Raw genomic sequence first — 48,027 nt, 5'->3', positions numbered from 1 at the left:
CTCGCCGCTGCGGACATCGTCATCGACCAGACCACCGGTCGCTCGAAGCTGACCAAGGGCTTCGCCATCACTGCTGGCCTGAAGCACTACTGGACCCCGACCATCCGTTCGGAAGTCTATGGTTCGTACTCCGAGCTCGACATGGGCGCTGCGGTCCAGAACGGCCTCGGCACGCTCCAGAGCGGTCCGGTCAAGCTTGACCCGAAGGAGTTCATCATCGGCACCAACCTCGTCTGGACCCCAGTTTCGGGCCTGGATATCGGCGTGGAAGTTCTCTACTCCAAGGTTGAGCTGAAGAACCGCATCGGTCAGGTCAACAACTTCGGCGTTCGCAACAACAACCTGCTGATCAAGTCGGACGACGCCCTCACCGGCCGTCTGCGCATCCAGCGCGACTTCTGATCGGTTCTCCGATCCTAGTCGGAAAGCCCCGGGGAAACCCGGGGCTTTTTTCGTTTGGATATCGAGGGTTAGGCCTGTTCACTCACTTGACAGGGGCGGGCGAACCGTCCTGACTTGGCGCCCTGGGGACGGTGATCGGTAAGGGCCTGACAAGTCTGTGCCGACGCGGGGAGCGGGAATGGCGCAGCCGGCAAACTGGTTATGGGGGCTCGTGCCGCTGGCGCTGCTCTGGAGCGCCAGCAACCTCTATCTGGATGATGCGATTCAGGACGATGTCAGTCGCCGTGCCATCGCGGTGGCGACGCAGGTCGCCGGCGAGGCGCCCGGCGCAAGGCCGGTCATGGCGCTCGTTGCCGGACGCGATGTGCTGATCGTGGGCGAGGCGCTCTCGGCCGATGGCGCTGCCAAGGCCATGGTGCAGTTGCGCGGCGAATTCGGCATACGCCGGGCGCTCGGGGGCCTGTCCCAGGTCGTCGCGCAGAAACCCTATAGCTGGTCGGCGACGCGCGAGCGCGATGCGGTGACGCTGAGCGGCTTCGTTCCCGATGAGGCGACGGCAACCGCCAACATTGCCGCGGCGAGTGCGGCCGTCCCGGGATTGCGCGTCGACGATCGCCAGATGCTCGCTTTTGGCGCGCCTGCCGGTTTTGCCGCCGTAACGCAGAAAATGCTCGGTGAGCTGGCCGGACTCTCGAGCGGCAAGGTGGCGCTGGACGACACGCGCTTCTGCATCGAGGGCAAGGCGACGACGCCGGAGCGCTTCCTTGCGTTGCGCGAGCGCACTGCATCCCTGGGGCAGGGTGGGTTCACCGCAGTCGAGTGCAGCCTCGAGCCGCCGACGATGGCGCCTTATCGCTGGTCTGTGGAGAAGAGCGCGGATGGCGGGCTGAGCGTCACCGGCTTCTACCCGTCGGATGAGGCGAGGCAGCAGATTTCCGCGGCCCTGCGGCGCAGCTTTCCCGAGCCCACTCGGATCGACGATCAAAGCAAGCCGGCCCTTGGCGAGCCGGGCGCTTTCCTGGTCAAGGTCACGCGCGCCATTGGCGATCTTGCCCGGCTCCGCCGCGGCAAGGCCGAGCTCGATGCCGGCAGCTACAGGCTGTCCGGCGACGGGCCCGAGGATTTCGAATCCTGCCAGGCCTTGCAACTGCTGATCGCGCAGACGGACGGGCCGGATTCGGTTGCGCAGGCCAACATCATCTGCCCGCCGGCGCCCCCTCCTATGCCAGCCCTGCCGGAGATTCCACCGCTCTTTGTTCCGGCCGAACCTCCTGCGCCTTCGGAGCCTGCAACACCTCCTGCGCCTCAGCGCGGTGAGGTGCCATCGCCCGGCAGCTCCCACGCCAGTGCCGGTGAGGCGAAGGCGCCCATCCCGGTACGCGCTGTGCCCGAGCGCACGGTTCCGCTGCAATGGCGGGCGGAGAAGACCGAGCAGGGCGTCGTGCTGAGCGGCCTCGTTCCCGACGAGGCGGCGAGACAGGGCGTGCTGCAATCGGCCGACCGCGGGGCGGATGCGGGTCGCATCGCTGATCGCATGACGGGTGAACCGAAGCTGCGTGAAGCTCCGGATTTCGGCACGGCGACCAGCTTCCTGCTGGATCTGCTCGGCAGGATGAGCAACGGCGTGGTTTCCATCGAGGGCACGCAGGCTTCGCTCTCGGGGGCCGTTGCCGACGAAGGGGCCTGGCGCGAAATCGAGGCCGCGCTCCGGCAGCAGCCTTTGCCGGGAGGCCTCACGGGCGCGCCGGATCTGGCGGACCTTGGCCTGCGCCCCTTCGGTCTGACGATTTCGGCGGATCGCTCGGGCGTCGGCCTGTCCGGCTATTTGCCTGATGAGCAGACGCGCTCGGCGCTTCTGGCGTTGCTGGACGGCTCACCCTTGCAGGGCAAGATCGTGGACGAGACGCGCATCGTGCCCGGAGCGCCTGCCGGTTTCGGCGGCGCAGCTCGCGTCGCCGTGACCGATCTGCTCAGGCTGGATCTCGGCACCGCGCGCCTGGTCGATGGCAAGGTCGAGCTGCAGGGGTTGACCTGCCGCGAGCTGATCAAGGGCGAGGTCGAGACCAGCGCCGCGAGCGGGCTGCCTGCCGGCTTTTCAGGCCAGGCGGAGATCGGCTTGCGCCAGACGGGTTGCGTCACGGAACCGCCCAACACCTGCCAGAACGACCTCGATGCCTTGACCAAGCGCCAGTCCGTGCTGTTCGGCCAGGGCACAGCTGTGGTCGTGCTCGATGCGACCACGGAACGGGCCATGGCGGAAGCATCCGCGATCCTCAAGCAATGCCCGGATGTGCGCGTCACGGTCGAGGGGCATGCCAATCTCGATGGCGAGCGGCGCGGGTTCGACAATGTCGATCTTTCGAACCGGCGCGCTCGGCGCGTGCTTGATGAGTTGGTCATACGCGGCATCAGCGCTGCCCGGCTCGAGCCGAAGGGCTTTGGCGCGCAGCGACCGCTCGTTCCCCATGACGAGCCGGAGGCGAAGGCCATGAACCGTCGCGTCCAGTTCACGGTCGAGAAGTAGGGATCGCTGGCATGCTCTACCTGGCCACCCAGTTCGCATGGTTCCTGCTCGCGGCCTTCGGCATCGGCCTAGCCATGGGCTGGATCACCTGCACAGGAGGGAAGGTCCGTTTCTGGACCAGTCCGATCACCCTGCTCGTGGGGGTCTGGGCCGTGGTCGCCGCGCTCACCTGGCTGCAGGTGGTGAATGGTGTTGCCGCGCTCTGGCTGGAGACCGCGCTCCTTTATGTCGCGGCCTATCTGGCGGGCTGTTGTCTCGCCTGCTTTGTCCGCACGATCTTCGCTCACCGCGATTCAGTTCTCGCCATAGCCGGCGCCAATGCCGGTTCGATCCCTGAGACCCCGGCCGGGCCTGCTGTCGCTGCGTTGAAGCCGGTCTTGGTGCAATCGGCCCCGCTGCTGGACAAGGTCGAGGGCGAGGACCTGATCTCCGGCAGGCGGCCATCCGGCCTTGTCGCGGCGCGCAGCGGGAAGGCCGACGATCTCAAACTGATCAAGGGCATCGGCCAGCAGAACGAAGGCAGGCTGCACAGCCTCGGGATCTGGCATTTCGAGCAGATCGCCGCCTGGACCCCCGAGAACATCGAGTGGGTCGGCCATTATCTCGCCTTTCCCGGCCGGATCGAGCGTGAGGACTGGGTCGCCCAGGCGTATTCGCTCGCAGCCGGCATCGAGACCGCGTTTTCGACACGGGCCCGCGCCGGTGAGGTCGAGGCCTCGCGTGACGATGGTACGCAGGGGCAGGGCAATGTCGCCGGCGTCCCCGAAGACGGAGCCGACGGCAAGCGGCGGTAAATCCTCGATTTCAGTGAGCCCGGCGTGTTGCGACCGCCGGGGGGGGGCGGCCCAAGACTCAGGCGGCGCGCTTCTCCGCCTTGCCGATCAGCTTGCCAATGCGCCGCACCATGTCCTTMGATCCGAGCAGGGGCGCATGGCCCTGTCCCGGTGCGACGAAGATCTCGCAATCGGGATGGCGCTCCCCCATCTCGCGCAGCGTCTCCTCCGAGAGAAGATCGGAATTGGCGCCACGGATCGCCAGAATCGGCACGGCGTTCAGCCCGGCGAAATAGGTCCAGAGCACGGGCAGCGGCGCCTCGAGGTCGAGTTCCTCCAGGATCTTCATCAGATTAGGGTCGTAATCGGTGACGAGATGTCCATCGCGCTCGGTCCAGGTCCGACGCGCCATTATCTCCCATTCCCGTTCGCCGAAAGCCGGGAATTGCTGGTCAGACAAGCGCTTGAGGATTTCGGCGCCTTCGACAAAGCTGCGCGGGCTTGGCAGCTTGCCGACATAGCCGCGGATCCGCAGCAATCCGCGCGCATCGATTACCGGGCCGACATCGTTCAGGACGACGCCCTTGATCATGGCCGGGCGCGCCGCCGCCAGCGCCATCGTCAGCAGGCCGCCGCGCGAGGTTCCGACGAACACGGCGGCCTCGATGCCGGCCGCCGTGAGCAGCTGCATCATGTCGTCGAGCTCGACCCGAATATCGTAATTGGCCCAGTTCCTGTCATAGGCGGAGCGCCCGCGTCCGCGGTAATCGAGCGCCAGGACGCGCCGTGGTTTGGCCTCGTCCCCTGCCAGCGCCATCGCCAGTTCGTGGAAGTCGGCGGCCGTTCGCGCCAGCCCCGGCAGGCAGACCACCGGCAGGGCGTGCGAGGCGAGGGGACCGTAATCGCGGGCGTGGAGCTTCAGGCCGTCGCGGGCACTGATAAAGAAGGAGCGGAAACCGCTATCAGAATCCATTCGCCCTCCGGCGGCGCTGCAAGAGGCTGGACTAAAGCATCTTCAGGCGAAATGGGCACTGGTCCCAGTCAAGAAAATCCGCCGGAACGGAGCAGGCGAGGGGGGCTCCGGCCGTGAAGGGCCGGAGATCCCGCCTAATCCCGCGTCCAGGTCCGCTTCAGGTCGTAATCGATCAGATAGGCGGTACGCTGGTTCAGCCTCTGCCGGTAGACCTGCAGGTTCTCCATCACACGCTGGACGTAGTTGCGCGTCTCGTAGATCGAGATGCGCTCGACCCAGTCGACGGCATCGACATCGCTTTTGCGAGGGTCGCCATAGGCGTCGATCCAGCGCTTCACATTGCCGGAGCCGGCATTATAGGCCGCGAAGCTCAGGATATAGGAGCCGCGCCATTCCCGGATCAGGTCGTTGAGATGGGCCGCGCCCATCTGCGCCGAATAAAGCGCATCGCTGCCGAGCCGCGGAAGGTCGAACGGCATATTGGCCCGTCGGGCCGTTTCCCGGGCCGTCGCCGGCATCATCTGCATCAGCCCGCGTGCGCCGGCATGCGAGACCGCATTGGGATCGAAGGCGCTTTCCTGCCGGGCGATGGCGTGGACGATCGCCCGCTCCATCGGGTCGCCCAGCACGGGGAAGTCCGGCACGCCGGAGGTGGGGAACGCAGCGGTGTCGAGCGGGAAGCCGCGCTGCAGGGCGGTCTTGCCGATCGTCAGCAGGGTCCTGACATCGCCTTCACGGCTGGCGATCGCGGCCACGGCTTCCAGCGCGGTCGTCGTATGCAGGCGCTGCGACAGATCGACCAGCATGGTGGCTGCAAGATCGCGCGCGCCGATCTGGTAGAGGAGGCGCACACCCTGATGACCGGGCAAATGTTCGAGCGCCGCCGATTCCGTCGTGCGGATCGGCAGGTCCGGTAGGCCGAGCTTGGCCCGGGCAAGCTGACCGTAATAGGCGACGGAATGAGCCGCCGCGCGCTCATAGGCCTCCTGGGCGCGCTCGGTCAGCCCGATCGCTTCGGCCGCGCGGCCTTGCCAATAGGCGACGCGCGCGACCGAGACCGGCGTTTCCGCCCATTTGGCTGCCTCGTCGAAATGGGCGAGAGCCAGGCCGGGCTGATCCCGAAACCGCAGCGCGATCCAGCCTGCGTGCCATTCCGCGTCGATGCGCTCGGCGGCGCCTTCGGCGCCATGACCGGCTGCGACCTCATAGGCCTTGGCGGCATCGCCCTCGTCGAGAAGCTTGCGCGCGATCAGGCGCCGCTCCGTCCACCATTCGTCGCCATCGCCGAGCAGGGCCGGGTCGCGCGGTACCTTGGCGAGAATCTGCGCGGCTTCGCCGGCCTTGTTGGCGCGCCGGGCCTGCTGCACCTGCAGAAAGGTGAAGGAGAGATCGTTGCGGAGCGACGCCGGTACGGCCGCTATCAGTGCGGGCGCGATCGTGCCCTTGGACTGCGCGCTGGCGAGCCGCGCCTTGGCGAGCAGGACATAATCGGTGGAGACACGCGCGGCATTGCGCAGCGCCGCCGCATTGTTCTCCTCAAAGAGATAGCGTTCCGTGCGCAGGCGATGGTCGGTCACTGTGAGCCGGTCGCCGAAGCTGTTCAGGACGATCGCTTCCAGCGGCGCGCCGAGATGGTCGCGCCGCCAGGTTTCGCGGATCAGCACCATCGCATCGTCGGGCTTGCCGTCAGCCTTCAGGGCCATGGCCAGCGCCACGCGGCCGACCGGGCTGATCGGGCGCTGCGCATGGAAGAAGGCCCGGATCACGGCCACGCTTTTCTTCTCGGCAATCAGCGCGGCCTCGGCGCGGCGGCGGAACAATGTCGTTGCCGGATAGTTCGGATAGGTCTCGAGAAAGGCGTTGATGCGGGCAAAGCCCACCGTGCTGCCGCCGAAGCGGATCGCGGCCCATTCGAGCATGGCGCGCGTCGCGCGGTCGTCGAAGGCCGAGGCGAGGGCATCGCCCTCGGTCACCGCACCACGGCGATAGGCCTCGACCGCAGTCTTGAGAGCGCCCTGATCGGCTGGCGCGTCGGCGCGCAACTGCTCGTCGGGCGAGCGCAGGAGCGTCGCCGTCGTCGCAGGATCGGCAATGGCCGCAACACGGTCCTTCTGCAGGACGTGGTCGGCGTCGTTGGTCGCTTGGGCACTCGCAGTCACAAGGAGTGCAGGCACGGCCCATGAAAGGAGCCGTCGAGAGGCAGGCAGCCGTACCATGGTGGATTTCCCCGGGATGGCGCTTGGACTTCGATGGTCGGCGAAGGGTCTTGATGGACCGTTAACTAACGTGCAAGCGATTTTTGACGGGCTTTCGCCTTTGCGCATGCGGTGGGAGGCGGTATGTCTGTCGCCCGCTACACACGGATTTTGTTCTTAGGACGGCTCGATCATGACCAAGCATGCGCCTATCACCGGCTCGCTCACAGCCTTGGTGACCCCGTTCAAGGGCGGCAGGATCGACGAGGATGGCCTGCGCGCGCTGATCGCCTGGCAGATTGAAAGCGGCAGCCATGGCTTCGTGCCCGTGGGCACCACCGGCGAGAGCCCGACGCTCAGCCATGACGAGCACAAGCGGGTCATCGAGATCTGCCTCGATGCGGTAAAGGGTCGCGTTCCCGTCATCGCCGGAGCCGGCTCGAACAACACGGCCGAGGCGATCGACCTCGCGATCCATGCCGAGAAGGCCGGTGCGCCGGCGCTGCTGGTGGTCACGCCCTATTACAACAAGCCGACCCAGGAGGGCATGTACCAGCACTTCAAGGCGGTGAACGACGCGGTCGGCATCCCGATCATCATCTACAACATCCCGCCGCGCTCGGTGGTCGACATGTCGGTCGAGACCATGGCGCGGCTCTACGAGCTGAAGAACATCGCGGGCGTCAAGGACGCGACCGCCAATCTCGCCCGCGTCTCGCAGCAGCGCCACGCCATGGGGCCGGAGTTCATCCAGCTCTCGGGCGAGGACATGACGGCGCTGGCCTATATGGCGGCCGGCGGCCATGGCTGCATCTCGGTTGTCGCCAATGTTGCGCCGCGCCTCTGCTCCGAATTGATGGTGGCCGCGCTCAAGGGCGATTTCGCTGGTGCGCTGAAGGTCCAGGACCGGCTCGTGCCGCTGCACGACGCGGTGTTCAAGGAGCCGGGCCTTGCCGGCGCCAAGCATGGGCTCAAGCTGCTCGGCCGGATCGAGGAGGAGGTTCGCCTGCCGCTGATGCCGGTGACGCCCCCGACCGGCAAGGTTATCCGCGAGGCCATGGTTCACGCCGGGCTGTTGAATGCCTAGATAGAGAGTTGCGTTCGCCCGGGGTGCTCGGCGAACCGCCCCGGAGCCGCTGATGTACGAACCGAGCCATTTCAAGGTTGAAGACCGGGACGCGTTGCACGGCGTCATTCGCGCGTATTCGCTCGCCATAGCGGTGGCGGCCGGCGCCGACGGCCTTCTCGCCGACCCCGAGCCGTTCATTGCGGCGCAGGCCCGCGGCATTGTCGGCATCGAAACCGAGATCGCCTCGATCATCGGCAAGTTCAAGCTCAGCCAGAACCGGCAGGACGCCGACAGGCTGGGAGTTCTCAACGGCCTGAGTGCTGACTCCGAAACGGAGTCGCAGGCCATGGCGGGTCTCGTGAAGACCTATGGATTTGGTCACCCGGCATGAGCAAGCCTGATCCCGAGCGCTATCGCCTCGCGGCCGATAACCGCAAGGCGCGTTACAATTACGAGATCATCGAGACGCTCGAGGCCGGCATCGCGTTGCAGGGCACGGAGATCAAGTCCCTGCGCGGTGGCAAGGCGACGATCGGGGAGAGCTATGCCGGGCCGATGGGGACCGAACTCTATCTGTTCAACGCCCATATCCCGGAATATCTCGAAGCCAACCGCTTCAACCATGATGTCCGCCGGCCGCGGAAGCTGCTGCTGCATCGTCGTCAGATCAACAAGCTGATGGGCGCGATCCAGCGCGACGGCTTCACGGTGATCCCGCTCAAGGTCTATTTCAACGACAAGGGCCGCGCGAAGGTCGAACTCGGGCTTGGCCGCGGCAAGAAGCTGCATGACAAGCGCGAGACCGAAAAGACCCGCGACTGGAACCGCGACAAGGCGCGGATCATGAAAACCGGCGGCTGAACCGACAGGGCTTTCCGCAAGGCGACCGTCACGGAAAAAGGGCCGCGCGAGCGGCCCTTTTCCTTTCTCGGGGCGTCCATCCAAAAACAGAAGGTTAGATCATCGCCTTCTTGAAATTGGCGTTGGCCTTGTCCCAGTTCACCGTCTTCCACAACGCCGCCAGATAGTCGGCGCGGCGGCTCTGGTGCTTGAGATAATAGGCGTGTTCCCAGACATCGACACCGACAACCGCCTTGGCGCCGAGTTCGAGCGGGGTGTCCTGATTGGCGGTGCTGACGATCGCGAGCTTCTTGTCCTTGCCGACGACCAGCCAGGCCCAGCCGGAGCCGAAGCGGCCCAGGGCGGCGGCGTTGAGCTTGGTCGCCATATCGCTCACCGAACCGAGCGAGGCCTCGACCGCGCTCTTGAGTTCGGGTGAGGGCTGCTCCGCGCCGCCCGGCGTCATCAGTTCCCAGAAGAACGTATGGTTCCAGTGGCCGCCGACATTGTTGCGGACGCCGGTGCGAACGTTCTCGGGAACCGCGCTGAGATCGGCCAGCACGGTCTCGATTGGCGTCGTCCTCAGGTCCGCCCATTGATTGGCCAGCGCGTTGGCGTTGTTCACATAGGCCTGATGATGGGCGGTGTGATGGATACGCATGGTGGCGGCGTCGATATTGGGCTCCAGCGCCTCATAGGCATAGCCGAGCGGCGGCAACGTGAAGGCGGGTGCAGCCGCCGGTGCGGCGGGAGCAGGCGTAGCCTGCGCCAGGACGAGAGCGGGCTTGGCGATGACGAAAACGCCCGCGGAGCTCCCCGCGAGCCCGGCGAGAAAATGACGGCGATGCATGATGAGGCCTCCCAGTCCCGTTGTTGCCATAGCCGGCCCGGCCGAATCACATGGCGGCCTGGGGCCTCGCTCCAACGGTCGTATCACAGCCCCTGACCACACGTCAGTGGCGTGCCGAAATCAGCCTTCGACCGGTTCGTCGCCCTGGCGGATGCCATAACGGCGTTCCAGTCCGGGATGGCCGGGCGTGCCCGCAGCGCCACTGCGCGGTGCGCGCTCCGAGGGGTCGCGCCCGATTTTCGCCATGAGATGCGAAAGGTCGAGGAACTCGTCGCATTGGCGGCGCAACTCGTCTGAGACCATGGGGGGATTGGTCGTGATGGTCGAGACCACCGAGACCTTTACACCCTTGCGTTGCACGGCTTCAACCAGTGGGCGAAAGTCACCATCGCCCGAGAACAAGTAGATCTGGTCAAGATGCGGCGCTAGTTCGAGCATTTCAATGGCGAGCTCGATGTCCATATTGCCTTTGACCCGGCGGCGACCGGTCGCATCGGTGAATTCTTTGGCCGCCTTGGTGATGACCCGGTAGCCGTTATAGTCGAGCCAGTMGACCAGTGGTCTGATCGACGAGTACTCTTCGCTTTCGACCAACGTAGTGAAGTAAAAGGCCCGGATGAGGTTGCCTCGTGCCTGGAATTCCTTCAACAGTCGACGGTAATCCATGTCGAAGCCAAGCTGCTTCGATGTGGCATAGAGGTTTGCCCCATCGATAAAAAGCGCGATGCGCGGCTCCGCCATGGGAACGACTCCAGTAAAAATCGAATCAAATACGTCAGATCGAAAGGATAGCGGTCAGGCAATGTCGAAAGATCGGCGAATTCTGATCAGCCAAGCACTAATTATGTGGCCACTTGCTGGAGTCTTGCAAGTGCGCTTGCTCAGGCTGGTCAGTTTCCTTGAGCCCCGCAGGGCCCTTCAGCTGGCGAGCCCCCGGCTGCCGGGCTTGACCGCCGGGATGGCGGCGAGCTCGGGCGGCAGCGCGTCAGGAGCATAAGCCGGGATATCGAGAGCGACGAGGCTGACCAGTCTGACGCCGAGATCGGCCTTGCCGGCGGAACGGTCGACCAGGCAAGCGGCGCCGAGAATCTGGCCAGGTTCACCAGCGATCGAGGCCAGGCATTCGCGCGAGGAGAGGCCGGTGGTGACGATGTCCTCGACCATCACCACGCGCGCACCGGCGGGGATGGCGAAGCCGCGGCGCAGCTTGAACTGTCCGTCCTCGCGTTCGACGAACACCGCCTTGGCCTTGAGGTGCCGTGCTGTCTCGTAGCCCGGCACGATGCCGCCAACCGCGGGCGAGACGACATAGTCGACCTTTCCGAATGTGGCTTCGATCTTGGCGGCAAGCGCCTTGCAGAGCCGCTCGGTGCGGACCGGGTCCTGGAAGATGAACATCTTCTGCAGGAAGACCGGGCTACGCAGGCCGGAAGACAGGATGAAATGACCTTCAAGCAATGCGCCGGCATCGCGGAATTCGGCCAGGACCTCGTCGTCGGTCATCGGTGCGCCTCGCAGATGGAGTTGATCCCATTGCCTGCGACGGGCACAGGCGAGTGCTTTTGCGCCGGAATGGACTGCGTTTCAAGCGTGGGCCCGAGCGGAGCTGTGGAAGGCTGCCAGCGCATCGGCCGGAATATCGTATCCGGTCCGATGATCTGACCGCCTGTGATTGCATGGGCTTGCCCGAAAGCCGCAATTCATTTTTCGGGCCGATGCTTTAGCCGACGACGCGCTCGACTCGGCTGATCACCCGTTTCTCCCGCAGCTCGCTGATGATGGCGCTGAGATGTTTCAGGTCCCAGACCGTGAGATCGATGGTGACATCGGTGAAGTCCGGCGTCGGCCGCACCATCGTCACCGCATCGATATTGCCGTCATGCTCGGCGATGGTGGTGGTGATCTGCGCCAGCGAGCCGGGCTCGTTGATCGAGTTGAGGGCGATGCGCGCCGGAAAGCGCTGGGGCGTCTTGTCGTCGAGGTCCCAGCGCACGTCGAGCCAGCGATCGGGCTCGTTGTCGAAGGCCGCCAGCGAAGGCGACTGGATCGGATAGATCGTCACGCCTTCGCCAGGCGTCAGGATTCCGACGATGCGATCGCCCGGCACGGCACCGCCATTCGGCGCGAAGCGCACCGGCAGATCGCCGCCGAGGCCGCGGATCGGGATGGCATTGGCGCCCGGCGTCTCGCCGGGCAGCTTGAACTTGAGATTGTCGCCCTTGCGCAGCTCGAACCAGCCCTTGCCGTTGCTTTCGCCACGGGCTTCGGGCGTGGACCGCTTCTMCGGCTCGAGATCGGGATAGACCGCCTTGACGACGTCGCCCGAGAACATCTCGCCGCGCCCGACAGCGGCGAACACGTCGTCGACGGCGGTGCGGGCCAGCCGCTTGAGCGCCGCCTTGAGCTTTTCGTCGGTGAAGACACGCTCGGCGCGCATGAAGGCGCGTTCGAGGATCTGGCGGCCAAGGCCGGCATATTGCTTGCGTACGGCCGCGCGCGTCGCCCTTCGGATCGCGGCGCGCGCCTTGCCGGTGACGACGAGCGATTCCCAGGCCGCGGGGGGCACCTGCCCGTCGGCGCGGGTGATCTCGACCTCGTCGCCATTCTGCAGCTCGGTGAGCAGCGGCGCGATGCGGCCATTGATCTTGGCGCCGACCGCGGTGTTGCCGACATCGGTATGGACCGCATAGGCGAAGTCAATCGGGGTCGCCCCGCGCGGCAGGGCGATCAGCCGGCCCTTGGGCGTGAAGCAGAAGACCTGGTCGTGGAAGAGTTCGAGCTTGGTGTGCTCCAGGAACTCTTCGGGATTGTCGCCCTCTGCGAGCAGGTCGACGGTGCGCCGCAGCCACTGATAGGCCCGGCTTTCATCGGCCGCACCGGAGAGCTCGGTGGTCCGTCCGTCCTTGTAATGGGCATGGGCCGCGATGCCGTATTCGGCGATGCGGTCCATCTTGTCCGTGCGGATCTGCAGTTCGACGCGGCTATGGCCCGGACCGACCACCGTGGTGTGGATCGAGCGATAGTCGTTCTGCTTCGGCGTCGAGATGTAGTCCTTGTAGCGCCCCGGAACCATCGGCCAGGTCGTGTGGACGATCCCGAGCACGCGGTAGCAATCCTCCAGCTGGTCGACGATGACCCGGAAGCCGAAAATATCCGAAAGCTGCTCGAAGGAGACCGACTTGCGTTCCATCTTGCGCCAGATCGAATAGGGGCGCTTGCGTCGTCCGGCGACCTCCGCCTGGATGCCGCGCGCGGCCAGCTTCTCCTTGAGATCGATCTCGATCGCGCTGATCACGGAGCCTTCGCGCTCGGTCACCTCTTCCAGGCGCTTGGTGATGGTGGAGTGGGCTTCCGGCTTGATATGGCGGAAGGCCAGTTCCTCCAGCTCCTCGCGCAGCTCCTGCATGCCCATCCGCCCGGCGAGCGGGGCATAGATCTCGGCCGTCTCCTCGGCGACGCGCAGCCGCTTCTCGGGCGGGACGAAATGCAGGGTGCGCATGTTGTGCAGCCGGTCGGCGAGCTTGACCAGGAGCACCCGAACATCTTCGGCGATGGCCAGCAGCAGCTTGCGGAAATTCTCGCCCTGGGCCGCCTTCTTCGAGACGAGGTCGAGTTTCTTGATCTTGGTCAGGCCGTCGACGAGCCGGCGGATATCCGGCCCGAACATGCTCTCGATCTCTTCGAGAGTGGCTGCCGTATCCTCGACGGTGTCGTGCAGGACGGCGGCGACGATCGTCGCATCGTCCAGCTTGAGATCGGTCAGGATCGCCGCGACTTCGAGGGGATGCGCGAAGAAGGGGTCGCCCGAGGCGCGCTTCTGTGTGCCATGCGCGCGCATGGCATAGACATACGCTCGGTTGAGCAGGTCTTCGTCGGTATTCGGATTATAGCTCCTGACCCGGTCAACGAGCTCGTATTGCCGCATCATGCCCATGCGGGCCCCTGTAACGCCTGCCAAGAATTGCAAAGGTTCAATATCGGCACGGCGTTCCGGCGGGGCAAGGCGATTCTATGCAGGGTAGGCATGAAAAAGCCCGGCAATGCCGGGCTTTAGCGTGGACAGGTGAACGCTTTGATCAGTCTTCGTCGTCGGCGCTCTCGGTCGGCGGCACGAGGCCGTCGAGGCCGCGCAGCAGATCTTCCTCGCTCATGCGGTCGAACTGGACTTCCGAATCGGGCGTCGCTGCGCTGGACGGGCCGCTGGTCAGGAGCGGCACAGTCTCAGCCTCAGGCTCGTCGACCTCGACATGCTTCTGCAGCGAGTGGATCAGCTCTTCCTTCAAATCTTCGGGAGTGAGCTTCTCTTCGGCGATTTCGCGCAGCGCCACGACGGGGTTCTTGTCGTTGTCGCGGGGAACCAGAATCTGCGTGCCCGAAGCGATCATGCGGGCGCGGTGGCTGGCCAGCAGAACCAGCTCGAAGCGGTTCTCGACCTTGTCGATGCAGTCCTCAACGGTAACGCGAGCCATTGAACGGCTCCTTCTGATCTTGGCGATGCAGGGAAAGATTGATGTGAGCCGGCCATACAGGCAAAGCCGGGCGGATGCAAGATTTTGCTGCGCGCGCTTACCAGCTCTCGCCCTGCATCCGGCTGACCAGCTCGTCGAGCCTGGGCTCACGATGGGCCAGGCCGTCGAGGATCGATCCCCCCGCCATCGCCGGCAGCTCATGCGGCGCAAGCTCGGCAAAGCGCATGCGCATCGGCGTCGCCACGCCCTCGCCGAAGGCGATCGCCTCGCGATTGCCGATGGCCGATAGGAAGCCGATCGTGCTCGCCGAGGCGTCGGCAATGGCCGAGCGGATGATCTGCTGGTCGCGGTCATTGGCGAGCCGCATCGCAAAGATGGTCGAGCATTGCGACAGGATCGTGGGGTCGAGCTCGCCCGGGCGCTGGGTCACGACGCCGAGATAGGCGCCGTATTTGCGGCCTTCCTTGGCGATGCGGGCGATGGCTTGCCGGGTCGGTGCGAAGCCGAGCGACTGATCCGCCGGCACATAGCGATGGGCTTCCTCGCAGAGCAGCAGCACCTCGTAGCCGCCATGGCTGAACATGGCGAGATCGAAGGCGATGCGCGCCAGCACGGATGCGACGGCGTTGACGACATCGGCCGGCAGCCCGGCGAGCTGGAACACGCAGATCGGCCGGCCATGCTGCGGAATCCGGAAGATCTGGCCGATCACCTGGCCCATGCCTTCGACCATGTTCGCGCGTGCGAACATGAACTGGTAGCTCGGGTCGCCATAGAGGGCTTCGAGACGGACCTTCAGCGATCGCAGCGCGGCACGCGGATAACGGATCTCATGGAGCCCCATCAACTCGTCCAGGACGGCGAGCGCGTCGACCATCCTGTAGGGCAGGGGGGCGTCGCCGCTGGAGGCTGCGCCCCCGGCCGCCGACCGCCGCGTCGTCGGATCGAGCGGCCGCTTCAGCAGCGAGGCGCCGAGGTCGCGTGCGAAATCCTGGGCTGCGGGCTTGCGATAGCGGGCGCGGGCCGCGGCGATGACCTCGCGCAKGATGTCGATCTCGTCGAGATCGGGACGGCCGCGAAAGACGACATCGGCAAATTCTTCGAGGCGGAACATCCAGAAGGGCAGGTCGAGGCTTTGCGCATCGGTGACCACGGCCTTGTCGGGAAAGGCGTGGGCGTATTCGTTGTGCGGATCGAGGATCAGCACCCGCAGATGCGGCTTTTCGGCAATCGCCTTGCGCAGCAGCAGCGAGACGGCGCTGGACTTGCCGACACCGGTCGTGCCGACCAGCGCGAAATGGCGCGACAGCAGATCGTCGATGCAGACGGTCGCCAGAATGGCGGCATCCTGCGTCAGGTGTCCGATGGCGACGCCGGCCCTGGCGCCGAGGTCATGCACCAGGGCAAGATCATGAGCCCGGATACGGTGCGCGATCGCGCCGACCGGCGGATAGGTGGTGATGCCGGTCTGGAAAGAGGTGCGTCCGCCCTCGGCTTCCAGCACCTCGCCGAGCAATTCCACTTCGATATGGACGGGATTGTCGGCCAGTTCGTCCCAGAATTCCCTGACGGCCTTGATCTCATAGACCATGCCGACGATCCGGCTGCGGCCGAGATTGATCGAGATCATCCGCCCGATCGTCCAGGCCTCGGGCGTTGCCGTGCCGGCGCGTGGCATGATGGTGCCGATCGTCGCACGCGCGCCATTGCATGACAGAACGCGGCCGATCGACCGGTCGGCCACCTGGCCGGCGGTGCGACGGTCCGGAATGATATCGTTTTCGAACTGGCCCTGATTGACGGAAATCTGCACGGCCCTGGGTCCCTCGATCTGATCTGGGTCAGGCATGAAAGGAGCGCGCGCGCTTAAGATTGGTTTCCAAGCCGCGGCAGCTTGGCGGCGCGGTTAGCAAATCACGAAGAAGCCCGGGAAAGCTCTCGCGATATCCATCAGCGAACGTGGTCCTGCCGATCAATTTCCGTGCCTTGAGCCGGACCGGGCCAGGCGGTATGCACGCTGGCAACGGGCGAGGGGACTTGTGATGACAAATGGCCGGTTGCGACTGGGCGTGAACATCGATCACGTTGCTACGGTGCGCAATGCGCGTGGCGGAGCCCTGCCCGATCCGATCCGCGCCGCGCATCTTGCGGTCGAGGCCGGAGCCGACGGCATCACGGCGCATCTGCGCGAAGACCGGCGCCACATCCGCGATGCCGACATCGAGCGGCTGATGGCCGAACTCACCGTGCCCCTGAATTTCGAGATGGCAGCCACGGCGGAGATGATCGCGCTGGCTGAGCGCCTGAAGCCGCATGCGGCCTGCCTCGTGCCCGAGAAACGCGAGGAGCGCACGACCGAAGGCGGGCTCGATGTCGTCGGGCAGGAGCGTTCTTTGGCGCCAGCGATCGCGCAGCTCAACGCGGCGGGCTCCAGGGTGTCGCTCTTCATCGAGCCGGATGCTGCTCCGATCAGGATGGCGGCCAAGCTCGGCGCGCCGGTGGTCGAGCTGCATACCGGAACCTGGTGCCATGCCGTCATCGACGGCAAGCGGGACAAGGCCGATGCCGAGTTCCGCCGTCTTGCMGAAGGGGCTGCGCTTGCGGCCTCGCTTGGACTCGAAGTTCATGCCGGCCATGGGCTCGATTACGACACCGCGCGCGAATTGGCGGTCGTTCCCGATTTCGTCGAGTTCAATATTGGCCACTTCCTGGTCGGCGAGGCGCTCTTCATCGGCTTGGAGCAGGCGATCGTGCAGATGCGTGCAGCCATGGACGAAGGGCGCGCGGCCAAGTAGACCGGCTGCATGATCCTCGGCATCGGCTCCGACCTCTGCGATATCCGCCGCATCGAGCAATCGCTGGAGCGGTTCGGCGAGCGCTTCACCCATCGCATCTTTACCGAGGGCGAGCGGGCCAAGTCGGACCGCCGCGCCACCCGGGCGGCCTCCTATGCCCGCCGCTTCGCCGCCAAGGAGGCCTGCTCCAAGGCGCTTGGCACCGGTCTGAGTCGCGGCGTGTTCTGGCGCGATATGGAGGTGGTGAACCTGCCCGGCGGCCAGCCGACGATGCGGTTGACCGGCGGCGCCGCCGAGCGCCTCGCAGCGATGCTGCCGCCAGGGCATGAAGCCTTCGTCCATGTCTCGCTKACCGATGATCCGCCAATGGCGCAGGCTTTCGTCGTGATCGAGGCGCGACCGCTTCTTCCCTGACAGGGAGTACGGGCATGTCTGGTGGTGTCKGCGACGCGGAACGCGAGGAGCGTGCCCGTGCGAGCTTCAGAGGGCAGGTCGAGGCCTGTCGCAGGCTTGGATCCCCCTTCACGGCGCTGTTCTGCGAGGTGATGGCGGCGCGGCTCGATCAAACCAGTGGTTTTGGCCGGCGCGCGCTTGGCTGGCCGGGCGACCCCGTTGCCGACGCGCTGCCCTTGCGGGCAGCCGGTGCCTTCAACGCCCTGGCACGCTCCGGAACGATGCCCTCACTGCAGGCACTCTACCCGCCGGCTCTTGCCGGCGCGGACGCATTGTGGAGCGGCCTTGCCGCAGCCATCGACGCCCATGACGCGGATCTTGCCGCCTATTTCGACAGCGCCCCGCAGACCAATGAGGTGAAGCGCTGCGCCGTGCTGCTCGGTGGTGCCCTGATCGTTGCCCATGATACCGGCCTGCCGCTCGATCTTCTGGAGATCGGCGCGAGCGCCGGGCTCAATCTCGGTTTCGAGCGCTATCGCTACGCGCTCAGTGCCGCCAGCTGGGGGCGCGACGATGCGCCGGTCACGATTCGCAGCGAATGGCGCGGGCTGCTGCCTCCGCTCGATGCCGCGCTTCGCGTGGCGGCGCGGCGTGCCTGCGACCTCAATCCGCTCGACCCATCGCAACCGGCCGATCGCGCCCGCGTCCTCTCCTATATCTGGCCGGATCAGGCCGACCGCCTGCGCACGACGGAAGCAGCTTTTGATGCGGCGTCTGCTGCCTCATGGCGCGTCGAGCGCGCCGATGCTGCCGCCTGGGTCGAGGCGCGGCTGGCCGAGGCGGCCGCGCCGGGCAGCGCCCGCATGCTGATGCACACCATCATGTGGCAATATCTGCCCGAGCCGACCAAGCAGCGCATCGTTGCGGCCATGGCTGCGGCGGGGGCTGCCGCGACCGCCGAGCGCCCGCTGGCCTGGCTGCGCATGGAGCCGGACGGCAAGCCTGGCCATGCCGCGGTGACCCTGACGCAATGGCCGGGGGCAGTGGAGCGTGAACTCGGGCGCGCCGATTATCACGGCCGCTGGGTCGAGTGGCACTGAGGCGGGTTAGGGCATCGGCCCGAAAAGTGGATTGCGGTTTTCGGGACAAAGCCGATGCAAACACAAAGGGTTAGATCATCGGACCGGACGCGGTTTCCTGTCCGATGATCTAGGCCGATAACGCAAAACGGGCCGGAGCTGCGCGCACCCGACCCGTTCGAACCACAGGAAACGAGGCGCCGGACCGAGCCGGCGCCATCTTGACGGCTATTCGGCCGTGTCGGACTTCAGCCAGCGATAGAGCACGCCACCAAGAGCGCCGCCGATCAGCGGAGCGACCCAGAACAGCCAGAGCTGCTGCAGCGCCCAGCCGCCGACGAACAGGGCAGGGCCGGTGCTGCGCGCCGGATTGACCGAAGTATTCGTCACGGGAATGCTGACCAGGTGGATGAGAGCGAGGCCGAGGCCGATGGCGAGCGGTGCGAAGCCTGCCGGCGCCTTGCCATGGGTCGCGCCCATGATGATGAAGATGAACATCATCGTCATGACGACTTCCATCAGGAAGCCTGAGAACAGGCTGTACTGGCCCGGCGAATGTTCGCCATAGCCGTTCGAGGCAAAGCCCTTGGCGAGATCGAAGCCAGGCGCGCCCTTGGCGATCATGTAGAGAATGAAGGCGCCGGCGATCGCACCGATCACCTGCGCGACGATATAGGGGAGGACCTGTCCGGTGGGGAAACGCCCGCCGGCCGCGAGCCCGACGGTGACCGCCGGATTGAGATGGCAACCCGAAATATGGCCGATGGCATAGGCCATGGTGACGACCGTCAGGCCGAACGCAAGTGAGACGCCGAGCAGCCCGATACCGACCTGCGGGAAGCCTGCGGCGATGACCGCACTGCCGCAGCCGGCGAAGGTTAGCCAGAATGTGCCGATGGCTTCAGCCGCATATTTCTTCGAGCTCATACTGATTCCCCCAGAGGTTGTGACCAGCTATCAGTGAACCTGGGCTCGGAATGCGTCAATTACGCTACTGCGGGGCCGCCCTTCACCTGCGGCAGGGGTCGATCTTCGCCGGCTGCTGCTTGGCCTGGGGCAATGTCGGGGCGGCGCGATTGCGTCGCCTCAATTGCGGCAGGTCCGGACCTGCGGGCAGCCGGGTAAATTCGCGATGACAGAACCAATGTTGCGTTGCGATGCCGGGCGGCCCTGTTCGCGCCATCTTGTGCGAGGATATCGCGTTGTCCCCGGCCGTACATTCCGCTATGCCGCGCCTCGGAACTGATGAAGGAGCGCCCCGGGTGGCCAACGACGCCGAAATCAAGAGCAAGACGGCCAAGGACGAGGGCGGCATCCTTGAGACGATCAAGGTCGTCGTCCAGGCGCTTCTCATCGCGCTTGTCATCCGCACGCTGTTGTTCCAGCCCTTCAACATTCCGTCGGGCTCGCTGATCCCGACATTGCTGATCGGCGACTATCTCTTCGTCTCCAAATACACCTACGGCTATTCCAAGCACTCGATCCCGTTCAGCCCGCCGCTGTTCAAGGGCCGGGTCTGGGCTGCCGAGCCGAAGCGTGGCGACATCGCCGTCTTCAAGCTGCCGAGCGACAATTCCACCGATTACATCAAGCGCGTCATCGGCCTGCCGGGCGACCGCATCCAGATGATCGACGGCATCCTCCACATCAACAACCAGCCGGTGAAGCGCGAGCGCATCGCCGACTTCGAAACCACCGACAACTGGGGCCGCAGCACCAAGGTCATCCAGTATCGCGAGACGCTGCCCGAGGGCGTCAGCCACAACATCATCGAGCGCGAGGGCGACACCGGCACCTTCGACAACACGCCGGTCTTCCGCGTGCCCGAAGGCMATTTCTTCATGATGGGCGACAACCGCGACAACTCGCTGGATTCGCGCGACCGGAGCGTCGGCTACGTGCCTTTCGAGAACTTCGTCGGCCGCGCCGAGATCATCTTCTTCTCCATCGACGACGGCGCCTCCGCCTGGCGTGTCTGGGAATGGCCCTGGACCGTGCGCTGGAACCGCCTGTTCAGCACGATCAAGTGACGAAGCCGCAAGTGACGAAGCCGGGGGACAGCGGGCGTAAGACGCCCGACCTCGCTCGGCTCGAGGCGAAGCTTGGCCATGTCTTCGCCAATCGCGCCCTGCTTGAAACCGCCCTGACCCATATGAGCGCCGAGAGCTCGCGGCTCGGCAGCTATCAGCGGCTCGAGTTCCTGGGCGATCGCGTCCTGGGATTGAGCGTCGCCGACATGCTCTTCGAGCGCTATCCGCAGGCCGAGGAGGGCGACATGTCGCGCCGCCTGGCCGATCTCGTGCGCAAGGAGACCTGCGCCGAAGTCGCGCTGGGCTGGGATCTCGGCAGCTACCTGAAGCTCGGCGACGGCGAGATCCTGGGCGGCGCCCGCAAGAACAAGGCGATCCTGGCCGATGCCTGCGAGTCGATCATCGGTGCGGTCTTCATCGATGGCGGTTATGCTGCAGCAAGAGGACTGGTCGAGCGCGCTTTTGGCGAGCGCCTGCTGAAGCCGGTGCGCCCGTTGCGCGATGCGAAGACCGCGTTGCAGGAATGGGCGCAGGGCAAGGGCTACCAGACGCCGACCTATACCGAGCGCGGCCGCTCGGGCCCGGACCATGCCCCGCTCTTCCGGGTTGCGGCCCGGATCGCGGGATTGATCGACGCCGAAGCCGAAGGGCGCTCCAAGCGCCTCGCCGAACAAGCTGCTGCCGAGGCGTTCCTGCGCCGCGAGGGGCTCTGGAACGAAACCATGGGAGATGACAATGGCTGAGGCCGACAAGCCCACACGCTGCGGCTTCGTTGCGCTGATCGGCGCGCCCAATGCCGGCAAGTCGACGCTGCTGAACAAGCTCGTGGGCGCCAAGATCTCGATCGTCTCGCGCAAGGTGCAGACGACGCGGACCCAGGTGCGCGGCATCGCGCTCGCCGGCGCGGCGCAGGTCATCTTCGTCGACACGCCCGGCATCTTCGCACCCAAGCGCCGGCTCGACCGCGCCATGGTGACGAGCGCCTGGGGCGGCGCGACCGATGCCGACCTGATCGGCGTGCTGATCGATGTCGAGCGCTTCGACAATGAGGAGAACACGAGGCTGCTCGAAAAGCTCGCCGAGCTGAAGCAGCCCAAGTTCCTGGTCCTCAACAAGATCGACACGATCGAGAAGGAGAAGCTGCTCGCCATCACGACGCAGCTGAACGAGCGGGGCAAGTTCGAGACCACCTTCATGGTCGCGGCGCTGACCGGCTATGGCGTCAAGGACATTCTCGACTGGCTCGAGACGCGCCTGCCGCTCGGCCCCTGGCTCTATCCGGAGGACCAGATCTCGGATGCGCCGCTGCGCTTCCTCGCCGCCGAGATCACGCGCGAGAAGATCTTCGAGCGCCTGCACGACGAATTGCCCTATCGCTCGACCGTCGAGACCGAACAATGGCAGCAGCGGCCCGATGGCTCGGTGCGTATCGAGCAGACGATCTATGTCGAGCGCGAGGGCCAGCGGAAGATCGTGCTTGGCGAGGGCKGCCAGACCATCAAGGCGATTGGCCAGAAGGCTCGCGTCGAGATCGCCGAGGCAGCCGAGGCCAAGGTCCATCTCTTCCTCTTCGTCAAGGTTCGCGAGAACTGGAGCGACGATCCGGAGCGCTATCGCGAGATGGGGCTGGAATTCCCCAAAGGCTGAACCGGCCAAGGCTCGACTGGCAAGGGCTGAACCGTTCAGCGCTGAACCGGCCCGCGAAACGCCGCCGCCAACTCCCTGACGAAGGCGTTGGCGCGCGGCGTCGCGACATTGCTGCGCAGCACGACTTCGGATGAGCCGAGCACCGGCAGGCCCCAGTCCACGCCGACATCGACCGCGCCGGCGGGCGCGATGCGTGCGGCGAGCGGCGTGACGCCGAGCCCGCCCTGCACGGCCGCCAATACCGCGGCCATGCCTCCGCCGACAAAGGCCTCCCGCCAGCTGAGCCCGGCGCCGCTGACGGCCTCGATGGCGTGACGCCTGAGCGCGCATTCCGTCATCAGGCTGACCAGCGGCAGCGGCTGCGATGGATCGCGCGTCAGCGTTGGCGCGGCGAACCAGCCAAAGGCGTCGCGGCGCAGCGTTTCGCCGGTCCTTCCTGCTCCGATCCGCAGCGTCACCGCGATATCGAGCTCGCCGCGTTCGAAGGCCGCATCGAGCAGGCTCGAGCGTTCGATCCGCAGGCTGATCACCAGCGTCGGGTCATGGCCGAAGAGACGCGCCAGCAGGGCCGGCGCATCGGCGCCGACCGCCTGCTCGCTGATCCCGACTGAGATGCGCTCCGGTGCTTCGGTGAAAGCCGCACGCGCCCGTTCATGCGCGGCGAGCAGCTCGCGCGCCGCCGGTACGAAACGCTCGCCCTCGGCGGTGAGCCTGACGAGACGCGGGTGGCGCTGGAGCAGGGCCCGGCCGAGAACCTCCTCGAGCCGCTTGACCCGGGTGCTGACCAGCGACTGGGTCGTGCCCAGCGCCTCGGCGGCCCGCGTGAAGCTGCGCAGATCGGCCGCACCGAGAAAGGCGGCGACCGCATCGATATCGAGGGTGGCGACGATCATAAATCAAGAATCCATATGATTGATATCTATAATAATACACTACAACGATGGCTCGGAGAGCGCTAGCTTGCCCTGGACAGCGAGGCGAACGCCCTCGCGCGAACCGGAGATCCACCATGCCCCTGATCCGCATTTCCATGAGGCGCGGCCGTCCCGCCTCCGAGCCTGCCGCCATCGTCGACGGCGTCTATCGGGCGATGCGCGAGACCTTCGAGGTGCCGGAGGATGATCTGTTCGCGGTGATCCACCAGCACGATCCCGACGAGTTCATCTTCAACGCCCGCTATTTCGGCTTCGAGCGCACGGCCGGTCTCGTCATCATCCAGATCACCTGCAACAACAGCCGCGGCGTCACCCAGAAGAAGGCGCTGTTTGCCAAGATCGCCGAGAACCTGCGCCGGGAGCCGGGACTGAGGCCCGACGACGTCTTCATCAACCTGATCGAGACCGCGCGCGAGAACTGGTCCTTCGGCGGCGGCATCGCGCAGTATGTCTGAGGTTGGCTGCCGCATCTCGGCTGCCGCCTTCTCCACATCCCGGACCGGAGCCGCTGACGCGGGCTGTCGGGAAGGGACGCCTGCGGAAATTGACCCGGCCGGATGCGCCGCCTAACTCCTTCTCATGGAGTGGAGCGACGACGGCACCATCATCGGCGTCCGGCAGCACGGCGAGAATGCCGTGATCCTGGAGGTGCTGACGCGTCTGCACGGCCGCCATCTCGGGCTCGTGCGCGGCGGGCGCTCGGCCCGGGCGCAGCCGGTGCTGCAGCCCGGCAATACGGTCTCGCTGACCTGGCGGGCCAGGCTCGACGAGCATCTCGGCGAATACAAGGTCGAGCTCATCACCTCGCATGCGGCGCGACTGATGGCGGCGCCCGTCGCCCTCTATGGGCTGGGGGTGATCTCGGCCCTGCTGCGGCTGCTGCCGGAGCGCGATCCGCATCCGGCCCTGCATGAGGGGCTGGCGGTGCTGATCGAACATCTCGACGAGCTGACCCTGGCGCCAGCCCTTGTCGTGCGGTTCGAGGTCGCGATGCTGGCCGAACTCGGCTTCGGGCTGGATCTGACGCGCTGCGCCGTCACCGGCTCGCCCGATGACCTCACGCATGTCTCGCCGAAATCGGGCAAGGCGGTCAGCCGCAAAGTGGCCGAGCCCTATCAGGATCGTCTGCTGGCGCTGCCGCGCTTCCTCAGCGAAGGGCAGGGCGGGCGGCAACCCTCGGCCGCCGACATCGCGGCGGGCTTCGCCCTGACCGGCTTCTTCCTGCGCCGCCACCTGCTTGAGCCGCGCGGATTGCTCGAGTCGCCGGAGCGGGCGCGGCTGCTGGAGCTGGTCGCACGAATTCACTGATTTCTGGCGCGTTTGCGGGTATGACGCTTTGCGCGGCTTGCATCGGGCCGGCATCGTCATAGGAAGTGATTCGCGGCCGGCGTTTCCCGGCGGCTGCAACGTAGATCGAGGTTGAGTGACACATGGGAAAGCCGGTCGAGCCGCCACCGGAGGACGAGACCGAGCGCATCGATCTGAAATCGGCGCTCGAAGAGCGCTATCTCGCCTATGCGCTGTCCACCATCATGCACCGTGCCCTGCCGGATGCGCGTGACGGCCTGAAGCCCGTCCATCGCCGCATCCTGCATGCGATGCGGCTGCTGCGCCTCGACCCCGGCCAGGTGCACAAGAAATGCGCCCGCATCGTCGGCGACGTCATCGGTAAGTTCCACCCCCACGGCGACCAGTCGGTCTATGACGCGCTGGTGCGCCTCGCCCAGGATTTCGCCCAGCGTTACCCGCTCGTCGACGGCCAGGGCAACTTTGGCAATATCGATGGCGATAACGCCGCAGCCTACCGCTATACCGAAGCGCGCATGACCGAGGTCGCGCGCCTCCTGCTCGACGGGATCGAGGAGGACGCGGTCGATTTCCGCGAGACCTATAATGGCGAGGACGAGGAGCCGATCGTCCTGCCGGCGGCGTTCCCCAACCTGCTGGCCAATGGCTCGCAGGGCATCGCGGTCGGCATGGCGACCTCGATCCCGCCGCACAACGCCGCCGAACTCTGCGATGCCGCGCTCTATCTGATCCAGCATCCGGAGACCTCCTCCGAGCAGCTCATGACCTTCGTGCCCGGTCCGGACTTCCCGACCGGCGGCATCATCGTCGAGACCCGGGCCTCGATGGCCGAGACCTATCGCACCGGGCGCGGCGCCTTCCGCACCCGGGCGCGCTGGCATGTCGAGGACCAGGGCCGTGGCACCTGGCTCGCTGTCGTCACCGAGATCCCCTACATGGTCTCGAAGGGCCGGCTGATCGAGAAGATCGCCGAGCTCCTGAACGATCGGAAGCTGCCGCTCGTCGGGGATCTGCGCGACGAGTCGGCCGAGGACATCCGCGTCGTCATCGAGCCGCGCAGCCGCGCCGTCGACGCCAATCTGATGATGGAATCGCTGTTCAAGCTCACCGAGCTCGAATCGCGCATTTCGATGAACATGAACGTGCTGACCGGCGGGCTGGTGCCGCGGGTGCTCGGCCTCAACGAGGCCCTGCGCGCCTGGCTCGACCATCGCCGCGAGGTGCTGCTGCGCCGCTCGCGCTTCCGCCTCGGCCAGATCGAGAAGCGGCTCGAGATCCTGCGCGGCCTGCTGATCGTCTATCTCGACCTCGATCGCGTCATCAAGATCATCCGCGAGGAGGACGAGCCGAAGATCGAGCTGATGCGCTATTTCGAGCTCAGCGAGGTCCAGGCCAATGCGATCCTCGACACGCGCCTGCGTGCCCTGCGCAAGCTCGAGGAGATGCAGCTCAAGACCGAGCTCGACGAACTGACCACCGAGAAGGGCCAGATCGAGGGGCTGCTGGCCTCCGAGGCGACGCAGTGGAAGACCATCTCCTGGGACATCCGCGAGGTGAAGAAGCTCTTCGGCCCGGAAACCGCGATCGGCAAGCGCCGCACCGATTTCGCGGATATGCCGGAGACGACCGATATCGACCTGACGCAGGCCATGGTTGAGCGTGAACCGATCACGGTCGTCGTCTCCAAGAAGGGCTGGATCAGGGCGCTGAAGGGCCATGTCCAGGACCTCTCGACGCTGTCCTTCAAGGGCGATGACGCGCTGCAGCTCGGCTTCCACACCGAGACCACGGCGAAGCTCCTGGTGCTGGCCTCGAACGGCAAGGTCTTCACGCTGGAGGCTTCCAAGCTGCCGGGCGGCCGCGGCTTCGGCGATCCCATCCGCCTGATGATCGAGCTGGAGGAGACGGCCGACATCGTCTCCGCCTTCCCCTACCGGCCGGGCCTCAAGCTCCTGATGGTGACGACGGATGGGCGCGGCTTCGTCGCTCCCAGCGATGATGTCGTGGCCAATACCCGCAAGGGCCGCCAGGTGCTCAACGTCACCGAACCGGTCAAGGCGCTGCTCGCCGTTCCGGCTGAGGGCGACCATGTCGCGATCATCGGCGAGAACCGCAAGCTGCTCTGCTTCCCGCTCTCCGAGGTCGCGGAGATGGGGCGCGGCAAGGGCGTGCGCCTGCAGCGCTACAAGGATGGCGGCGTCTCCGACGCCAAGACCTTCAAGCTGGCCGAGGGCCTGACCTGGCTCGACACCTCGAACCGGACCTGGACGGTCGGGGCGGCCGAGTTGCTCGAGTGGCTCGGCCACCGTGCGGAATCGGGCCGCCTGCCGCCCAAGGGCTTCCCGAAGAACAACAGGTTCGGCGGCTGAAGCTGTGCCTTGCCCGGGCTTGATGCCCGGGCATCTGCCCGTTTGGCTGCGGCGGCAAATGCAGACGAGGCCATGCAAAGGCGCGCGTTCGCCTGCGCTCTTGTCCGTGTTTCACGGCTGTAAAAAGTAACGTTTTATCAACCTGTTGACCAGGCGCGTTGAATCAACGCGGCAGGGCGTTGAATCAGTTTCTCAGGTCTGTGAATCAATCTCTCAGCCTGGTCGGCAGTCCCGGCATCTCTGCCGGGAGGAGCGCCTTACCTGATCGCCTGGCCGACCACGCCGACCTCGAGGCCGAGCGTCAGGTTGTTGGTCACCGCCCATTCGACACCGGCACGGGCCTCCGGCCTGACCGCGATCTCGCTGCGGTTGAACGGCGAACTGAAGGGCGTCGCGCCATAGCGCCAGGTCTCGTTGCCGGCAGCGAGCCCGACCTTGGTGTAGAGCAGCACGTTCTCGGTTGCGAACACGCCGGCCTTGAGCTGGAAGGCGCCGACGACATCGCGCGTCCAAGCCGCCGTGTTGAAGCTCGGCGTGCCGTAGCCGCCGATCGCAGGGGCGTATTCGAGTGCGCCGATGACGCCGTAGAGGAAGTCGCCATCGCGCCACATCTTGCCGCCTTCGAGCCCGATCGTCGGGCCGGCCGACGTGCCCAGTCCCTTGGCGCTGGTCACCTGGAAGCCCGTGGAGATGCGGGCATAGGAGCCTTCCCACTTGACACCGCCGGGCGCCAGCGTCGGCTCCGACCAGGCGAAGGACGGCACGGCGGCAAAGCCCGTGAAGGGCAGATAGGCCTGCGCCTGCGAGGTCCCAGCGCTGAGCGCAAGCGCGCAGAGCGCGCCGGAAAGGATCGGTAGTCTCACGTCGAAGGCATCCTCTCGGCAAACCCCTATGCGTAAGCCTAGCAGAAGGTCGCGTGAATGTCGCGGATTTGTGGCGGAAGCGGCCCCCAGGCCGCCCGCCCCTGGATCGGCGGGCCGGATATCGTATCCCAACCGATGATCCAGCCTTCTATCTTTGCATCGGCTTTACCCCGAAAACCGCAATCCACTTTTCGGGCCGATGCTTCAGCCGATCTTCGTCTTCAGCTTGAGGAAACGCAGCGTCCGCTCGGCGGTGGCGATGTCGAGGCCGGCATAGTTCTTCAGGTCGCCCTCGGCATCGCGCGCGCCGAAGAGCAGCCGCCGCGAGCGCAGTTCCAGAACGGATTTGAAGGCCGCAATGCCGAGATTCAGCGAGCGGCAGGTCACGGCGATGCCGCTGACATCGCGCTGCAGCAGGACGCGAAGCGCCTGCTCGTTGGTGATGCCCGAGGCCTGCGCGATCACCTCGGCAAGGTGGTAGGCCCGGTCCTCCTCGGCCAGCATGCTCACKATCTCGTCGAGCTCGCGCTTGCCTGCGCCGAGATCGGCGAGCAGGAGCTTCACCTCCAGCCGCTGCTGGCGTGCACGGCGGGCAAGCGTCGCGGCCTCGTCGGCGGGCTTGGACCACAGCCCGGAGCCGCCGCTGAGCCCCTCGACGATCTCCAGGACGCGGCTGGCCCGGTTCGGTGTCAGGTCGGAACGCCTGGCCAGCGCGCCACCGATCTCAGCATCCTTGCCGCCGCGTTCCAGCAGCGTGTCAAAACCCTTGTCGGAGAAATGCGCGCCTTCATTGGCGCTGACCGTGTGCAGCACAGTGCGGTCGCCGCGCTGGACGAGAATGTCGGTAACGCTTTCCGAGAGGCGGGCGCGTTCGGCAATCGCCGCGAGATGGTGCTGCGACTGGCTCACCGCGATTGCAGCGAGGTCGGTGTCGGTCAGCACCGGGGAGAGCTTCAGCACGAGGCGTGCGACCTCGGAATCGGCGTCGCCGGCAAGCGTGACCGCCACCTCATGCGGCAGGCTCGGCACCGCCGCGACATGGCCGGCATAGGCCTTGCGGGCCTCGTCCTCGAGATGCGGCAGCGAGCGCAGTGCGATCTCGCCGTAATGCGCCTTGGAGGGCTCGGTCGGATCCTGGTCGAGCAGAAAAAGGTCGGTGACGGCATTGAGCAGCTGCCGGCGTGCCTCCGAGGACATCTCGGAGGGCATCCGTGTCAAAGAACTCAGCATTGGCCCCCCAGATACGCGTCAGGCAAGTATCCGCAACCTGCGCCGGTCCGGTTTGATTTAGTCTTAAATCCGTCGCGGATTTTCGCGGGAAGCGAGGATTTTCTTCTGCGTGTTCAACGGGCCGGCACGCCGCGAATGCATGCCGGCCCGCGATGCCGCTATCGCGCGGTCCTCGGCCAGAGGCAGCGGTCGACCACCAGCATGACGATCAGCGACGCGCCGACGAGCGGAAAGACCAGCCCGCCGACCGCCAGGATGGCGAAGACGCCGTAGAGCGTCCGGCGCTCGGGCGGCAGGGGCGGCACGCCGAGCGACCCGGCCGGACGCCGCTTCCACCACATCACCCCGGCCGAGACCGAAAGCAGGATGATCGCGAGGCAGACGGCCAGCATGAAGAGCTGGTTCGCCAGGCCGAATTCCTGACCCATATGGACGTTGATGCCCCATTCCAGCCATTTCCCGAGCGGGCCGTAATCCGCGAAGGACATGTCGAGCAGGGGCGCGCCGCTATACTGGTCGAGATGGATGACGCGCTGCTGCGACAGGTCGTTTGGGTAGACAGAACCGGTGAAGACGCCGTTGGGACCGGCCGGCAGGTTGATGGCGTAGCCGCGCGCCAGGCCAAGCGCGTCGAACCTCGCCACGGCCGTGTCGAGGCTGATCGGCGCTGCCGCMGTCGCGATCGATTTCGGCACGCGCGCCTGTTCCAGCGACCATGAGGTCGGCCCGGCATGGTGCAGATGCTCATCCGACATCGGCAGGTTGACGCGGATGCCGGCCGGATAGCCGAAATTATGCCCGTTGGCCCAGCGATTGACCTGGTCGCCCCAGAGCACGGACCAGGGCATGCCGGTGATCGCCAGGAAGACGATGAAGACGCCGGCGAAGGCGCCGGTGACGGCATGCAGGTCGCGCCAGAAGGCGCGCTTGCCGGCATCGCCACGCAGCGAGACCACGCCGCCCTTGCGGCCGCGCGGCCACCACAGATAGAGCCCGGTCCCGACCAGCAGGATCGACCAGCCGCCGGCGATCTCGATCACGCCATTCGCGACCGGCCCGAAATAGGCGAGGCTGTGGATCTGCCGCACTATCCACATCACCGTGCCCTTGTCGGGTATCTCTCCAAGCACACGCCCGTCATAGGGGTCGACATGCACGACTTTGCGCGCGCCAGTGGCATCCCGGACGGTGACTTCCGCGGCCGATGACGCTGTTGCCGCGGGCACGAATTTCACGGCCTTGCCGGGAAAGGCCGCAAGCGCGTTGGCGACCAGTGTTGTCGCAGGGGCGGGGGCGGTCGATCGCATCTMCACCCGCTTGAGATCGCGATGAACCAGCCCGTCGATCTCGGTCCGGAAGAGATAGAGCCCGCCGGTGACCGCGAGCAGGATGAGGAAGGGCAGCGTCAACAGCCCGGCATAGAAATGCCAGCGCCAGACGGCGCGGTAGAGGGAAGCGGCGCGTGCATCCGCGCGCGCAGGCGCTGCCTGCGTCGATGAAACGATGGTCATGAGAGTGTCCTGTCCTGAAKGGGAAGTCTGGTTTCAGGCCAGGGCAGGCGGCGCGCGCGCTCCAAGCGGGTAGACGCTGCGGCCGGAATCGACGCGCGGTGCCGGCGGATAGGTGACGCCTCTTGCGACACTGATGCTGCGGCGGAGCGGAAGCGCCGCGGCAGCGACAGGAGGGGCGCCACCGCTACCCGCAAGGCAACCGAGCGCGCAGCAGGTCTTGGATTGCTCCGGGCTCGCGGGTGCCGTCGGTTMGGACGATCCGCCGGGCGCACAGAGGACATGCCGCGGAAAGGGCGAGGGAGCGGCCGAGAGCCCCGCGCCGATCGACATCAGGACCGCGTTGAGGATCAGCGCATAGGCGCAGAGCACGGCAACGATGCCGCGCCCCCAACTCGCCCCTGTCGCCGTCGCGCCCATGTCTGCTGCGCTACGGCGCGGCAGGCCGGCGGTCAATAACCCAAGGGAATGAAGCGCCTGCGCCCCGTGGTCACGCCGCCGGCAGGCAGGCGGGGCCGAGCGGTTCGAAGCTCTTGCCGGAGCAATGCGCGCCTTCATGGGCGCTGACCATGTGCAGCACCGTGCGGTCGCCGCGCTGGACGAGAATGTCGGTGACGCTTTCCGAGAGACGGGCGTGCTCGGCAATCGCTGCGAGATGGTGCTGCGACGGGCTCACCGGGATCGTGGCGAGGTCGGTGTCGGTCAGCACCGGGGAGAGCTTCAGCACGAGGCGGGGCACCGCAGCGGCATGGCCGGCATAGGCCTTGCGCGCCTCGTCCTCGAGATGCGGCAGCGAACGCAGCGCGATCTCGCCTAATGCGCCTTCAAGGGCTCAAGTCTCAAGTCCGTCGCGGATTTTTCCGGATAAGGAAGAATTTTCTTCGGTGCGACCGACGGTGCGGCATGCTGCGGATGCATGCCGGCCCGGGACCCCGCTATCCAGCGGCCTTTGGCCAGAGACAGCTGTTGACGATCAGTATGCGCGCTGGCTCGCTCAATGGTTCAGTCGGGAAGCGCTTGCCTGCCGATCAATGTCATCCAGTATGCCGGCGCAATCCCTGCCGGAGAGGGCAAATGTACAAACACATTCTGATCGCCACAGACGACTCCGAACTTGCTCGCAAGGGTCTTGAACATGGCTTGGCGCTCGCCAAACCGCTCGGAGCTAAAGTCACGGTTCTGACCGTTTCAGAACCTCTGCGGCCGGAGATCTCGCACGCAGCCCGCCAGCAGATTGATGCGTTCATGAAGGAACGCATAGCCTCCATTGAGCAAAGCGCTTCCGAACAGGGCGTCACGGTAAATCTGGAACACGAGACCGATGTTTCTCCAGCTGCGGCAATCGTGCGATTGGCCAAGCTCAACGGCTGTGATCTCGTCGTGATGTCTACTCATGCCCGGCGTGGCGTGCAGAGGGTCGTGCTCGGGAGCCAGACGTTGGAGGTGCTGGCAAGTACGACTATCCCTGTTCTGGTGATCCGGTAGTCGATCCTCCCTGACGTTGCCCCGTTTCCGGCGGTTTTGGAGCTCTTTCGGGGTCGATGTGTAACAGTATACGCTGAGAATCATACACTATATCAGCGGTTTAAACCCTGCCGGCAGCTTAGGCAGTGCCATGGCGCCCCATCGGGCACGAACCGCCCACGCTCCCTCCTCACGCCGCCGGCAGGCAAGCCGGGCCGAGCGGTTCGAAGCTCTTATAGGTCAGGATGAACTCCTGGTGGCCGAGCTCTTCCGATTTGGTGCTCCCGCCCGTGCCTAAGGAGATGACGAGGTCGCGGATTTCGCGGCCGACCTCGTCGAGCCCGGCGCGGCCCTCGAGGATCCGCCCGGCATCGACATCCATGTCGTCCGCCATCCGGCGATAGGTTTCCGGATTCGCGCAGATCTTGACGACCGGCGAGATCGCCGAGCCGACGACCGAGCCGCGGCCCGTGACGAAGAGCACGCAATGGGCGCCGCAGGCGATCAGCTCCGCGATCTCGGCATTGTCGTTGATGTTCGGGAAGCCGAAGCGCACCTCGCCATCGGGCACGACATCGAGCAGATAGAGCCCGCCATGGGGCGGGATGTCGCCGGGTTTGATCAGGCCCGAGATCGGCGATGCCCCCGATTTGGCATAGGCGCCCATCGACTTCTCCTCGATCGTCGACAATCCGCCCTCGGCATTGCCGGCGGCGAATGAGCCATAGCCGAGCGTCGCGTAGTAGCGGGCCGCCTTGGCGACCGATTTCTCCAGTTCCTCGCCGAGTTCCGGTGTCACGGCGCGCGCCGCCATGATGTGTTCGCAGCCGATCAGCTCGCCGGTTTCCTCGAAGATGCAGGCGGCGCCCTCCGAAATCAGCAGGTCGAAGGCGCGGCCGGCCGCAGGGTTTCCGGTGATGCCCGAGGTGCCGTCAGAGCCGCCGCAGACGGTGCCGACGACGAGTTCGCTGACCGACATCGGCACGGTCTCCTGCTCGTCGAGACGCGCGCGCTCGGCCTCGACCCAGGCGCGGCCCTCCTTGATCGAGCTGCGCGTGCCGCCGGTGCCCTGGATGATGATGGTCTTCACCGGCCGGCCGGAGGCGCGCACGACGCGCTCGAGCGCATATTTGTTGAAGCTCTCGCAGCCGAGCGAGATCAGCAGCACGGCCCCGACATTGGGGTGGGTGCAGAGCCGCTCCATCATCTTTTCGGCATAGCCATTGGGATAGCAGCCGGGAAAGCCGATGACATGGACGCCGTTCTCGCGCCAGGGCAGGGCGATCTCGCGCGCGACATGATGCGCGCATTCGACGAGATAGGCGACGGTGACGGTGTTGCGGATGCCCTTGCGTCCGTCGGACCGGAGATAGCCGCGCATGTCGTTCATGGGACGGCTCCCGCCTTGCGCTCGTCTTCGAGATGATAGGTCGGGGTGTAGTCGCTCTTCATGTTCTGAACATGGACATGCTGGCCGGGCGCGATCGCTTCGGTCGCGACGCCGATCGGGGCCCCGTATTTCAGGATTTTTTCGCCGGTGACGATCGGCTTTCGCGCGACCTTGTGGGCGAGCGCGATATCACGGTCGAGCACGGCCGGCCCTGCGCCGGTTTCGACGGTCTCGCCGGCGGCGAGCCGCATCCGCGCGACAAAGACGTTGTCGCGCGGATCGAGCAGGATGAGCCGGGGATCGTGCTGAGCCATGGGCTTAACTCCTTGGAGGAGCCGGCCGCGTCAGTCCGCGCGACCGGGCAGGCAGGCCGCAAGCGATCAGAACTTGCCGAACTGGAGATAGGCTTCCTGCGGGTCCGTGCCGGCGAGGATGGCGGTGCGGACCTTGTTCTCGGCCGAGATCGCCGTCTCCGCCTTCTCGAGCACCTCCTCGATCACTTCGACGGGAATGCGCACGATGCCGTCGCGGTCGCCGAGGATGTAGTCGCCGGGCCGGATCCAGACCGAGCCGATCTTGATCGGCTCGTCGATCGTCTTCGGCATCCAGAATCCGACGATGTCGCGTGGCGTATAGGCGCGGAAATAGGCCTGGAAGCCCATGTCGACCATGAACTCGGTATCGCGCGACAGGCCGTCGATGACGCAGCCGCGCACGCCCTTGTTCTTGAGCGTCTCGGCCGAAAGCTCGCCCATCAGCGCGACCTCGTCGGTATTGGGCTGGCAGACCCAGACATGGCCGGGCTTGGCGCGCGAGAGCAGGCCGGTCCAGCCGAGCAGGGTCTCGTGCGCGTCGAAATCCGGATCGGTCCTGCCCTCGACGGTGAAGGCCGGGCCGGCAAGCTTCTGGCCGGGCAGGAGCGGCCTCAGATCGGGCGGGAGCGTGAAATCCTTCAGCCCCATGGCGCGCATGACATCGTGGATGATGCCGGTATAGCAGCGTTCCAGCCGCTCAGTCAGTTGATCGCTCAAGGCTTCCTCCGTATTGGCACGTCATTGCGCCAGGGCGCGCTACCATTGGCGCCGAGACGCGCTGCCATTGCGGCCAAGGTGCCGGCGGGGAGCATGGGCCGCAAGCGCGTTTTGCGCGCCTCGACGATGCGTTTCAAACGGTTTAAGTGTTCGAGTCGACCCGTTCCCAGCCCTGGGGCGAGAGGCGCTCCTGCGGCAGGAAGCGGGCCTTGTAGGCCATCTTTGGCGAGCCATCGACCCAATAGCCGAGATAGACATAGGGCAAGCCGAGCTTGCGGGCCCGCTCGATATGGTCGAGCACCATGAAGGTGCCGAGCGAGCGCTGCTCCAGCATCGGGTCGAACACGGAATAGACCATGGAAAGCCCGTCATTCAGGCGGTCGGTCAGGGCCATGGCAAAGAGATCGCCGACGCCGCGCCCGGTGAAGCCGCTATCGGGGCCGCGCCGGCGGTACTCGATCAGGTTGGTCTCGACATGCGTGTCCTCGATCATCATCGCGAAATCGAGGGCCGACATCGAAGCCATGCCGCCATCGGGATGGCGTTCGTCGAGATAGCTGCGGAACAGCGAGTAATGCTCGGAGCGCGGCTCCGGCGGCAGCTCCTCGCCGATCAGGTCGCAATTGCGGGCGAGCACGCGGCGGAAACCGCGTGACGGCCGGAAGTCGTCGACGCAGACGCGGACGGAGACGCAAGAGCGGCAGGTCTCGCAGGCGGGCCGATAGGCGATGCTCTGCGAGCGCCGGAAGCCGCCTTGCGAGAGCACGTCGTTGAGGTCGCGCGCTCGCCCGCCGACAAGGTGGGTAAACACCTTGCGTTCCTCCCGCCCGGGCAGATACGGGCAGGAGGTCGGTGACGTCAGATAGAATTGCGGGGCATCCCGCAACGGGCGCGTCACGTTCGTATCGCTCCGGAAACGACCTGAACCACGAGTGTAGCAGCAGCGCAGCCGGCAACAAGAGTTGCGATGACGATCAGGCGCGAACGACGACCAGTCCCGTCAGGATGTCGTGGCCGAGCCTGCGGTCATCGCGCACCAAACCGCAGAGAATATCGAGCACCCAGAGCGCGACCGTGCCTGCCGCGACATAGAACAGCAGGGCGTGGACGGCGGCTGCGAGCCCGTCGGGACGGCCGCCATTGACGGTCTCGACCCTGAGGCCCGCCATGCGCATGCCCCAGGTCGCCTGTTTCCGGCCGCCGATGGTCAGCGCCGCATAGCCGAGCGCAGTCGCCACCGTCGCGATCGGCAGGAGCAGCCAGGTCGCGCCGAAGGTGACGAGGCCGAGGAAGATCAGGAGCGCGACCACGAGCCAGCCCAGAATGAACAGGGCGATGATGTCGCCGATCCAGGCGAACAGGCGCGACCCCAGCACGCCGCTGACATTCTGCAGCGGGCGCTGCTCGATCGGCGTGATCGCGGGTTGCTGATAGCTGCGTTCGCTCATCGAAGGTCGAGATCCTTTGTTCCGGGGGGCGCATCCGGTGGTGGTGCGCTCCGCCGCCATAATGTTTGATCAGCGGTCTTGTTCCGCAAGGCCACGCGGAAAGATACGGCGCGGCTGGAAGCCATTGGCCCGCAGCGCCTCCTCGATGGCGCGCGTATGGCTCTCGCCGCGCGTCTCGACGGTGACGTCGAGCGTCACGCCCTTGGCCGGCACGTCGAGGAAGAGCCTGCCATGGCTGACCTCGAGGATGTTGGCGCCGTGGTCGCCGAGCAGGCTCGCGACCTTGCCGAGCAGGCCCGGCCGGTCGCTGGCGGTGAGGCGGAAGGCGGCGATGCGGTCCTCGCGCTCCAGCTCGCGCACCATGATCGCGGCGAGCAGCCTCGTGTCGATATTGCCGCCGCAGAGCACGAGGCCGACCTTTTTGCCGCGATAGCGCTCCGGCTCCTTCAGCATTGCGGCGAGCCCCGCGGCGCCGGCGCCCTCGGCCAGCGAATGCTGCAGGCTGGCATAGGCATTGACCGCGCGCTCGATCAGGTCCTCGCCGACAAGGACGATATCGGAGACCAGGCTGGAGACGATCGGCAAGGTCAGTTCGCCGACCGTCTTCACCGCGATGCCTTCGGCGAGGGTCGCGCCGCCGATCGGCCGGTCCTCGGCATTCACGGCGTTGTAGAAGGAGGGATAGAGCTCGGCCTCGACGCCGATCAGCTCGATCTCCGGCTTCAGGGCCTTGGCCGCGATCGCGTTGCCGGCCATCAGCCCGCCGCCTCCGAGCGGAATGATCAGCACGTCGAGATCGGGCGCGTCGGCCAGCATTTCGCGCGCGATCGTGCCCTGGCCCGCCATCACGGCGGCATCGTCATAGGGATGCACGAAGACCAGGGTCTCGGCCTGCGCCAGCTCGCGGGCGCGCACGGCCGATTCGTAGAGGGTTTCGCCGTAGAGCACGACGCGGGCGCCATGGGCCCTTGTGTTCTCGACCTTCACCAGCGGCGTCGTCTCCGGCATCACGATGGTCGCCGGAATGCCGAAGCGGCGCGCGTGATAGGCGACGGCCTGTGCATGGTTGCCGGCGGACATGGCGATGACGCCGCGGGCCCTCTCGGCTTCCGTCAGGCCAAGCAGCTTGTTGACCGCGCCGCGCTCCTTGAAGGAGGCCGTCGCCTGCATGTTCTCGTGCTTGACCAGCACGGTMGCGCCGGTGAGCTCGGAGAGGCGCGGCGCCGGCACCAGCGGCGTGCGCAGCACATGCCCCTCGATACGCTGTGCGGCCGCTTCGATATCGGCGGGAGTGATCGAGAAAGGCTCGCTCATGCGTGGAGTTCCGTTCAGACCTGACGAGGCGCAATCGCGCCCTCGCCGAAGAAACCGCCGGGGCGCAGGATCAGCACCACGGCGAGCAAGCTATAGACGGCGATGTCGCGCTGTTCGATAGGCATGGTTGATGACCATATGACCTCGAAGAGCGCAATGCTGAGGCCGCCAAGGCAGGCGCCGGCGACCGAGCCGATGCCGCCCAGGATCGCGGCGACGAGCGCCTTCAGCCCGAGCGTGAAGCCGCCGGCAAAGCCCATGCCGCCATAGATCGCGGTGACGATGACGCCGGCCGCGCCGCAGGCCGCGCAGGCGAGGATCAGCGCCCGGTCATGCACGGCACGCGCGTTGACGCCGAAAAGCGCCGCGGTGCCGGAATCGTCCGAGACCGCGCGCCAGGCCCGGCCGAAGGCGGAATAGCGGATCAGCAGCACGAGCCCGAGCGCGGCGCTGAGGCCGCCGGCCGCAAGCGCCAGTCCGACCGGGGTTGCGGTGACGATGAAGCTGCCGGAGCGGGCCAGCGGCCAGGGCTCGTTGTAGACCGGCGGCAGCCAGCGCAGATCGGGCCCCTGCGCCAGCCGCAGATATTCAGACAGCGCAATCGCGAGCCCGATCGTCGCGATCAGCATCTGCTGGCCGCTGGCGCGCTCGAGATGGCGCAGCACGAACCGCCCCATGGCGAAGCCGTGAAAGGCCGCGACCAGCATGGCCACGACGAAGGCGACCAGCAGCCCCGAGACCGGCGTCGAGATCGCCGTCGAGATGAGCAGCGCCACGCCGATCACGGCTGAGAGCGCGCCGAGCGCGGCGAATTCGCCAAAGCTCAGGATGATGCGCCCGGTCAGGCCATAGATCAGCGCATAGGCCGAGGCGAGCAGCGCGTAGATCGCGGCCGAGGGCAGGGCGCTCAAGCCCTGCTGCAGGGCATAGGCGAGGCCGGGCGGGAGCTGCGGCAGGCCGTCGATGCGGGCCGAGCCCGGATCGACCGGCGGTTCCTCGCGGTTCTCGAGGTAGAAGCGCCGGAGCAGGTAGAAGCTGGCATCGTTCATCGGCCGTCCGTCGACCGCGACACCGAGCAACGCGCCGCGCTGCAGACCCGCGCCCTCGCCGGCGAAGAGGCAATCGATCATGCGCTGGCGCGCCGGGCCGCCGCCGGTCTCGACATGGTAGAGGATGCGCAAGGTATTGGCGCGCGGGCCATTGGTCGCGCGGTCGATGGTGATCCGCGCGTCCGGCGCGTTGAGCGCCGGGATCGCCTGGCGGCAAAGCCGCGTCTGGTCCGTATCGAAGCGTTCGCTGCAGCCGGTCAGCAGCAAGGCAATGAGAATCGGGAGGAGCGCGCGCATTGCGCGGAGGCTAGCGCCAGTTGCGACGCGTTGATACTCGATGCGTCGCGCAATTCAGCGCTTTGCCGGTCTCCCGTGACGTGAGGCGGTGCGCTCCGAGGCGCACGCATTTCAGCCAGCCGCTTTCAGCCGCAAACCTTCAGCTTCTCGGCGACGCGCGGCGCGAAATAGCTCAGCACCCCGTCGGCGCCGGCGCGCTTGAACGCGATCAGGCTCTCCATCATGGCCTTGTCGCCATCGATCCAGCCATTCAGGGCGGCGGCCTGGATCATCGCGTACTCGCCGGATACCTGATAGGCGAAGGTCGGCACCCGGAAATGGTCCTTCACGCGGGCGATCACGTCGAGATAGGGCATGCCGGGCTTGATCATCACCATGTCGGCGCCCTCTTCGAGATCGAGCGCCACCTCTGCAATGGCCTCGTCCGAATTGGCGGGGTCCATCTGATAGGTGCGCTTGTCGCCGATCAGCGTCGCATTGGTACCGATCGCATCGCGGAACGGACCGTAGAAGGCCGATGCGTATTTTGCCGCATAGGCCATGATCTGGACGTCCTCGAAGCCGGCCTCGTCGAGTTCGACCCGGATGGCGCCGACGCGGCCGTCCATCATGTCGGAGGGGGCGATGACATCGGCGCCCGCATCGGCCAGCGCCAGCGCCTGCTGTGTCAGGATACGCACGCTCGCATCGTTCAGGACGCGCTCGCCCGCCATGACGCCGTCGTGCCCATGCGAGGTGTAGGGATCGAGCGCGGCGTCGCAGATGATGCCGATCTGGGGCACCTCGGCCTTGATGGCGCGCACGGCGCGGCACATCAGGTTGCGCGTGTTCAGCGCTTCGGACGCCGTCGCGTCGCGCAACGACTTCTCGACATAGGGAAAGGGCGCGATCGCCGGAATGCCGAGGCTGGCGGCATGGGCGCTCTGGCGCACCGCCTCCTCGATATTCAGCCGGTCGACGCCCGGCATCCACTCGACAGCGGAGCGGGCCTCGCTCGAATCCACCAGGAAGATCGGCCAGATCAGGTCGTTCGTGGTCAGGACCGCCTCGCGCACCAGCCGGCGCGACCATTCGGCCTTGCGGTTGCGCCGCATCCGGCGGGTCAGGTCGAGCGAATCCTTGCTGCGCAGAGCAGTGGCCGGCAGATCATCCTGCCGCGCGACGGGCGCCGGAAACGGCCTTACAACCCGAGATGCCATAAAATCCTCCGCCGCCTGGGCGCGTTGGCTTGTCCTTTGCCGGATGCTTAGCACATCGGAACCGTTCCAAAATAGAGGTGGATGGTCGCAACCATGCGCTCAGGGCAACGCAGCGCCGCGCGTTGACAAGCGCCCGAGCCCCGGCCCAGAACCGGACCCTGTTATCAGGGATCAGCACGGCATGTCGCAGGAACCAGAGATCATTTGCGAAATCCGGGGCGCGGCGGGTGTCGTCATCCTCAACCGTCCCAAGGCGCTGAATGCGCTGAGCCTGGTCATGGTCCGCGAACTGGCACGCGCGCTCGATGCCTGGGAGCATGACCCGCAGGTGACGCGCATCGTGGTGATGGGCGCTGGCGAGAAGGCCTTTTGCGCGGGCGGCGACATCCGTTCGCTGCATGATCTCGGCCGAGCCGGCCGTCAGGGCGAGATGCTCGCCTTCTGGGGCGAGGAATACATCCTCAATCACCGTATCAAGCACTATCCCAAGCCCTATATCGCGCTGATCGACGGCATCGTCATGGGCGGCGGCGTCGGCATTTCGCTCCATGGCAGCCATCGCATCGCCGGCGACCGCTACCTCTTCGCCATGCCCGAGGTCGGCATCGGCTTCTTCCCGGATGTCGGCGCGACCTATGCACTGCCGCGCCTGGAAGGCGCAGCCGGCATCTATCTCGCCCTGACGGGCGACCGTGTCGGGGCCGCGGACGCCCTGGCGCTGGGTCTTGCGACCCATCCCGTACCGAGCAGCCGGATGGCGGAACTCGCCGATGCCCTGACCGGCCGCGGCGCCATCGACGAGATCCTGGCCGGATACACCCAGGATCCCGGCCCGCAAAAGCTCGCTGCCGAGCGCGCGACCATCACCGAATGCTTTGGCGCCTCCGAACTGGACGGCATCAGGGCGCGGTTGAAGCTGAAGGCCGAATCTGGCGATGCCTTCGCCGGCAAGACCCTGCAGACGCTTGCCGTCAAATCCCCGACCAGCATTGCCATCGCCTTCGAGCAGATGCGCCGCGGGGCGGGGCTCGATTTCGCCGAGGCGATGCGCACCGAGTACCGCATCGTCTCGCGCATTGCCGAGGGCCATGACTTCTATGAAGGCGTGCGGGCGGTTGTGATCGACAAGGATCATGCCCCGCGCTGGCAGCCGGCCACGCTCGATGAGGTCGATCCGCAGGCGATCGCGCACTACTTCGCTTCGCTTGGCGCGAACGAACTCGTCCTGGAGCATTGAGCGATGGGAATGGGGAGGGGAGATGCCGAGCCCCTGCGCGGGCAGCGCGTCATCGGCTCGGCCGGCCTCGAGGAGAAGAAGAGCAAGCTGACCCGCTGGCGGCGCGTGCTGGTCTGGCTGCTCCGCCTGCTGTCGCTCGCCTGGATGGCCAAGGGGCTGATGGCCTGGGCCGTGATCTTCGGCATCGGCATGGAGGGGCAGACGCCGTTCGAGTCGCAGCTGCTGAGCTATCAGGCGATCACGGTCTATTTCGCGGTGATCGATCTCGTCGCCGCGGTCGGGCTCTGGCTGACCAGCACCTGGGGCGGGGTGCTCTGGCTCCTGGCCGCGGTCAGCCAGTTGCTGCTCGGCTTCTTCTTCCCGCGGCTGCTGCCGGTGACGCCCTATCTGATCGCGACCTATGTCGGGTTGATGGCCGCCTATTTCCTGGCCACCTGGGCGGCGGAAAACGAGGAGACCTGAGACCGGCCGGTGCGGGCTTGCCGTGCGCGCGACACGCGGCCCGGGCCCCCGGCAATGGCGCTGTTCAGGCGGGCCCTCGGGCCCTGGCGCGGAGAGCCCCGTTTGGCCCGAAAGCGCGTCGATTGCGTCGAGTCATGGTAACAAACGCTTTAGCTTAAGCGTTTCTGGCTTCACTTACGATTCACCCAAAGGGGTAAATCTCCGATTCATCCTGATATTTAAACTCGTTTTCATCGGTCCGGCCTATGGTGTTTTCAGAAGCGGACCGGGAGATAAATCCTGGCCGGCATGCAACAGGCGGGATATACCATGACAACGAGCGTAAAGACTTTGGCTCCTGTGAAGTCGGAAGAAGTTCAACTCAAGGTGAAGCCCCTTTACCTTGAGTCCCTCACCCTGGTTGAGCGGCTGCATCGCCGCCTGCTCGATGTCATCAAGGATGAATTCGAGCGCCGCAACCGTGACGACGTCAACAGCGTCCAGGCGCTGTTGCTCTACAATATCGGCGATGCCGAGCTCAGCGCCAGCGAGCTCCGGACGCGCGGTTACTATCTCGGCTCGAACGTGTCCTACAACGTCAAGAAGCTGGTCGAGCTCGGCTACCTGCACCATGCCCGGTCGCGCATCGACCGCCGCTCGGTCCGCATCAGCCTGACCGAGAAGGGCCACGAGGTGCACAATCTCGTGAAGGGCGTCTACGACAAGCATGTCCAGACGGTCGAGCAGATCGGTGGCATCGCGGCCGATGACTTCGAGCGCATGAACAACGCGCTGCTGCGTCTCGAGCGCTTCTGGACCGACCAGATCCGCTACAAGCTCTGATTTCTGGCCTGAACCGCCAGACAATCGGCGCTGACCTGACCTGAACTTGCAAACTCCCGCCCTCGCTGCGGGAGTCTTTCGGGCCGCTATTGCTCGGGTCTGCTGCTGTTGCAGTTTCGCGACGCAGGGCGCCCATGCTGCATTCCCTGCTTCCCCTTCGTCGCCAATGCCCTAAAAACGCCGCGCTCATCACGAGACGTTAACTGTGGTATTGGATCGTCGCTCGCAACCGGGCCGCCGTCCATGGCGGAGCCGGTCTTGTTGTTTGCGGCGCTTAGGCGCGGTCTTGCTCCTTGAGGACGAGGGAAGAGGGATACGATGTCGAATTTCAGCCTGACCCGCCGCGAAACCGTGCTGGCACTGCTTTCGGGTGCAGCAACGGCCGCGACCGCGCCAGCCTGGGCTCAGCAGGCGGAGTGGCGCCAGAGCTATGATTCAGGCGCTCGCAATGCTGTTGCCCGGTCCTCGACCCCGACCTTGTCTTCCGAGACGCTGCAGGCGACGGAGCAAGCGATCGTCGCCTATCGCGACCTTGCCGCCCGCGGCGGCTGGACCCCGATCCAGCTGACTGACAAGCTTGGCGTCGGCTCGCGCGGCCCCGGCGTGGTCGCGCTGCGCCAGCGCCTGATCATCACCGGCGATCTCGATTCTGCTGCCGGCACCAGCAATATCTATGACTCCTATGTCGAAGCCGGAGTGCGCCGCTTCCAGTCGCGCGTCGGGCTCTCGACGACCGGCGCCATCAATCGCGCCACCCTGACCGCCCTGAACGTGCCGATCGAGCGGCGTATCCGCCAGCTCGAGACCAATGTGGTGCGCCTGCGCTCCTGGTCGGGCAATCTCGGCAACCGCTATGTCGTCGCCAATATCCCGGCGGCCTCGGTCGAGACGGTCGAGAATGGCCATGTCGCGACCCGCCATGCGGCCGGCGTCGGCAAGGCCGACCGGCAGTCGCCGCTGCTGCAGACCAAGATCCCCGAGGTCAATTTCAACCCGACCTGGACCGTGCCGGCTTCGATCATCCGCAAGGATCTGATCCCGAAGATGCGCAAGGAGCCGAACTACCTCACCGAGAACAAGATCCGCATCATCGGCCCTGCCGGCGAGATCGCGCCCGATCGCGTCAACTGGAATTCGGACGAGGCCACCCGCTACACCTTCCGCCAGGATCCCGGCGGCGAGTTCAATTCGCTTGGCTTCGTGCGCATCAATATCCCGAGCCCGCACGGCGTCTACATGCATGACACGCCGGCCAAGGGCATTTTCGGCGACGATTTCCGTTTCGTCTCCTCGGGCTGCATCCGCGTCCAGAACGTGCGCGACTATATCGCCTGGCTGCTCAAGGAGACGCCCGGCTGGGATCGCGCCAAGATCGACGAGGTGATCCAGTCCGGCGAGCGCATCAACGCCCGGATCAGCAATCCCGTGCCGTGCTACTGGGTCTATATCACCGCCTGGGCGACGCCCGATGGCGGCGTGCAGTTCCGCGACGACATCTACAACAAGGATGGCCTGGGCCCGGCGCCGGTTGCGGCGCTGCAGGAAGACCAGAACATCTGAGAGCAAGCGCTCTCTCATCCTGAAACGGCCCGCCGGTTCTGGCGGGCCGTTTTCATTTGGCGTCCAATGGGCTGTGGTCGGGCGCTGCTCTCAGGCCGCCGTCGCGACTTCCCGCAGCACGGCGACGACGCGCTCGGTGAAGGCCCTGGTCCCGAGCGTTCCGCCGAGGTCGCGCGTGCGCTGCTCCGGCAGGCGGATCGTGCGGTCGAGCGCAGCCTCGATCGCCTGGCCGGCACGCAGCAGCGCCGGGTCCTGCCTGCGCTCCCCCAGCCAGTTCAGCAGCATCGCGGCCGAGCCGATCAGCGAACAGGGATTGGCGAGGTCGCGGCCGGCGATGTCGGGAGCCGAGCCATGCTGCGCCTGGGCCACCGCATGGTCCTGCCCCGCATTGAGCGACGCGGCCAGCCCGAGGCTGCCMGAAATCTCCGAGGCCTGGTCGGAGAGGATGTCGCCGAACATGTTGGTCGTCACGATGACGTCGAACACCCCGGCATCGCGGACAAGCAGCGCCGCCATCGCGTCGATGATCTTCTCCTCATAGGCGACGTCGGGATAGCGTTCGGCKACCGAACGCACGCATTCCAGGAACAGCCCGTCGGAGATCCGCAGCACATTCGCCTTGTGCACGGCCGTGACCTTGCGCCGGCGCTGGCGGGCAAGGGCAAAGGCGCTCTCGGCGATGCGCAGCGAGGCCTGTCGCGTCACCTTTCGGAAGGAGAGAGCCAGGTCCGGCGTCGGCATCATCTCGCCGGGACCGAGATGCATCGAGCGGTCGGAATAGAAGCCCTCGGTGTTCTCGCGCACCACGACGAGGTCGAGCGGCTTGCCGCAGCGCGGCTCAAAACCCTCGCGCGAACGGGCAGGGCGGATATTGGCGTAGAGGTCGAGCCGCTTGCGCAACTGGCCGGAGGGGTTGAGCCCGCCCTTCTCGGCCGGCGGGTAGTCATTATGGGATACAGGCCCCAAAATGACGCCATCGGCCCGACGCGCGGCCTCGAACACGCTCTCCGGGAAGGTCGAACCGACCGTGCCGAGCGCGGCAAAGCCGATCTCGGCATGCTCATAGTTGAGCGCGAAGCCGAACAGCTGGCTCGCCTCGTCGAGCACGCGACGGGTGGCCGCGCTGATCTCGGGGCCGATGCCGTCTCCGTCCAGGACGAGAAGCTGCAAGGGGGCGTTTTTCGGTGATGTATCGGTCATTGCAGGGCTGCGTCCGGAACAGGGATGGAGCTGCCCGGCCGGCGCGCCGCCGCGCGGGCCGGGCAGCAGGGATCATTCGACCTTGATGTTCGCTTGCGCGACCACCTTCGCCCATTTCTCACGCTCCGCCTTGACGAAGGCCGTGAACTCCTGCGGCGTGTTGCCGATCGGCTGCGCGCCTTCCAGTTCGAGGTTCCGGCGCACTTCGGGCAGGTTGATGATGGTCGCGACCTCGCTGCGCAGCCGGTCGATGATCGGCTGCGGCGTGCCCTTGCGGACGAAGACGCCATACCAGCCGCTGGCCTCGTAGCCGGGCACCCCGGCCTCAGTGAGCGTCGGCACCGTGGGCAGGGCAGGGGCGCGCTCCGCGGTGGTGACGGCCAGCGCCCGCAAGGTGCCGCCATGCACATGGCCGATCGCCGAGGGCAGGGTCGCGAACATCATCGGGATATGGCCGCCGATCAGGTCGTTGAGGGCGGGGCCGGCGCCGCGATAGGCGGCATGTTTCAGGTTTGTCTGCGCCATCAGCTCGAACAGCGCGGTCGCGATATGGTTGGCCGAGCCGTGGCCGGCCGTGCCGTAGGTCAGGCCTTCCGGCTGCGCCTTCGAGAGCGCGATCAGCTCCGCGACCGAGTTGGCCTTGACCGACGGATGCACCAGCAGGAGCAGCGGCGCCTTGGCGATCAGGGTGACGGGCTCGAGCACCTCGGCCGGATCGTATTTGAGATTCTTGAACAGGCTCGGGTTCACGGCCATCGGGCCGATATTGCTGATCAGCACGGTATAACCATCGGCCGGCGCCTGCGCCGCGGCCGTCGTGCCGAGATTGCCGCCCGCGCCGGCGCGGTTCTCGACCACGACGCCGACGCCGAGGCGCGACTGCAGCTTCTCGGCCACGGCCCGTGCGATCACGTCCGTGCCGCCGCCCGCGGCATAGGGCACCACCATGGTGATCGGCCGGCTCGGCCAGTCCTGGGCCTGAGCGGCGCCGAACATACCCAGCATCGCTCCGAGCATCGCGCCCAGCCGCAGTCCCGCAACTCTCCGCATCGTCAATTCCTCCCGTCGATCGTTGCCCGTCGGTCTCTCGCCGACGGTTTCTCAATTTCGGTATACCGAATTATACTGAGACGAATTGATACGAGGCAAGCGTTGATTTCGGCGCTGGCTCACGCGATCACGCGTGACCGGCGGAGCGCGCGCCGGACGAAGCGAGGAGATGGTCTTGGGTGATTTTGCCGACATGCAGCCCGCGCCCTCGCTGGCAGGCCAGGCCTATGCGCGCTTGCGCGACGCGATCGCCAGTGGGGAGCTTCGTCCCGGAGCCAGGCTGCGCGAGGAGGATCTGGCGAAGCATATGCAGATGAGCCGCACGCCGCTGCGCGAGGCGGTGCGCCGGCTCGAGGCGGAGGGCTTCTTCACGCGCGAATCGCGCAGTCTCGTCGTCGCCTCGCTCGATCATCAGGCGGTGTCGGAACTCTATGCGATGCGCGAGGTGCTCGAGGGCACGGCGGCTGCCTTCGCCGCGCGCCATGCCGCAGAGGTCGAAATCGAGGCGCTGCGCGATCTCCATACGCTGGAGGCCGGGTTGCTCGCGCAGCCGCAGGATCTGGCGCGCCACAACGAGCGCTTCCATTCCGCGCTCTACGGCGCAGCGCATAATCGCTATCTGCTCAAGACCCTGAACGCTTTGCGTGACGCCCGCGCGCTGCTCGGCCCTTCGACCCTGCTTGACCCCGTCCGCGCCGCGCAGGCCCATGCCGAACACGAGGCCCTGGTCGTGGCTGTCGAGCGCCGTGACCCGGTTGCAGCTGATGCAGCCGCGCGCAGCCATATCCGCTCGGCCCAGCGCGAACGGCTGAGGCGGCTGGTGACCGGCGATTAGGGCCGCTCCCCCCGGAGTTGGGGGAGCGCTGTTCAGGCTCCGCGCTTGCCGCCGGTCGGGCCTGCCGAAGCCAGCTTCAGCACGAGCGCTCCAGCCAGCGCCGAGAGCAGCGAGCCCATCAGCACGCCGATCTTGGTGGCGTCGCCGAGTTCGGGATTTTCCGRGAAGGCCAGCGCTCCGATGAACAGGCTCATCGTGAAGCCGATGCCGCAAAGCAGTGCGACGCCGTAGAGCTGCAGGTAATTCGCCTTGGCCGGCATGGTGCCGAGTCCGCTCTTCACCGCCACCCAGGCGAAGCCGAAGACGCCGATCTGCTTGCCGATGAACAGGCCAAGCGCGATGCCGAGCGGAATCGGCGCGAGCAGGCTCGACGGCGACATGCCTGCAAAGGACACGCCTGCATTGGCGAAGCCGAAGATCGGCACGATCACGAAGGACACCCAGGGATGCAGCTTGTGCTCGAGCATGTGCAGTGGGGAATGCTCGGGCTCGTCGCTGCCGCTGCCGTCGCCGATCGGGATCGTCAGCGCCAGGATGACGCCCGCCAGCGTCGCGTGCACGCCCGATTTCAGCTGGAAGAACCAGAGCAACGCGCCGATGGCGAGATAGAGCCAGATTCGCGTCACGTTCGTCCGGTTGAGAACGATCAGGACGGCAAGGCACAAGCCCGCCATGCCGAGCATCGGCAGCGAGATCTCGCTGGTATAGAACAAGGCGATGATCAGGACGGCGCCGAGATCGTCGAGAATCGCGAGCGCGGTCAGGAAGACCTTGAGCGAGACCGGCACGCGGGGCCCGAGCAGGGCGAGCACGCCGAGCGCGAAGGCGATATCGGTTGCCGCCGGGATCGCCCAGCCGCGCATCGCGACCGGGTCTCCGCGCGTCAGCGCAAGATAGATCAGGGCGGGCGCGATCATGCCGCCGAGCGCCGCAATGCCGGGCAGGGCGCGTCGCGACCAGGTCGAGAGCTGCCCCTCGATGAATTCGCGTTTGATCTCCAGCCCGACGAGCAGGAAGAAGATCGCCATCAGCCCGTCATTGACCCAGTGCAGCACGCTGAGGCCGCCGACATAGCTGCCGAGCAGCTTGAAATAGGCGGGCGCGGCCGGCGAATTGGCGATCAGCAGGGCTATCGCAGCCACGCCCATGAGCAGGAGACCGCCGGCCGCTTCGCTCGCCAGCAGGGCCTTCAATGGCGAGCGCCTGGCAGGTGGAGCATTCCCGGCGATGTCTTGCGTCACGTTCAATTCCTTGCTGGCTGCTGTCGCCGCCCTTTGTGCAGGCGGCGCGCGCTCATGTCACCCCGCATCGGCCCTTGGAATGGCGGCCCCCACCGTGCTACGGAGCGCGCGATAGCGGGCTCGGCCGCGAGATTCCGCAACAGCCAGAACTGCGTGGCTGCCGCATGGCCCTTGCC

At 66.1% G+C, this 48,027-nt stretch carries 46 protein-coding genes and 1 pseudogene; 21 read left to right on the top strand and 26 right to left on the bottom strand.

The features are described 5' to 3' along the window. The 3 genes and pseudogenes from AC1DIO_RS05555 to AC1DIO_RS05545 form a co-directional block, all read left to right on the top strand. Positions 1-402 (top strand): annotated as a pseudogene (locus tag AC1DIO_RS05555) (hypothetical protein); the annotation flags it as partial. A 178-nt stretch (positions 403-580) separates the two neighbouring features. Beyond that, positions 581-2,926, top strand: coding sequence for an OmpA family protein (locus AC1DIO_RS05550; RefSeq protein WP_476853218.1), 2,346 nt, complete (start codon positions 581-583; stop codon positions 2,924-2,926). An 11-nt stretch (positions 2,927-2,937) separates the two neighbouring features. Beyond that, positions 2,938-3,720 (top strand): hypothetical protein, encoded by a 783-nt coding sequence (locus AC1DIO_RS05545; RefSeq protein ID WP_441504776.1) that lies wholly within the window; start codon positions 2,938-2,940, stop codon positions 3,718-3,720. A gap of 58 nt (positions 3,721-3,778) precedes the next feature. Here the strand turns inward: AC1DIO_RS05545 and AC1DIO_RS05540 are convergent, their stop codons facing one another. Both AC1DIO_RS05540 and AC1DIO_RS05535 read right to left on the bottom strand, forming a co-directional pair. Further along, positions 3,779-4,672, bottom strand: a complete 894-nt coding sequence (locus AC1DIO_RS05540) for an alpha/beta fold hydrolase (protein ID WP_441504775.1) — start codon at positions 4,670-4,672, stop codon at positions 3,779-3,781. A 134-nt stretch (positions 4,673-4,806) separates the two neighbouring features. After that, positions 4,807-6,888 carry a transglycosylase SLT domain-containing protein gene (locus AC1DIO_RS05535; protein ID WP_476853217.1) on the bottom strand — a complete coding sequence of 694 codons (2,082 nt, stop codon included), beginning with the start codon at positions 6,886-6,888 and terminating at the stop codon, positions 4,807-4,809. A gap of 172 nt (positions 6,889-7,060) precedes the next feature. On the opposite strand from AC1DIO_RS05535, the gene dapA reads away from it, so the two are divergent. From dapA to smpB, 3 genes are read left to right on the top strand one after another with little or no spacing between them, the layout of a single operon-like run. After that, positions 7,061-7,954 (top strand): 4-hydroxy-tetrahydrodipicolinate synthase, encoded by an 894-nt coding sequence (dapA, locus tag AC1DIO_RS05530; protein WP_441488731.1) that lies wholly within the window; start codon positions 7,061-7,063, stop codon positions 7,952-7,954. Positions 7,955-8,006: 52 nt separating this feature from the next. Continuing rightward, complete coding sequence (locus AC1DIO_RS05525) at positions 8,007-8,327, top strand: FMN-binding negative transcriptional regulator (protein ID WP_476853216.1); 321 nt, start codon at positions 8,007-8,009, stop codon at positions 8,325-8,327. Beyond that, positions 8,324-8,797 carry an SsrA-binding protein SmpB gene (gene smpB, locus AC1DIO_RS05520; RefSeq protein ID WP_441488729.1) on the top strand — a complete coding sequence of 158 codons (474 nt, stop codon included), beginning with the start codon at positions 8,324-8,326 and terminating at the stop codon, positions 8,795-8,797. The genes AC1DIO_RS05525 and smpB overlap by 4 nt, the downstream gene beginning before the upstream one ends. Positions 8,798-8,891: 94 nt before the next feature. Here the strand turns inward: smpB and AC1DIO_RS05515 are convergent, their stop codons facing one another. From AC1DIO_RS05515 to AC1DIO_RS05490, 6 genes are all read right to left on the bottom strand, one after another. Then, on the bottom strand, positions 8,892-9,626 hold the full coding sequence (locus AC1DIO_RS05515) for a superoxide dismutase (RefSeq protein ID WP_476853215.1): 735 nt from the start codon (positions 9,624-9,626) through the stop codon (positions 8,892-8,894). 120 nt (positions 9,627-9,746) lie between these two features. Continuing rightward, positions 9,747-10,367, bottom strand: coding sequence for a LabA-like NYN domain-containing protein (locus AC1DIO_RS05510; RefSeq protein WP_476853214.1), 621 nt, complete (start codon positions 10,365-10,367; stop codon positions 9,747-9,749). Positions 10,368-10,544: 177 nt separating this feature from the next. Next, complete coding sequence (gene pyrE / locus AC1DIO_RS05505) at positions 10,545-11,129, bottom strand: orotate phosphoribosyltransferase (protein WP_113518167.1); 585 nt, start codon at positions 11,127-11,129, stop codon at positions 10,545-10,547. A 217-nt stretch (positions 11,130-11,346) separates the two neighbouring features. Beyond that, entirely contained in the window at positions 11,347-13,554 is a 2,208-nt protein-coding gene (locus AC1DIO_RS05500) for a RelA/SpoT family protein (RefSeq protein WP_476853220.1), read from the bottom strand. Positions 13,555-13,702: 148 nt separating this feature from the next. Then, positions 13,703-14,095, bottom strand: coding sequence for a DNA-directed RNA polymerase subunit omega (rpoZ, locus tag AC1DIO_RS05495; protein ID WP_069877018.1), 393 nt, complete (start codon positions 14,093-14,095; stop codon positions 13,703-13,705). A 97-nt stretch (positions 14,096-14,192) separates the two neighbouring features. Further along, positions 14,193-15,944, bottom strand: coding sequence for an ATP-binding protein (locus AC1DIO_RS05490; RefSeq protein WP_476853213.1), 1,752 nt, complete (start codon positions 15,942-15,944; stop codon positions 14,193-14,195). Positions 15,945-16,137: 193 nt separating this feature from the next. On the opposite strand from AC1DIO_RS05490, the gene AC1DIO_RS05485 reads away from it, so the two are divergent. From AC1DIO_RS05485 to AC1DIO_RS05475, 3 genes are read left to right on the top strand one after another with little or no spacing between them, the layout of a single operon-like run. Continuing rightward, positions 16,138-16,890 (top strand): pyridoxine 5'-phosphate synthase, encoded by a 753-nt coding sequence (locus AC1DIO_RS05485; RefSeq protein WP_476853212.1) that lies wholly within the window; start codon positions 16,138-16,140, stop codon positions 16,888-16,890. A 9-nt stretch (positions 16,891-16,899) separates the two neighbouring features. Then, positions 16,900-17,304, top strand: a complete 405-nt coding sequence (acpS, locus tag AC1DIO_RS05480) for a holo-ACP synthase (RefSeq protein WP_113518170.1) — start codon at positions 16,900-16,902, stop codon at positions 17,302-17,304. Between the two features lie 14 nt (positions 17,305-17,318). Then, positions 17,319-18,383 carry a DUF2332 domain-containing protein gene (locus AC1DIO_RS05475; protein WP_476853211.1) on the top strand — a complete coding sequence of 355 codons (1,065 nt, stop codon included), beginning with the start codon at positions 17,319-17,321 and terminating at the stop codon, positions 18,381-18,383. 207 nt (positions 18,384-18,590) lie between these two features. Here the strand turns inward: AC1DIO_RS05475 and aqpZ are convergent, their stop codons facing one another. After that, positions 18,591-19,289 carry an aquaporin Z gene (gene aqpZ / locus AC1DIO_RS05470; RefSeq protein WP_441488723.1) on the bottom strand — a complete coding sequence of 233 codons (699 nt, stop codon included), beginning with the start codon at positions 19,287-19,289 and terminating at the stop codon, positions 18,591-18,593. 335 nt (positions 19,290-19,624) lie between these two features. Here aqpZ and lepB point away from each other — a divergent pair, with 335 nt between their 5' ends. From lepB to era, 3 genes are read left to right on the top strand one after another with little or no spacing between them, the layout of a single operon-like run. Continuing rightward, positions 19,625-20,392, top strand: a complete 768-nt coding sequence (lepB, locus tag AC1DIO_RS05465) for a signal peptidase I (protein WP_476853210.1) — start codon at positions 19,625-19,627, stop codon at positions 20,390-20,392. Positions 20,393-20,403: 11 nt separating this feature from the next. Beyond that, positions 20,404-21,135 (top strand): ribonuclease III, encoded by a 732-nt coding sequence (gene rnc / locus AC1DIO_RS05460; RefSeq protein ID WP_441488721.1) that lies wholly within the window; start codon positions 20,404-20,406, stop codon positions 21,133-21,135. Next, the gene (gene era / locus AC1DIO_RS05455) at positions 21,128-22,039 is read left to right on the top strand and encodes a GTPase Era (RefSeq protein ID WP_476853209.1); all 912 of its coding nucleotides are present in this window, start codon (positions 21,128-21,130) and stop codon (positions 22,037-22,039) included. The genes rnc and era overlap by 8 nt, the downstream gene beginning before the upstream one ends. A 35-nt stretch (positions 22,040-22,074) precedes the next feature. Here the strand turns inward: era and AC1DIO_RS05450 are convergent, their stop codons facing one another. Then, entirely contained in the window at positions 22,075-22,932 is an 858-nt protein-coding gene (locus tag AC1DIO_RS05450; RefSeq protein ID WP_476853208.1) for a LysR family transcriptional regulator, read from the bottom strand. A gap of 116 nt (positions 22,933-23,048) precedes the next feature. Between AC1DIO_RS05450 and AC1DIO_RS05445 the strand changes: the two genes are divergently transcribed. The 3 genes from AC1DIO_RS05445 to parC all read left to right on the top strand — a co-directional run bounded on the left by AC1DIO_RS05445 (position 23,049) and on the right by parC (position 26,651). Continuing rightward, the gene (locus AC1DIO_RS05445) at positions 23,049-23,429 is read left to right on the top strand and encodes a tautomerase family protein (RefSeq protein ID WP_441504765.1); all 381 of its coding nucleotides are present in this window, start codon (positions 23,049-23,051) and stop codon (positions 23,427-23,429) included. A 124-nt stretch (positions 23,430-23,553) separates the two neighbouring features. After that, the gene (gene recO / locus AC1DIO_RS05440) at positions 23,554-24,282 is read left to right on the top strand and encodes a DNA repair protein RecO (RefSeq protein WP_476853207.1); all 729 of its coding nucleotides are present in this window, start codon (positions 23,554-23,556) and stop codon (positions 24,280-24,282) included. 122 nt (positions 24,283-24,404) lie between these two features. Beyond that, positions 24,405-26,651 carry a DNA topoisomerase IV subunit A gene (parC, locus tag AC1DIO_RS05435; protein ID WP_476776842.1) on the top strand — a complete coding sequence of 749 codons (2,247 nt, stop codon included), beginning with the start codon at positions 24,405-24,407 and terminating at the stop codon, positions 26,649-26,651. A 257-nt stretch (positions 26,652-26,908) separates the two neighbouring features. Here parC and AC1DIO_RS05430 read toward each other — a convergent pair whose 3' ends face one another. The 5 genes from AC1DIO_RS05430 to AC1DIO_RS05410 all read right to left on the bottom strand — a co-directional run bounded on the left by AC1DIO_RS05430 (position 26,909) and on the right by AC1DIO_RS05410 (position 30,979). After that, the gene (locus AC1DIO_RS05430; RefSeq protein ID WP_441504763.1) at positions 26,909-27,514 is read right to left on the bottom strand and encodes an outer membrane protein; all 606 of its coding nucleotides are present in this window, start codon (positions 27,512-27,514) and stop codon (positions 26,909-26,911) included. A 204-nt stretch (positions 27,515-27,718) separates the two neighbouring features. Further along, complete coding sequence (locus tag AC1DIO_RS05425; RefSeq protein ID WP_441488715.1) at positions 27,719-28,711, bottom strand: DUF2336 domain-containing protein; 993 nt, start codon at positions 28,709-28,711, stop codon at positions 27,719-27,721. A gap of 191 nt (positions 28,712-28,902) precedes the next feature. After that, positions 28,903-30,255: a PepSY-associated TM helix domain-containing protein gene (locus tag AC1DIO_RS05420; RefSeq protein ID WP_476853206.1), complete on the bottom strand. Its 1,353-nt coding sequence runs from the start codon at positions 30,253-30,255 to the stop codon at positions 28,903-28,905. Between the two features lie 33 nt (positions 30,256-30,288). Beyond that, positions 30,289-30,672 (bottom strand): hypothetical protein, encoded by a 384-nt coding sequence (locus AC1DIO_RS05415; RefSeq protein WP_476853205.1) that lies wholly within the window; start codon positions 30,670-30,672, stop codon positions 30,289-30,291. A 70-nt stretch (positions 30,673-30,742) separates the two neighbouring features. Beyond that, on the bottom strand, positions 30,743-30,979 hold the full coding sequence (locus tag AC1DIO_RS05410; RefSeq protein ID WP_476853204.1) for a DUF2336 domain-containing protein: 237 nt from the start codon (positions 30,977-30,979) through the stop codon (positions 30,743-30,745). Between the two features lie 347 nt (positions 30,980-31,326). Between AC1DIO_RS05410 and AC1DIO_RS05405 the strand changes: the two genes are divergently transcribed. Then, the gene (locus AC1DIO_RS05405; RefSeq protein ID WP_476776839.1) at positions 31,327-31,737 is read left to right on the top strand and encodes a universal stress protein; all 411 of its coding nucleotides are present in this window, start codon (positions 31,327-31,329) and stop codon (positions 31,735-31,737) included. Between the two features lie 169 nt (positions 31,738-31,906). Here the strand turns inward: AC1DIO_RS05405 and AC1DIO_RS05400 are convergent, their stop codons facing one another. From AC1DIO_RS05400 to hemB, 8 genes are all read right to left on the bottom strand, one after another. Continuing rightward, the gene (locus tag AC1DIO_RS05400) at positions 31,907-33,106 is read right to left on the bottom strand and encodes a UxaA family hydrolase (RefSeq protein WP_476853203.1); all 1,200 of its coding nucleotides are present in this window, start codon (positions 33,104-33,106) and stop codon (positions 31,907-31,909) included. Next, complete coding sequence (locus tag AC1DIO_RS05395) at positions 33,103-33,420, bottom strand: UxaA family hydrolase (RefSeq protein WP_441488710.1); 318 nt, start codon at positions 33,418-33,420, stop codon at positions 33,103-33,105. The genes AC1DIO_RS05400 and AC1DIO_RS05395 overlap by 4 nt, the downstream gene beginning before the upstream one ends. Positions 33,421-33,486: 66 nt before the next feature. Continuing rightward, complete coding sequence (locus AC1DIO_RS05390; protein WP_476853202.1) at positions 33,487-34,137, bottom strand: RraA family protein; 651 nt, start codon at positions 34,135-34,137, stop codon at positions 33,487-33,489. Between the two features lie 142 nt (positions 34,138-34,279). After that, a complete protein-coding gene (locus AC1DIO_RS05385) occupies positions 34,280-35,035 on the bottom strand; it encodes an arginyltransferase (protein ID WP_441504757.1) in 756 nt (251 codons plus the stop codon). Between the two features lie 76 nt (positions 35,036-35,111). Continuing rightward, the gene (locus AC1DIO_RS05380) at positions 35,112-35,585 is read right to left on the bottom strand and encodes an RDD family protein (RefSeq protein ID WP_441488707.1); all 474 of its coding nucleotides are present in this window, start codon (positions 35,583-35,585) and stop codon (positions 35,112-35,114) included. Positions 35,586-35,654: 69 nt separating this feature from the next. Further along, positions 35,655-36,899 carry a threonine ammonia-lyase gene (locus tag AC1DIO_RS05375; RefSeq protein ID WP_441504756.1) on the bottom strand — a complete coding sequence of 415 codons (1,245 nt, stop codon included), beginning with the start codon at positions 36,897-36,899 and terminating at the stop codon, positions 35,655-35,657. A 14-nt stretch (positions 36,900-36,913) separates the two neighbouring features. Then, a complete protein-coding gene (locus AC1DIO_RS05370) occupies positions 36,914-38,245 on the bottom strand; it encodes a branched-chain amino acid ABC transporter permease (RefSeq protein WP_441504755.1) in 1,332 nt (443 codons plus the stop codon). Positions 38,246-38,370: 125 nt separating this feature from the next. After that, on the bottom strand, positions 38,371-39,444 hold the full coding sequence (hemB, locus tag AC1DIO_RS05365) for a porphobilinogen synthase (protein ID WP_441504754.1): 1,074 nt from the start codon (positions 39,442-39,444) through the stop codon (positions 38,371-38,373). A 181-nt stretch (positions 39,445-39,625) separates the two neighbouring features. On the opposite strand from hemB, the gene AC1DIO_RS05360 reads away from it, so the two are divergent. From AC1DIO_RS05360 to AC1DIO_RS05345, 4 genes are all read left to right on the top strand, one after another. Beyond that, positions 39,626-40,681: an enoyl-CoA hydratase/isomerase family protein gene (locus AC1DIO_RS05360; RefSeq protein WP_441504753.1), complete on the top strand. Its 1,056-nt coding sequence runs from the start codon at positions 39,626-39,628 to the stop codon at positions 40,679-40,681. 3 nt (positions 40,682-40,684) lie between these two features. Continuing rightward, positions 40,685-41,143, top strand: a complete 459-nt coding sequence (locus AC1DIO_RS05355) for a DUF6163 family protein (RefSeq protein ID WP_441488702.1) — start codon at positions 40,685-40,687, stop codon at positions 41,141-41,143. A gap of 309 nt (positions 41,144-41,452) precedes the next feature. Next, entirely contained in the window at positions 41,453-41,965 is a 513-nt protein-coding gene (ldtR, locus tag AC1DIO_RS05350) for a transcriptional regulator LdtR (protein WP_441488701.1), read from the top strand. 318 nt (positions 41,966-42,283) lie between these two features. Beyond that, positions 42,284-43,525 carry a L,D-transpeptidase family protein gene (locus AC1DIO_RS05345; protein ID WP_441488700.1) on the top strand — a complete coding sequence of 414 codons (1,242 nt, stop codon included), beginning with the start codon at positions 42,284-42,286 and terminating at the stop codon, positions 43,523-43,525. A gap of 90 nt (positions 43,526-43,615) precedes the next feature. On the opposite strand, the gene AC1DIO_RS05340 is transcribed toward AC1DIO_RS05345, so the two are convergent. Continuing rightward, positions 43,616-44,725: an isocitrate/isopropylmalate dehydrogenase family protein gene (locus tag AC1DIO_RS05340; protein ID WP_441504752.1), complete on the bottom strand. Its 1,110-nt coding sequence runs from the start codon at positions 44,723-44,725 to the stop codon at positions 43,616-43,618. A gap of 72 nt (positions 44,726-44,797) precedes the next feature. Then, positions 44,798-45,775, bottom strand: a complete 978-nt coding sequence (locus AC1DIO_RS05335; RefSeq protein ID WP_441504751.1) for a Bug family tripartite tricarboxylate transporter substrate binding protein — start codon at positions 45,773-45,775, stop codon at positions 44,798-44,800. Positions 45,776-45,950: 175 nt separating this feature from the next. On the opposite strand from AC1DIO_RS05335, the gene AC1DIO_RS05330 reads away from it, so the two are divergent. Continuing rightward, the gene (locus tag AC1DIO_RS05330) at positions 45,951-46,610 is read left to right on the top strand and encodes a GntR family transcriptional regulator (protein ID WP_441488697.1); all 660 of its coding nucleotides are present in this window, start codon (positions 45,951-45,953) and stop codon (positions 46,608-46,610) included. Positions 46,611-46,642: 32 nt separating this feature from the next. Here AC1DIO_RS05330 and nhaA read toward each other — a convergent pair whose 3' ends face one another. Next, positions 46,643-47,851, bottom strand: coding sequence for a Na+/H+ antiporter NhaA (gene nhaA, locus AC1DIO_RS05325; RefSeq protein WP_476853201.1), 1,209 nt, complete (start codon positions 47,849-47,851; stop codon positions 46,643-46,645). Positions 47,852-48,027 lie beyond the last annotated feature (176 nt).

The organism is Allobosea sp. 05T439 (assembly GCF_056396005.1).
This window is presented reverse-complemented; position numbering and strand designations above follow the sequence as displayed.

What these genes read in the sequence shown, in the direction of transcription:
- AC1DIO_RS05515 (WP_476853215.1), bottom strand. Translation starts at nt 9,626, where the DNA reads ATGCATCGCCGTCATTTTCTCGCCGGGCTCGCGGGGAGCTCCGCGGGC.
- pyrE (WP_113518167.1), bottom strand. Translation starts at nt 11,129, where the DNA reads ATGACCGACGACGAGGTCCTGGCCGAATTCCGCGATGCCGGCGCATTG.
- AC1DIO_RS05335 (WP_441504751.1), bottom strand. Translation starts at nt 45,775, where the DNA reads ATGCGGAGAGTTGCGGGACTGCGGCTGGGCGCGATGCTCGGAGCGATG.
- dapA (WP_441488731.1), top strand. Translation starts at nt 7,061, where the DNA reads ATGACCAAGCATGCGCCTATCACCGGCTCGCTCACAGCCTTGGTGACC.
- rpoZ (WP_069877018.1), bottom strand. Translation starts at nt 14,095, where the DNA reads ATGGCTCGCGTTACCGTTGAGGACTGCATCGACAAGGTCGAGAACCGC.
- AC1DIO_RS05395 (WP_441488710.1), bottom strand. Translation starts at nt 33,420, where the DNA reads ATGGCTCAGCACGATCCCCGGCTCATCCTGCTCGATCCGCGCGACAAC.
- AC1DIO_RS05380 (WP_441488707.1), bottom strand. Translation starts at nt 35,585, where the DNA reads ATGAGCGAACGCAGCTATCAGCAACCCGCGATCACGCCGATCGAGCAG.
- AC1DIO_RS05345 (WP_441488700.1), top strand. Translation starts at nt 42,284, where the DNA reads ATGTCGAATTTCAGCCTGACCCGCCGCGAAACCGTGCTGGCACTGCTT.
- AC1DIO_RS05545 (WP_441504776.1), top strand. Translation starts at nt 2,938, where the DNA reads ATGCTCTACCTGGCCACCCAGTTCGCATGGTTCCTGCTCGCGGCCTTC.
- AC1DIO_RS05445 (WP_441504765.1), top strand. Translation starts at nt 23,049, where the DNA reads ATGCCCCTGATCCGCATTTCCATGAGGCGCGGCCGTCCCGCCTCCGAG.
- hemB (WP_441504754.1), bottom strand. Translation starts at nt 39,444, where the DNA reads ATGGCATCTCGGGTTGTAAGGCCGTTTCCGGCGCCCGTCGCGCGGCAG.
- AC1DIO_RS05400 (WP_476853203.1), bottom strand. Translation starts at nt 33,106, where the DNA reads ATGAACGACATGCGCGGCTATCTCCGGTCCGACGGACGCAAGGGCATC.
- AC1DIO_RS05450 (WP_476853208.1), bottom strand. Translation starts at nt 22,932, where the DNA reads ATGATCGTCGCCACCCTCGATATCGATGCGGTCGCCGCCTTTCTCGGT.
- AC1DIO_RS05525 (WP_476853216.1), top strand. Translation starts at nt 8,007, where the DNA reads ATGTACGAACCGAGCCATTTCAAGGTTGAAGACCGGGACGCGTTGCAC.
- AC1DIO_RS05360 (WP_441504753.1), top strand. Translation starts at nt 39,626, where the DNA reads ATGTCGCAGGAACCAGAGATCATTTGCGAAATCCGGGGCGCGGCGGGT.
- AC1DIO_RS05370 (WP_441504755.1), bottom strand. Translation starts at nt 38,245, where the DNA reads ATGCGCGCGCTCCTCCCGATTCTCATTGCCTTGCTGCTGACCGGCTGC.
- parC (WP_476776842.1), top strand. Translation starts at nt 24,405, where the DNA reads ATGGGAAAGCCGGTCGAGCCGCCACCGGAGGACGAGACCGAGCGCATC.
- aqpZ (WP_441488723.1), bottom strand. Translation starts at nt 19,289, where the DNA reads ATGAGCTCGAAGAAATATGCGGCTGAAGCCATCGGCACATTCTGGCTA.
- AC1DIO_RS05550 (WP_476853218.1), top strand. Translation starts at nt 581, where the DNA reads ATGGCGCAGCCGGCAAACTGGTTATGGGGGCTCGTGCCGCTGGCGCTG.
- AC1DIO_RS05355 (WP_441488702.1), top strand. Translation starts at nt 40,685, where the DNA reads ATGGGAATGGGGAGGGGAGATGCCGAGCCCCTGCGCGGGCAGCGCGTC.
- AC1DIO_RS05535 (WP_476853217.1), bottom strand. Translation starts at nt 6,888, where the DNA reads ATGGTACGGCTGCCTGCCTCTCGACGGCTCCTTTCATGGGCCGTGCCT.
- smpB (WP_441488729.1), top strand. Translation starts at nt 8,324, where the DNA reads ATGAGCAAGCCTGATCCCGAGCGCTATCGCCTCGCGGCCGATAACCGC.
- ldtR (WP_441488701.1), top strand. Translation starts at nt 41,453, where the DNA reads ATGACAACGAGCGTAAAGACTTTGGCTCCTGTGAAGTCGGAAGAAGTT.
- AC1DIO_RS05405 (WP_476776839.1), top strand. Translation starts at nt 31,327, where the DNA reads ATGTACAAACACATTCTGATCGCCACAGACGACTCCGAACTTGCTCGC.
- recO (WP_476853207.1), top strand. Translation starts at nt 23,554, where the DNA reads ATGGAGTGGAGCGACGACGGCACCATCATCGGCGTCCGGCAGCACGGC.